This window comes from Mesorhizobium sp. M1365, from assembly GCF_040317865.1.
Taxonomy (GTDB): Bacteria; Pseudomonadota; Alphaproteobacteria; order Rhizobiales; family Rhizobiaceae; genus Mesorhizobium.
Map to the genome: position 1 here is coordinate 1 of NZ_JAMYLG010000042.1, position 47,128 is coordinate 47,128.

At 61.6% G+C, this 47,128-nt stretch carries 54 protein-coding genes; 34 read left to right on the top strand and 20 right to left on the bottom strand.

The genetic code is table 11. From position 1 onward, the window contains the following. Positions 1–387 precede the first annotated feature (387 nt). From NKH04_RS27775 to NKH04_RS27795, 5 genes are all read left to right on the top strand, one after another. The gene (locus tag NKH04_RS27775; protein ID WP_352771290.1) at positions 388–1,563 is read left to right on the top strand and encodes a lanthanide ABC transporter ABC transporter substrate-binding protein PedA1; all 1,176 of its coding nucleotides are present in this window, start codon (positions 388–390) and stop codon (positions 1,561–1,563) included. Positions 1,564–1,584: 21 nt separating this feature from the next. After that, positions 1,585–2,550, top strand: a complete 966-nt coding sequence (locus NKH04_RS27780) for a YVTN family beta-propeller repeat protein (RefSeq protein WP_352474598.1) — start codon at positions 1,585–1,587, stop codon at positions 2,548–2,550. A gap of 98 nt (positions 2,551–2,648) precedes the next feature. Then, positions 2,649–3,437, top strand: a complete 789-nt coding sequence (locus NKH04_RS27785; protein ID WP_352775117.1) for a lanthanide ABC transporter ATP-binding protein PedB/LutE — start codon at positions 2,649–2,651, stop codon at positions 3,435–3,437. Between the two features lie 11 nt (positions 3,438–3,448). Further along, entirely contained in the window at positions 3,449–4,309 is an 861-nt protein-coding gene (locus NKH04_RS27790) for a lanthanide ABC transporter permease protein PedC (protein ID WP_352503305.1), read from the top strand. Then, positions 4,309–4,938, top strand: a complete 630-nt coding sequence (locus NKH04_RS27795; protein WP_353023716.1) for a hypothetical protein — start codon at positions 4,309–4,311, stop codon at positions 4,936–4,938. Before NKH04_RS27790 ends, NKH04_RS27795 begins: the two co-directional genes overlap by 1 nt. Positions 4,939–4,965: 27 nt before the next feature. Here the strand turns inward: NKH04_RS27795 and NKH04_RS27800 are convergent, their stop codons facing one another. The 4 genes from NKH04_RS27800 to NKH04_RS27815 all read right to left on the bottom strand — a co-directional run bounded on the left by NKH04_RS27800 (position 4,966) and on the right by NKH04_RS27815 (position 8,249). Next, positions 4,966–5,166 carry a hypothetical protein gene (locus NKH04_RS27800; RefSeq protein WP_352617307.1) on the bottom strand — a complete coding sequence of 67 codons (201 nt, stop codon included), beginning with the start codon at positions 5,164–5,166 and terminating at the stop codon, positions 4,966–4,968. 270 nt (positions 5,167–5,436) lie between these two features. Next, positions 5,437–6,252, bottom strand: a complete 816-nt coding sequence (locus tag NKH04_RS27805; protein ID WP_352851126.1) for an oxidoreductase — start codon at positions 6,250–6,252, stop codon at positions 5,437–5,439. Positions 6,253–6,318: 66 nt separating this feature from the next. Beyond that, positions 6,319–7,623, bottom strand: a complete 1,305-nt coding sequence (gene fabF / locus NKH04_RS27810; RefSeq protein ID WP_353045293.1) for a beta-ketoacyl-ACP synthase II — start codon at positions 7,621–7,623, stop codon at positions 6,319–6,321. A gap of 47 nt (positions 7,624–7,670) precedes the next feature. Then, on the bottom strand, positions 7,671–8,249 hold the full coding sequence (locus NKH04_RS27815) for a TetR/AcrR family transcriptional regulator (RefSeq protein ID WP_352997107.1): 579 nt from the start codon (positions 8,247–8,249) through the stop codon (positions 7,671–7,673). Between the two features lie 79 nt (positions 8,250–8,328). On the opposite strand from NKH04_RS27815, the gene NKH04_RS27820 reads away from it, so the two are divergent. Together NKH04_RS27820 and NKH04_RS27825 are read left to right on the top strand one after the other, a co-directional pair. Further along, entirely contained in the window at positions 8,329–8,691 is a 363-nt protein-coding gene (locus tag NKH04_RS27820; RefSeq protein WP_353045294.1) for a hypothetical protein, read from the top strand. Between the two features lie 111 nt (positions 8,692–8,802). Continuing rightward, positions 8,803–9,261: a nuclear transport factor 2 family protein gene (locus NKH04_RS27825; RefSeq protein ID WP_353045295.1), complete on the top strand. Its 459-nt coding sequence runs from the start codon at positions 8,803–8,805 to the stop codon at positions 9,259–9,261. 210 nt (positions 9,262–9,471) lie between these two features. On the opposite strand, the gene NKH04_RS27830 is transcribed toward NKH04_RS27825, so the two are convergent. Continuing rightward, positions 9,472–10,431, bottom strand: coding sequence for a LysR family transcriptional regulator (locus NKH04_RS27830; RefSeq protein ID WP_352819546.1), 960 nt, complete (start codon positions 10,429–10,431; stop codon positions 9,472–9,474). A 123-nt stretch (positions 10,432–10,554) separates the two neighbouring features. On the opposite strand from NKH04_RS27830, the gene NKH04_RS27835 reads away from it, so the two are divergent. The 10 genes from NKH04_RS27835 (at position 10,555) to gph (ending at position 20,562) form a co-directional block, all read left to right on the top strand. Further along, positions 10,555–11,601, top strand: a complete 1,047-nt coding sequence (locus NKH04_RS27835; RefSeq protein ID WP_353023710.1) for a class 1 fructose-bisphosphatase — start codon at positions 10,555–10,557, stop codon at positions 11,599–11,601. A 5-nt stretch (positions 11,602–11,606) separates the two neighbouring features. Continuing rightward, complete coding sequence (locus NKH04_RS27840; RefSeq protein WP_023678839.1) at positions 11,607–12,479, top strand: phosphoribulokinase; 873 nt, start codon at positions 11,607–11,609, stop codon at positions 12,477–12,479. 10 nt (positions 12,480–12,489) lie between these two features. Next, on the top strand, positions 12,490–14,511 hold the full coding sequence (tkt, locus tag NKH04_RS27845) for a transketolase (RefSeq protein WP_353023708.1): 2,022 nt from the start codon (positions 12,490–12,492) through the stop codon (positions 14,509–14,511). Between the two features lie 12 nt (positions 14,512–14,523). Beyond that, positions 14,524–15,603, top strand: coding sequence for a class II fructose-bisphosphate aldolase (fba, locus tag NKH04_RS27850; protein ID WP_353045296.1), 1,080 nt, complete (start codon positions 14,524–14,526; stop codon positions 15,601–15,603). Positions 15,604–15,624: 21 nt separating this feature from the next. Then, positions 15,625–17,118, top strand: coding sequence for a ribulose-bisphosphate carboxylase large subunit (locus tag NKH04_RS27855; RefSeq protein ID WP_352617332.1), 1,494 nt, complete (start codon positions 15,625–15,627; stop codon positions 17,116–17,118). Between the two features lie 18 nt (positions 17,119–17,136). After that, a complete protein-coding gene (locus tag NKH04_RS27860) occupies positions 17,137–17,571 on the top strand; it encodes a ribulose bisphosphate carboxylase small subunit (protein WP_352541881.1) in 435 nt (144 codons plus the stop codon). A 7-nt stretch (positions 17,572–17,578) separates the two neighbouring features. Continuing rightward, positions 17,579–18,517, top strand: coding sequence for a CbbX protein (cbbX, locus tag NKH04_RS27865; RefSeq protein WP_352819551.1), 939 nt, complete (start codon positions 17,579–17,581; stop codon positions 18,515–18,517). Between the two features lie 62 nt (positions 18,518–18,579). Next, entirely contained in the window at positions 18,580–19,266 is a 687-nt protein-coding gene (rpe, locus tag NKH04_RS27870) for a ribulose-phosphate 3-epimerase (RefSeq protein ID WP_352541879.1), read from the top strand. Between the two features lie 40 nt (positions 19,267–19,306). Beyond that, the gene (locus NKH04_RS27875) at positions 19,307–19,864 is read left to right on the top strand and encodes a thioredoxin family protein (protein WP_352541878.1); all 558 of its coding nucleotides are present in this window, start codon (positions 19,307–19,309) and stop codon (positions 19,862–19,864) included. Continuing rightward, positions 19,861–20,562 (top strand): phosphoglycolate phosphatase, encoded by a 702-nt coding sequence (gene gph / locus NKH04_RS27880; protein ID WP_352541877.1) that lies wholly within the window; start codon positions 19,861–19,863, stop codon positions 20,560–20,562. Before NKH04_RS27875 ends, gph begins: the two co-directional genes overlap by 4 nt. A 59-nt stretch (positions 20,563–20,621) precedes the next feature. Here the strand turns inward: gph and NKH04_RS27885 are convergent, their stop codons facing one another. Next, positions 20,622–21,002: a c-type cytochrome gene (locus NKH04_RS27885; protein ID WP_352541876.1), complete on the bottom strand. Its 381-nt coding sequence runs from the start codon at positions 21,000–21,002 to the stop codon at positions 20,622–20,624. 364 nt (positions 21,003–21,366) lie between these two features. Here NKH04_RS27885 and NKH04_RS27890 point away from each other — a divergent pair, with 364 nt between their 5' ends. From NKH04_RS27890 to NKH04_RS27905, 4 genes are read left to right on the top strand one after another with little or no spacing between them, the layout of a single operon-like run. Next, positions 21,367–21,576, top strand: a complete 210-nt coding sequence (locus NKH04_RS27890) for a hypothetical protein (RefSeq protein ID WP_023678830.1) — start codon at positions 21,367–21,369, stop codon at positions 21,574–21,576. Between the two features lie 43 nt (positions 21,577–21,619). Next, positions 21,620–22,606 (top strand): ABC transporter substrate-binding protein, encoded by a 987-nt coding sequence (locus tag NKH04_RS27895; RefSeq protein WP_352541875.1) that lies wholly within the window; start codon positions 21,620–21,622, stop codon positions 22,604–22,606. Beyond that, positions 22,603–23,400 (top strand): ABC transporter permease, encoded by a 798-nt coding sequence (locus NKH04_RS27900; RefSeq protein ID WP_352541874.1) that lies wholly within the window; start codon positions 22,603–22,605, stop codon positions 23,398–23,400. The genes NKH04_RS27895 and NKH04_RS27900 overlap by 4 nt, the downstream gene beginning before the upstream one ends. Further along, positions 23,369–24,109, top strand: a complete 741-nt coding sequence (locus NKH04_RS27905; RefSeq protein ID WP_352541910.1) for an ABC transporter ATP-binding protein — start codon at positions 23,369–23,371, stop codon at positions 24,107–24,109. Before NKH04_RS27900 ends, NKH04_RS27905 begins: the two co-directional genes overlap by 32 nt. 103 nt (positions 24,110–24,212) lie before the next feature. On the opposite strand, the gene NKH04_RS27910 is transcribed toward NKH04_RS27905, so the two are convergent. Together NKH04_RS27910 and NKH04_RS27915 are read right to left on the bottom strand one after the other, a co-directional pair. Next, a complete protein-coding gene (locus tag NKH04_RS27910; RefSeq protein WP_352541873.1) occupies positions 24,213–24,566 on the bottom strand; it encodes a hypothetical protein in 354 nt (117 codons plus the stop codon). 376 nt (positions 24,567–24,942) lie between these two features. Next, positions 24,943–25,182, bottom strand: coding sequence for a hypothetical protein (locus NKH04_RS27915; protein WP_353045297.1), 240 nt, complete (start codon positions 25,180–25,182; stop codon positions 24,943–24,945). Positions 25,183–25,236: 54 nt separating this feature from the next. On the opposite strand from NKH04_RS27915, the gene NKH04_RS27920 reads away from it, so the two are divergent. The 8 genes from NKH04_RS27920 to pqqE all read left to right on the top strand — a co-directional run bounded on the left by NKH04_RS27920 (position 25,237) and on the right by pqqE (position 32,253). Continuing rightward, positions 25,237–27,138: a methanol/ethanol family PQQ-dependent dehydrogenase gene (locus NKH04_RS27920; protein ID WP_352541872.1), complete on the top strand. Its 1,902-nt coding sequence runs from the start codon at positions 25,237–25,239 to the stop codon at positions 27,136–27,138. 155 nt (positions 27,139–27,293) lie between these two features. Further along, entirely contained in the window at positions 27,294–27,818 is a 525-nt protein-coding gene (locus tag NKH04_RS27925) for a c-type cytochrome, methanol metabolism-related (protein ID WP_352541871.1), read from the top strand. Between the two features lies 1 nt (position 27,819). Next, positions 27,820–28,683: a substrate-binding domain-containing protein gene (locus NKH04_RS27930; protein ID WP_352450664.1), complete on the top strand. Its 864-nt coding sequence runs from the start codon at positions 27,820–27,822 to the stop codon at positions 28,681–28,683. A 216-nt stretch (positions 28,684–28,899) separates the two neighbouring features. Next, the gene (locus NKH04_RS27935; RefSeq protein ID WP_101918690.1) at positions 28,900–28,995 is read left to right on the top strand and encodes a pyrroloquinoline quinone precursor peptide PqqA; all 96 of its coding nucleotides are present in this window, start codon (positions 28,900–28,902) and stop codon (positions 28,993–28,995) included. A gap of 153 nt (positions 28,996–29,148) precedes the next feature. Beyond that, positions 29,149–30,087 carry a pyrroloquinoline quinone biosynthesis protein PqqB gene (pqqB, locus tag NKH04_RS27940; protein WP_352541870.1) on the top strand — a complete coding sequence of 313 codons (939 nt, stop codon included), beginning with the start codon at positions 29,149–29,151 and terminating at the stop codon, positions 30,085–30,087. Next, entirely contained in the window at positions 30,084–30,842 is a 759-nt protein-coding gene (gene pqqC / locus NKH04_RS27945; RefSeq protein ID WP_352541869.1) for a pyrroloquinoline-quinone synthase PqqC, read from the top strand. The genes pqqB and pqqC overlap by 4 nt, the downstream gene beginning before the upstream one ends. Continuing rightward, positions 30,839–31,135, top strand: coding sequence for a pyrroloquinoline quinone biosynthesis peptide chaperone PqqD (pqqD, locus tag NKH04_RS27950; protein WP_352541868.1), 297 nt, complete (start codon positions 30,839–30,841; stop codon positions 31,133–31,135). Before pqqC ends, pqqD begins: the two co-directional genes overlap by 4 nt. Beyond that, positions 31,132–32,253 carry a pyrroloquinoline quinone biosynthesis protein PqqE gene (gene pqqE, locus NKH04_RS27955; RefSeq protein WP_352541867.1) on the top strand — a complete coding sequence of 374 codons (1,122 nt, stop codon included), beginning with the start codon at positions 31,132–31,134 and terminating at the stop codon, positions 32,251–32,253. The genes pqqD and pqqE overlap by 4 nt, the downstream gene beginning before the upstream one ends. 21 nt (positions 32,254–32,274) lie before the next feature. Here the strand turns inward: pqqE and fghA are convergent, their stop codons facing one another. The 3 genes from fghA to NKH04_RS27970 all read right to left on the bottom strand — a co-directional run bounded on the left by fghA (position 32,275) and on the right by NKH04_RS27970 (position 33,986). Next, positions 32,275–33,126, bottom strand: a complete 852-nt coding sequence (fghA, locus tag NKH04_RS27960; protein ID WP_352541866.1) for an S-formylglutathione hydrolase — start codon at positions 33,124–33,126, stop codon at positions 32,275–32,277. 213 nt (positions 33,127–33,339) lie between these two features. Then, a complete protein-coding gene (locus NKH04_RS27965; RefSeq protein WP_352541865.1) occupies positions 33,340–33,723 on the bottom strand; it encodes a PIN domain-containing protein in 384 nt (127 codons plus the stop codon). Further along, positions 33,720–33,986, bottom strand: coding sequence for an AbrB/MazE/SpoVT family DNA-binding domain-containing protein (locus tag NKH04_RS27970; RefSeq protein ID WP_352503269.1), 267 nt, complete (start codon positions 33,984–33,986; stop codon positions 33,720–33,722). Before NKH04_RS27970 ends, NKH04_RS27965 begins: the two co-directional genes overlap by 4 nt. 554 nt (positions 33,987–34,540) lie before the next feature. Between NKH04_RS27970 and NKH04_RS27975 the strand changes: the two genes are divergently transcribed. The 3 genes from NKH04_RS27975 (at position 34,541) to NKH04_RS27985 (ending at position 37,478) form a co-directional block, all read left to right on the top strand. Then, on the top strand, positions 34,541–35,380 hold the full coding sequence (locus tag NKH04_RS27975; protein ID WP_353045298.1) for a hypothetical protein: 840 nt from the start codon (positions 34,541–34,543) through the stop codon (positions 35,378–35,380). A gap of 664 nt (positions 35,381–36,044) precedes the next feature. Further along, positions 36,045–37,091 (top strand): NAD(P)-dependent alcohol dehydrogenase, encoded by a 1,047-nt coding sequence (locus NKH04_RS27980; RefSeq protein ID WP_352819562.1) that lies wholly within the window; start codon positions 36,045–36,047, stop codon positions 37,089–37,091. Positions 37,092–37,277: 186 nt separating this feature from the next. Continuing rightward, entirely contained in the window at positions 37,278–37,478 is a 201-nt protein-coding gene (locus NKH04_RS27985; protein ID WP_352541863.1) for a CsbD family protein, read from the top strand. Here NKH04_RS27985 and NKH04_RS27990 read toward each other — a convergent pair. Beyond that, on the bottom strand, positions 37,471–38,430 hold the full coding sequence (locus tag NKH04_RS27990) for a hypothetical protein (protein ID WP_353045299.1): 960 nt from the start codon (positions 38,428–38,430) through the stop codon (positions 37,471–37,473). The genes NKH04_RS27985 and NKH04_RS27990 overlap by 8 nt on opposite strands. 364 nt (positions 38,431–38,794) lie before the next feature. Between NKH04_RS27990 and NKH04_RS27995 the strand changes: the two genes are divergently transcribed. Further along, positions 38,795–39,052 carry a hypothetical protein gene (locus NKH04_RS27995; RefSeq protein WP_031211977.1) on the top strand — a complete coding sequence of 86 codons (258 nt, stop codon included), beginning with the start codon at positions 38,795–38,797 and terminating at the stop codon, positions 39,050–39,052. Between the two features lie 84 nt (positions 39,053–39,136). After that, positions 39,137–39,730 carry an SOS response-associated peptidase gene (locus NKH04_RS28000; protein WP_352618957.1) on the top strand — a complete coding sequence of 198 codons (594 nt, stop codon included), beginning with the start codon at positions 39,137–39,139 and terminating at the stop codon, positions 39,728–39,730. A gap of 91 nt (positions 39,731–39,821) precedes the next feature. Here the strand turns inward: NKH04_RS28000 and NKH04_RS28005 are convergent, their stop codons facing one another. From NKH04_RS28005 to NKH04_RS28040, 8 genes are all read right to left on the bottom strand, one after another. After that, on the bottom strand, positions 39,822–40,292 hold the full coding sequence (locus NKH04_RS28005) for a group I truncated hemoglobin (protein WP_352541739.1): 471 nt from the start codon (positions 40,290–40,292) through the stop codon (positions 39,822–39,824). Positions 40,293–40,555: 263 nt separating this feature from the next. Further along, entirely contained in the window at positions 40,556–40,861 is a 306-nt protein-coding gene (locus tag NKH04_RS28010) for a hypothetical protein (protein WP_353045300.1), read from the bottom strand. A 118-nt stretch (positions 40,862–40,979) separates the two neighbouring features. Continuing rightward, positions 40,980–41,303 carry a hypothetical protein gene (locus NKH04_RS28015; protein ID WP_352475073.1) on the bottom strand — a complete coding sequence of 108 codons (324 nt, stop codon included), beginning with the start codon at positions 41,301–41,303 and terminating at the stop codon, positions 40,980–40,982. 471 nt (positions 41,304–41,774) lie between these two features. Then, positions 41,775–42,293 carry a flavin reductase family protein gene (locus tag NKH04_RS28020; protein ID WP_353045301.1) on the bottom strand — a complete coding sequence of 173 codons (519 nt, stop codon included), beginning with the start codon at positions 42,291–42,293 and terminating at the stop codon, positions 41,775–41,777. Positions 42,294–42,320: 27 nt separating this feature from the next. Continuing rightward, a complete protein-coding gene (locus tag NKH04_RS28025; RefSeq protein ID WP_353045302.1) occupies positions 42,321–43,739 on the bottom strand; it encodes an FAD/NAD(P)-binding protein in 1,419 nt (472 codons plus the stop codon). After that, positions 43,736–44,911 (bottom strand): FMNH2-dependent alkanesulfonate monooxygenase, encoded by a 1,176-nt coding sequence (gene ssuD, locus NKH04_RS28030; RefSeq protein ID WP_353045303.1) that lies wholly within the window; start codon positions 44,909–44,911, stop codon positions 43,736–43,738. Before ssuD ends, NKH04_RS28025 begins: the two co-directional genes overlap by 4 nt. A gap of 33 nt (positions 44,912–44,944) precedes the next feature. Continuing rightward, complete coding sequence (locus tag NKH04_RS28035) at positions 44,945–46,192, bottom strand: SfnB family sulfur acquisition oxidoreductase (protein ID WP_352772557.1); 1,248 nt, start codon at positions 46,190–46,192, stop codon at positions 44,945–44,947. Further along, a complete protein-coding gene (locus NKH04_RS28040; RefSeq protein ID WP_352772560.1) occupies positions 46,189–46,980 on the bottom strand; it encodes an ABC transporter ATP-binding protein in 792 nt (263 codons plus the stop codon). Before NKH04_RS28040 ends, NKH04_RS28035 begins: the two co-directional genes overlap by 4 nt. Positions 46,981–47,128: the final 148 nt, after the last annotated feature.

The following is a 47,128-nucleotide window of genomic DNA, read 5'->3' on the forward strand; positions in this document are numbered from 1 at the left end:
CTTCGAGGTCGACCTCCATGATCTGCAGCGGCTTTCCGGCGGCAACGGCGACAGCGGCGCGCGTTTTCATCAGGCAATCCTCCCATGACGACCCATAGAGTTTCTCATTCCGCCATTGCTGCGGATGAGACCGCAATACGCTCATTCATCGCCGTATCCCCGCGAAAAGGAATAGGACTAAAGCAGACACGTAAGTCCACTTGCAGGGCTTTGATAAATCTTGTGGCGTCCGCTAAGCTCATTGTGGGCACCTTGAATTCGCGCTGGTCCGGGAACAATCGGACTTTAGTGCAAGAATGGGCAGTTTTATCGATGACGAGCGCGGTGCCAGGCACTCTCGCGGCCTTTTTGTGCTTTTTTTTCCAGACCGCCAACGTTACAGGCGTGATGGCCCAGGAAGTGACGGGCAAGCAACCGGTCGCAGCCGACAGGCCGGAAAAAAACATAGCCGAAATCAGAATAGGTTATTTGCGGGCCTACGCGCCGCAACTGGCGCTTTCGCTGCTGGACCTGCCGCCACGCGACGAAGGTGTCGCCGGCGCCAATGTGGCGATCGGCGACAACAACACGACAGGAAAGTTCCTCAGCCAGAAATTCAGCCTCGACATAGCCGAGGTCAAGCCGGACGCCGACGCGGTTCAGGCGTTCAACGATCTGATTGCCAAAGGTGACCGCTATGTTGTCGCTGACCTCTCGGCCAGGCAATTGCTGTCGATCGCCGACATCGCCCGCGACAAGGGCGTTCTGGTCTTTAATGTGGGTGCCACAGACGACAGCCTGCGCGAGGAAGACTGCCGCATAAACATTTTCCATGTGGCGCCGACACGAAGCATGCTGGCTGACGCGCTGGCGCAGTATCTCGTGGTAAAGAAATGGCCGAATTGGGTGCTGCTCTATGGTTCGCATGAGCGGGATCATCTCTATGCGGCCGCGTTGCGCCGCGCGGCGGCTCGCTTCGGCGGTCAGATCGTCGCCGAGAAGGAGTTCAAAGACACTGGCACGGCGCGCCGCACCGACACCGGCGCCACGCAGATACAGCAGCAGATTTCCGTGTTCACGCAGGATCTGCCGGAGCATGACGTGGTGCTTGTCGCCGATGAGAGCGAGGTGTTCGGAACCTATGTGCCCTACCGCACCTGGACACCGCGGCTGGTCGCTGGCACGGCCGGTCTTGTCGCATCGTCCTGGCATCCCGCGAGCGAGCAATGGGGTGGCATTCAAATGCAAAGCCGTTTCCTGAGGACGACCGGCCGGCGAATGCTGTCCAAGGATATGTCGGCCTGGACGGCGGTGCGGGCGGTGGGCGAAGCCAGCACACGGACCAATGGCGACGATCCGAAGAAGATCAGCGACTACATCCGCTCGGACGATTTCTCGGTCGCCGCCTTCAAGGGACAGAAGCTGACCTTCCGCAAGTGGAACCATCAGCTTCGCCAGCCAATCCTGCTCGGCGACACCAAATCCGTGGTCTCGACATCGCCACAGGAGGGTTATCTCCACCAGATCTCCGAGCTCGATACGCTCGGCGTCGATCAGCCGGAAACGAAATGCGTCCTTAAGTAGAACCAATCGGGAGGAATTTTCGTGCAGAGACGAGCTTGCGCACTCGCCATTCTCGGCTTCATGGCCAATCCGGCGTGGGCTTACACCGTGTATGTCTCCAACGAGAAAGACAATACGATAACGGTCGTCGACACGGCGACCATGCAAGTGGTGAAGACCGTCGAAGTCGGCCAGAGGCCGCGCGGTATCACCATCTCGCATGACGGCAAGTTCATCTATTTGTGCGCCAGCGATGACGATACGATCGAAATCATCGATACCGCGACGCTGCAGATCGTTGGCACGCTGCCATCAGGCCCCGATCCCGAACTGTTCGTGCTTTCGCCCGACGGCAAGACGCTCTACGTCGCCAACGAGGACGACAATCTCGTCACCGCGATCAACGTGGAGAGCAAGCAGGTCATGACCGAGATTCCCGTCGGGGTGGAGCCTGAAGGCATGGCCGTCAGTCCCGATGGCAAAACCATGGTCAACACCTCCGAAACCACCAGCATGGCGCATTTCATCGACACCGGCAGCCATGAGGTGACCGACAACGTCCTGGTCGACACGCGTCCGCGCTTTGCGCAATTCAAGCCCGACGGATCACAGATCTGGGTCAGTGCCGAAATCGGCGGCACCGTCAGCGTCATCGACAGTCTCAAACGCGAGGTGGTGAAGAAGATCCAGTTCGCGATTGCGGGACTGCGGCCCGAAACCATCCAGCCGGTCGGCATCGCAATCAGCGCGGACGGCAAGAAAGCCTATGTCGCGCTCGGCCCAGCGAACCACGTCGCCGTCATCAACACCGAAACCTACGAGGTGGAAAAATACATCCTGGTCGGCCAGCGCGTCTGGCATCTCGACTTCACCCCCGATCAGAAGACGCTGATCACCACCAACGGCAATTCCAACGACATCACCTTCATCGACACGGCGACGGACGAGCCGGTTCAATCGGTTACGGTGGGCCAGCAGCCTTGGGGCGTGGCCATATCGCCCCACTAGACCGCAGCAATGATCAGGGAGGCCGACGTGATGAATATTTGCCGCGGGGATGTTGCAAGTGCACTAGATGACCAGCGCGCCCCGAAGGAGCCAGCGGCATGCAGCATGTGAGGACAAGCGGAGCTGGAGAGGAGGTGGCAGCGCTCGATGTTGCCGGCGTCAGCCATTCCTATGGTCCGAAGCGAGCGCTCCAGGACGTCTCATTCTCGATCGCGCCGGGAACTTTCACCGTTCTGCTCGGCCTCAATGGGGCGGGCAAGACAACTTTGTTCTCACTGATCAGCCATCTTTACGGCACCCGCCGCGGATCGATCCGCATCTTCGGCCATGATGTCAGCCGCGCTTCGGGCGAAGCGCTCAGGCGTGTCGGCATCGTATTCCAGGCACGCACGCTCGACCTCGACCTCAGCGTCCACCAGAACCTCTCCTACCACGCCTCGCTGCATGGCATTGGCGGACACCAAGCCCGGCAGCGCATTGCCGCGCTGCTCGATACAGTCAACATGCAGGGCCGTCAGCATGACAAGGCACGCAGTCTTTCCGGCGGCCAAATGCGGCGCATCGAGATCGCGCGGGCGCTGCTCCACCGCCCTTCCCTGCTGCTGCTCGACGAGGCGACGGTCGGTCTCGACATCCAGTCGCGTGCGGGCATTCTGGCCACCATCCGCAAACTCGTCGAAACCGAGGGCATCGGTGTGCTGTGGGCGACGCATCTGATCGATGAGGTCGAAGACGGCGACCATGTCGTCGTGCTGCGGCAGGGCGACCTGGTTGCCAAGGGTAAGGTGGCCGATGTCGTTGCGACGAGCGGTGCCAGTTCGATCCGCGACGCCTTTTCCAGGCTCAACCGCATCGAAACAAGCGGCATCGCGGAGATGTCGCCATGAGCGCTCCCGCAATGCCCGCAAAAGTCGCCGCCCTCACGCCGGTGAAGTTCGAACAGTTTGGGCTCCGCCACTACCTCGTTTGCCTCAAAGGGATCGTCGTGCGGGAGTGCCTGCGCTTCCTGCATCAGCGCGAGCGCTTCATATCCTCGCTGGTTCGGCCGCTCGTCTGGCTGTTCATTTTTGCCGCCGGATTCCGGCAGGTGCTCGGCGTATCGATCATCCCGCCCTACAAGACCTACGTGCTCTACGAGGTCTACATCACGCCGGGCCTGTGCGGCATGATTCTGCTGTTTTCGGGCATGCAGTCTTCGCTGTCGATGGTCTATGATCGCGAAATGGGCAACATGCGCACCCTGCTGGTCAGCCCCTTCCCGCGTTGGTTTTTACTGATCTCGAAGATGCTCGCCGGTGTCGCCGTGTCGATCGCGCAGGTTTACGCGTTCCTGATCGTTGCCTGGTTCTGGGGCGTCAAAGCGCCGCCGCTTGGCTATCTCACGGTGCTGCCGGCGCTGTTCCTGTCAGGCATGATGCTGTGTGCGCTCGGCATGCTTCTGTCCTCAATGATCAAGCAGCTCGAAAACTTCGCTGGCATCATGAACTTCGTCATCTTTCCCGGCTATTTCGCTTCTCCGGCACTCTATCCCTTGTGGCGTATCCAGGAGGCTAGCCCCCTGCTCTACAAAATCTGCCTCGCCAATCCATTTACTTACGCCGTCGAACTGATCCGCTTCGCCTTCTACGGCCAGGTTGACTGGCTGTCGCTGGGCGTCGTTGCTGGCTGCACGCTGCTGTTCCTTGCCGCCGCCATCATCGCCTACGACCCTTCGCGCGGCCTGATGACCCGCAAACAGGACACGGGAGGAAATGCCTGATGGCGCGAATGATCCATGTTCGCGGTCTGGCTCTGGTCGCCATGCTCGCGCCGGGCGTCAACGCCATGGCGGCAAACACTGAACCGGACTGGCCGTGCATGCAGCGCAAGGTGCCGCAGCTCTCGCTCGGCCAGATCTGGAGCGGACCGGACCTTCCTTCAGCCGCGAAGGACTGGTCGAAGGACCCCACCATCTCCGCCCTGATCGAGGAAGTGGCAGCTCGCCGGATGCCGATTGCGGAAGCTCAAAAGAAGATCAGGGATTTCGCCGCCTCCTTGCCGGCCGAGCACCGTGCACCCAAAATGGCGATGATGGTGCAAGGCATGTTTGACCACCTGGACGCCGAGCGCTCGCAGGTGATCTCCGGCATTTCCCGCTACGCCCACAAGCAGCTCGAAATGGCCGCCGCGTTGCGCAAGGAAGCGTCCGAGGTCGATGCATTGCGGGCAAAGCCGGATGCAGATCCCGAAGAGATCGATCGGCGAACCGAACAGCTGAAATTCGCAACGCGAATTTTCGATGAACGCGTCCAATCACTGACCTACGTCTGTGAAGTGCCGACAATAATCGAGCAGCGGCTTTATCAATTGTCCAAGGCCGTCTCGGAAACGCTCGCCGCGAAGAAATAGAACCTCATTCGATCTTCGCGGCGGATATCATGATCCACGGCCGGGCAGCACGCGCCAGCGCTGAACGACATAACCGGGATGCGTCTCGATCCACTGGGCGACCAGCGATTGCGCCTGCATGAAGGCGGTCCCGGGATTCATCGCCAGGCCGTCCACCATCTGTTCGCGTTGTTCACAGGTCTGCGGCACAGCCGTCAGGCAGACCATCATAACGAGCGTGTAAAGCATTGCCCCTTGTCCCCATCGATCCCGAACCCCATGCCCGGGAGGTTTCCGTGATTCCGACCAGTCTGCAGGGGTCGCACATACAGATCACTTACGTGTGTGAAAGGAACGTGACCCCCGCTCTTTTGCGCCGCAATATAACATAGCGCTAATCTAACGCCAACGACCGCAGGGCGTTCTGCAGAGCAATCGCGTCAGGTTGCGCCGCGCCAATGTGGTGCCGATGTTTCCAGCGTCGATGATTCCGATCTTGACGGGTGTTCGTCGATGTCATCAAACCGGGAGCCCGAGTTGCTTTCGCAGGCTTTTGTCGAATGCGGATGCGGGGACGAAACGGCGCAGGAAACTGACCTGGCGCGCCATTTTTCCAGCAGCATAGCGCCCCTTCGGAGCGGGATCGGTCGCAGCCGCCAAAACGGTCCTGGCCACCACTTCCGGCGCATCGCCTTTTTCCATCGCTTTCCGCACAGCTGCATTCATGCCGGCGCGCGCAGAGTCATAGATATCGAGCAACTGATCCGGCCTGGCGAGATTTTCTTCAAAGGAGGTGCGGGTATAGGCGGGCTCGACCAACACGACGCGAATTCCGAAAGGACGCAGTTCGTGGTCGAGCGATTCGGAGTAGCCCTCAACGGCATGCTTGGTCGACGAATAAAGCGCGAAATAGGGAGCTGGAATGAACCCCTGCACCGAGCTCAAATTGACGATTCTGCCCTTGCCTTGGCGGCGCATTGTCGGCAACACCGCTTTGGTTACTCGCATAACGCCAAAGACGTTCACGTCAAACAACGACTTGGCCTGGGCCATCGAGGACTCCTCCGCGCCACCAAGCAGGCCAATGCCGGCATTATTGACAAGCAGGTCGATGCGCCCGGTCTCGGCCAGCACGTCCTGGACAAGTTTCGCCACCGACGTGTCATCGGTCACGTCACAGGCCAGCATGGTAATGCCATCGGATCGGTCGACGACCGCGCGACGGCTGGTTCCGAACACGCGAAAGCCCGCGTTCTGCAAGGCTTTGGCCGTTGTGTGCCCGATACCGCTGGATGCCCCGGTCACCAGGGCGACGCCTAGATTGGTTTTGTTCATGGAGGTCACTTTTTTCTTCGTTTTGGATTGGCGTGGGAGAAGCACGACAGGTCGGAGCGAAAGGCGTCAATCATGAGCGCCTCCGGTACTCGCGCCGGCCAGATCATCCGTCCAGCGCCGGAACAGCGCGCTGGCATTAACGCCTCCGAAGCCGAAGCCATTGGCGATTGCATAGCCCATCGCCATCGGCCGGGCCCGGTTTGCGACGAAGTCGATCCCGTCGCCGGCCGGATCGGGAGCGCTCAGATTGAGGGTCGGCGGTGCCATCTGATCCCTGAGCGCCAGGATTGCGAAGATTGCTCCGAGCCCGCCGGCGGCTCCGAGCAGGTGTCCGGTCGCCGATTTCGTTGCACTGACAGCTATCGCGAAATCGCGCCCGAACACGCTCTTGATCGCTTCGATCTCACCCAGGTCGCCCACCGGCGTGGAGGTCGCATGGGCATTGAGATGACGAACCTCGCGGGGCGAAATCCCTGCTTGGGCGATTGCGATCTCCATGGCCCGGCGCGCACCGTCGCCGTCCTCGGGACCGGAGGTGACGTGATGAGCATCCGCCGTCGTGCCGTAGCCGACAAGCTCGGCCAGCGGTCTTGCGCCGCGCGCCAGCGCGTGGCTCAATTCCTCGATGACCAGCATGCCGGCTCCTTCGCCCATGACGAAGCCGTCCCGCGACTTGTCGAACGGTCGGGAGGCCTTATCAGGACGGTGATTAAAGGACGTCGAAAGAGAGCGTGCCGCGGCAAACCCACCGAGGCTGACAAGATTCATGCATGCTTCAGTCCCGCCGCACACGGCAATATCGGCCTCGTCGGCGCGGATTAGGCGAGCCGCATCGCCGATCGCCTGAATGCCGGCCGCGCACGCCGTCACGGGTGCACCGAGCGGACCTTTGAAGCCATAGCGGATCGAGACGTGGCCTGCCGCGAGGTTCACCAGGAAGGACGGCACCGTAAAAGGTGATAGACGGCGGACGCCGCGGCGGTCGACCGTGCGCACCGCCTCGGTTATGGCCGGGAACCCGCCGACGCCCGAGGCGATGATCGTGGCCGTGCGCAAGCGATCCGCTTCCGAGACGGGGGCCCATCTTGCTTGGGCGAGCGCTTCTCGTGCCGCGGCCAGCGCAAAGAGAATGAACCGGTCTACCTTGCGCTGATCCTTCGGCGGAAGGATGGCTTCCGGATCGAAACCAGCGTCCGGATCTTCTTCTGTGGAGGGCACCACCCCGCCGACCTTCGCCGGCAGGTCGCATACCACATCATCCGCAAGCCTCCGGATGCCTGAGCGGCCGGCCAGGAGACGCGACCAGGACGCTTCGACATCGGCAGCAAGGGGCGTGACCGCTCCCATGCCTGTGACAACAATCCGTCGCATCTATTTTCCTATCAATTTGGGTGCGCCGCCAGCGCTGCACACGCCGTTCAAGCGCCGGCTGCTTCGCGAACCTGTTCTGTCGCCGCATCCAGAAATGCCTGCGCGAGGTCGGGGTCGTTGACGACGCGCGAAAGGAGCACCGCACCGACCATTGTCGAGAGAATGGCCATGGCCCTGCCATCGAACTCCCCGCCACCGGTCTCAGCAATGAAACGGCCGAGGATCTCGAGATGCTCCTTGATCCCGGCTTCGAACGGCGCTTTCACGTCCTTGCCCTGTCTGGCGGCATCCGAGCCGAGCGCCACGATCGGGCAGCCGTCCATCTTTTCTCCGCGATGGTCCATACTGAGGTAGAACGCGATCACCGCGCCAAACGGATCATCAGGGTTTGCCGCAGTCGCGGCCGACCATCGACGGATGGCGCTCTCCATCGCCCGCCTGGACGCCTGCGCCGCCAGGTCGTCCTTGGATGCGAACTGCTTGTAAAACGCGCCTTGGGTCAGTCCGGCACCCTTCATCAGATCCTTAAGGCCGATACCGTCAAAGCCGCGCTCCCGAAAAAGGCGGCTTGCCACGTTGATGACGGTTTCTCGGTTTTCCGCTGCCTGGGTACGACTTACGCGCATTGTTGACCTCTTTTTTAGATTGCGTTCGTAATCTATAGCCTATATAGAGTTCGAACGCAATCTAAAAAGGAGATGCGAAATGATCCGCAAAACCCTGAGCGCATCGCTCCTGGCCGCGCTGTTTCTTGCGACCCCGGCTTTTGCCGAGGAAGCCACCATCGGACGCCCGATCGAGGGCGGCAGCCTGCACAAGGGACACCTTGACATGGTTGTCTACTACGTCCCGGTCGACGACGGCCTCCTGGAGGTCACCGCCACCTTCGCGCCGAAGACCGGGGGTGATCCGCTGCGCGTCGTCATGGGTCTCGCCGACGATGACTCCGTGGCCTTTTCCATGCCGGGCCACCGAGGCTCGCTCTACGCGTTCTCAAGGTCCGGGGATGAGGTGACGGTGTCGACCGAGACTGACATGCGTCTGCGAGCCGACGCGACAATACGCTGAGCCAGAGTTCGGACTGCAGCCGGCGTGCTGCTGGCCATGGGCTCTCGCATCCGCTCGGCTCGCCACACGGTGCCTCGATCACGCCATCGAATAAGTTTGGGGAGAGGTCAAATGCTATACAGTTATTTTGTCGAGAAATCGATCCGAGAGAGCTTCGACCACGTCAACAACCATCGCTGGGATGAGGCGGTGAAGGCACTCGCGCTGCATGTCCATCACCGCGTTTCGGGCGTTCACGCGCTTGGTGGTGAGCGCCACGACAAAGAAGCCATGCGCCGCTGGTTTGAGCGCCTCGGCCGCGTCCTGCCCAATCTCCATCTCACGGTCAACCACATCTGGGTGAAGGGCTGGCCGTGGCATACCACCGTGTTTGCCCAGTGGGACGGCACCGCAACGCTGCTCAATGGCGACGCGTCGTACGTCAACCGTGGTCTCCACGTGTTCACCCTGCGGTGGGGCAGAGTCTATGCACTTGAGGAATTTTACGATTCACAAGCAGCGGCCCGCGGTCTTGCCGCCCAAGCGGCAGCTGGCCTCGAAGAAGCTGTCGCCGAACCAATTGTACGCTAGCAGACGCTCAATCAAAGCCCACCGTTCCGTGAACGCGGGGCCGCTACCCCGTGGCCCCAGCGCTGGAGGGCGGTCGCCTCGCTCCGCAAATGCGTGCCACCAGCGATGCCTCCCTATCCTCGGCTCGTGGACGTCGGTCTGGAGATCACAGCCGATCAGCCGCTGATATGCACCATCGTTTGTCTGAAACGTTTGCCTGGACCGCGCGCCCTAAGTTGCGCGACGTTTGGTGTTCGGCTCCTCGTGCGGATAGAGCTTGCCGAACAGTGGCAGGTACATCGCGCCCTTGCGCATCAGAAAATCGTGGAAGGTCGCCATCGCCGGCGAGATCGCGTGATCGCTGCGCATCACCGAAAACCATTGCCGGCGGATCGGCATGCCGACAACGTCGAGGATAACCAGCCGGCCGGCTTCGGTTTCGGCAGCGATGGTGTGGGCAGAGATGAAGGCGATGCCGAGCCCGGCCATCACCGCCTGCTTGATGGTCTCGTTCGAGTCCATCTCGACGCCGAGATCGTCGATGCGGCCGGGCACGTCGCTCAGGAATATTTCCAGTGAGATGCGCGTTCCGGAGCCGGGCTCGCGAATGAGGAAATGCTCCTCGGCGATCCGCTCCTTGGAAATGTCGCGTGCCGACGCCAGCGGGTGATCGGGCGGTGCAATGATGACCAGCGGGTGATCGCCGAAGACCGAGGCACGCACCGGGACTTCCTTGGCCGGGCGTCCCATCAGCGCGATATCGATGTCGTGGTTCTTCAGATTGTCGATCGTCTCGGCGCGGTTGCCGATGGCAAGGCGCATGTCGATATCGGGATGTTCCTTCATGAAGGCGGCCATCAGCCGCGGCGCGAAATATTTGGCCGTGGAAACGACGCCGAGCCGCAAGCTGCCGGCGCGCACGCCCTTGATCGCATCCATCTTGTCTTCGAGCAGACGAAGCCGCTCCTCGATGGCCTGTGCCGTCTCGACGAAGGCCAGACCTGCGGCAGTGGGACGCATGCCGTCCGACGTCCGGTCGAACAAGGCCAGTTGGAACTCCTCCTCCACTTGCCGCAACTGGATCGTCACCGCTGGAGGAGACAGCCCTAACACCTTGGCCGCGCTGACGATTTTTCCGTGGCTGATGATTGCCAGAACGGTCTTGAACTGCTTGAGCGTGAGGTTTCTCATATGGCATACTAAAATTTTTTTACTGCCTGAGTAAAGTTATTGAATTTTACTTATCCAGCGTCGTTTGTTCTCCTTTCCCAATCCGGCCGACCCGAGGAGAGGCGGCTGGATGGGGAGGTTACGATGCCAGCGGCAACGCTCGACGCTTTTCTGAACTCCTATCTTGGCGAGCCGGACGAACTGCGCTCCGCCGTCGTGGCGACCATCCGTCAGCTGACGCAGGCGGCCACCACGATCCGCAACACCATCAATCAAGGGGTGCTCGGCACCGCCTTTGCGGGAACCCGCGGCGCCAATGCTGACGGCGACATCCAGAAGGATCTCGATGTCTTCGCCGATGATATCTTCCTCGACGCCATGCGCCACGCTCCGGTCGCGCTCTACGCTTCCGAGGAACTGGAGCAGCCGGTGCTGCTCGACAGGCAAGAGCCTCTTGCCATCGCCATCGACCCGCTCGATGGCTCTTCCAACATCGACACCAACGTGTCGATCGGAACGGTCTTCTCGCTTCTCCCTGCAACTGGCGCGCCGGATGGGAATCCGGCCGCCTCGTTTTTGCAGGCAGGGGTGAACCAGCTGGGCGCCGGTTTCTTCATCTACGGGCCGCAGCTGGCGCTGGTTCTGTCGCTCGGCAGCGGCACCCATGTCTTCGTTCTCTCGACCAGGCTCGGCACCTTCGTCCAGGCCTACGAGAGCCGGATCATCCCACAGCGAACCCAGGAGTTCGCCATCAACGCCGCCAACTACCGGCACTGGGACGAGGCGGTGCGGCTCTACATCGATGACTGCCTTGAAGGCACCGAAGGCCCACGCGAGAAGGACTTCAACATGCGCTGGATCGCCTCTGTGGTTGCGGACTGCTACCGCATATTGATGCGAGGCGGCGTATTCCTGTATCCAGGCGACAAGCGCAAGGGCTACAGGCAGGGGCGACTTCGCCTCGTCTATGAGGCAAACCCGATCGCCTATCTCGTCGAACAGGCGGGCGGTGCCGCCACCGATACGATGACCCGCATCCTCGAAATCGAACCCGAGAGCCTGCACCAGCGCGTGCCCATGGTTTTCGGATCGGCGCGGGAAGTCGCGCGCATCACCCGCTACCACACCGAGCCGAGTGCCATCGGCGAGCGCGCGCCGCTGTTCAGCCGCCGCGGCCTTTTCAGGGCCTGAAGACCATGTCGGCAAAGCACCCCATCATTACCATCACCGGGTCGTCGGGCGCAGGCACCACCTCTGTCAAGCGCATCTTCGAATTGATCTTCCGGCGCGAGAACATCGGGGCCGCCTTCATCGAAGGCGATGCTTTCCATCGCTACGACCGCGCCACGATGAAGGCGAAGGTGGCCGAGGAGGAAAAGGCGGGCAATCCGAACTTCACCCACTTCCACGCCGAGGCCAATGAACTGGCAATCCTCGAAGAGGTATTCGAGGAATATGGCCGCCGGGGAACCGGAAAGACCCGCACATACATCCATGATGAGGATGAGGAGAAGCAGTACGGCACGCCGCCGGGACATTTCACCGAATGGCGCGAATTTCCGCCGAGCGACCTGCTCTTCTACGAGGGCCTGCATGGCTGCGTCGTCACCGACAAGATCAACCTGGCCAGGCACGCGGATCTCAAGATCGGCGTGGTGCCGGTCATAAATCTCGAATGGATCCAGAAGATCCATCGCGACCGCGCAACGCGCGGCTATTCCACCGAGGCGGTGATGGACGTGATCCTGCGCCGTATGCCGGACTATGTCCGCTACATCGTCCCGCAGTTTTCGCAGACCGCCATCAACTTCCAGCGCGTGCCGATCGTCGACACGTCCAATCCATTCATCGCGCGCTGGATTCCGACGCCCGACGAATCGATGCTGGTTATCCGCTTCGCCAATCCCCGCGGCATCGATTTCCCCTACCTGCTTTCGATGATCCACGACTCGTTCATGTCGCGGCCGAATTCCATAGTGGTGCCCGGCAACAAGCTCGACCTTGCCATGCAGCTGATCCTGACGCCGCTCATCCTGCAATTGATCGAACGCAAGAACCGTGTGTCGTGAGGAGGACGCCATGAACAGCCAGGCAGCAGCACTGAAGCCCGTCGCCGCCGTCTCGGAGCGCGACATGGCCAACGCCATTCGCGCACTGGCGATGGACAGCGTCCAAAAGGCCAATTCCGGTCATCCGGGCATGCCGATGGGCATGGCCGATGTCGCGACGGTGCTGTTCAGCCGCTTCATCAACATCGATCCGTCGGCCCCCAACTGGCCCGATCGTGACCGCTTCGTGCTGTCGGCCGGGCACGGCTCGATGCTGCAGTATGCGCTGCATTACCTGCTCGGCTACGAAGACATGCCGATCGAAGAATTGCAGCGGTTTCGCCAGCTGGGCAGCCGCACCGCCGGACATCCGGAATATGGCCATGCGCTTGGCATCGAGACGACGACCGGCCCGCTTGGACAAGGCATTTCGACCGCTGTCGGCATGGCGCTGGCGGAGCGCATGCTGGCGGTCCGCCACGGCGCCGATCTCGTCGACCATTTCACCTACGCAATCGCCGGCGACGGCTGCCTGCAGGAAGGCATCAGCCACGAGGCGATCGATCTTGCCGGTCACCTGAAGCTCTCCCGGCTGATCGTCTTTTGGGACGACAATGCGATCTCGATCGACGGGCCCACTTCCCTGTCGACATCGATGGACCAGCCGGCGCGGTTCAAAGCCGCTGGATGGCATGTCCAGTCGGTGAACGGCCACGACACCGAAACCGTTGCGGCGGCAATCGAAGCGGCTCAGCAATCGGACCAGCCGTCTCTGATCGCCTGCCGCACGGTGATCGGCAAGGGCGCGCCAAATCTGGGTGGTTCGGAAAAGACGCATGGCGCGCCGCTGGGCGATGCGGAGATCGCCGCGACGCGCGAAAACATCGGCTGGGCCTTCGCGCCGTTCGAGGTGCCGGACGATATCCTTTTCGCCTGGCGCGAGGTTGCCGGCCGCGGTCAAGCGGCACGCCGCGCCTGGGAGCAGCGGCTTGCCGCCTCGCCACGGCGGCAGGCCTTCGAGAGCGCGCTCGCCGGCGCCCTGCCCGACGCGGTCTTCGAAGCACTTGGCGCTTTCCGCAAGGAGCATGTCGGGAAGGCGACCAAGGTTGCAACGCGAAAAGCCTCGGAAATGGCACTCGCTGCGATCAATGGCGCAACCGAACTGACGGTCGGCGGGTCCGCTGATCTGACGCATTCGAACCTGACGATCACCAAGGGTATGAGCCGCATCGCGCCGGGCGACTACGCAGGCCGCTACATCCACTATGGAATCCGCGAGCACGGCATGGCCGCAGCCATGAACGGCATCGCACTGCATGGCGGCTTCGTGCCTTATGGCGGCACGTTCCTGTGCTTCGCCGACTATGCGCGCGGCGCGATGCGGCTCTCGGCGCTCATGGGCCAGCGCGTCATCTATGTGATGACGCATGATTCCATCGGTCTCGGCGAGGACGGCCCGACCCACCAGCCGGTCGAGCACCTGGCGATGCTGCGGGCGACGCCAAACCTCAACGTCTTCCGCCCGGCCGACATCATCGAAACGGCGGAGTGCTGGGAACTGGCGCTGAGAAGCGAGAAGCGGCCGAGCGTGCTGGTGCTCTCGCGCCAGAACCTGCCGATGCTGCGCCAAGCACCTTGCGACGAGACACACAGCGACGAGAACCGGTCGAGCCGGGGCGCCTACATCCTGCGCGAGCCAGTCGGGCAGCGCGCGGTGACGCTGATCGCCACCGGCTCGGAGGTCGAGATCGCGGTTGCCGCCGCCGAACGGCTGGAGACCGAGCACGGCGTCGCCGCCGCGGTTGTCTCGATGCCGTGCTGGGAGCTTTTCGAGGAGCAGGACGCCGGCACCCGCAAGGCCGTCCTCGGCTCGGCGCCCCGCATTGCCATCGAAGCCGCAGCACGGCTCGGCTGGGACCGCTGGATCGGCGACACCGGCACTTTCGTCGGCATGGCCGGTTTCGGCGCCAGCGCCCCTGCCCCGGATCTCTACCGGCATTTCGACATCACGCCCGAAGCCGTCGCGGCAGCGGCGCTGAAGCTCATCATCTAGGAGAAACCGACAATGGCCCGCATCACCCTTCGCCAGCTTCTCGACCATGCCGCCGAGCACGGCTACGGGGTGCCGGCATTCAACATCAACAACATGGAACAGGGCCTCGCCATCATGGAGGCCGCCAGGGCCTGCGATGCGCCGGTTATCATCCAGGCCTCACGCGGCGCCCGTTCCTATGCCAATGACATCATGCTGGCCAAAATGATGGAGGCGTTGACCGAAATCCATCCGGCCATTCCGCTCTGCATCCATCAGGATCACGGCAACAACGAAGCCACCTGCCTGTCGGCGATCCGCCACGGCTTCACCTCGGTGATGATGGACGGATCGCTGATGGCGGATGCCAAGGCACCGGCGAGCTACGATTACAACGTCGCCATCACCGAACGTGTCGCACGCATGGCGCATTGGGTCGGCGCTTCGGTCGAAGGCGAGCTCGGCGTGCTCGGCTCGCTGGAGACCGGCCAGGGCGAGGCCGAGGACGGGCACGGCGCCGAAGGTGCGCTTTCCCATGACCAGCTTTTGACCGATCCCGATCAGGCGGTCGACTTCGTCACCGCCACCCGGGTCGACGCACTGGCGATCGCCTGCGGTACCTCCCACGGCGCCTATAAATTCAGCCGCAAGCCCGACGGCGGCATCCTGGCCATGCAGGTGATCGAGGCGATTCACGAAAAGCTACCCAACACGCATCTGGTCATGCACGGGTCTTCCTCCGTGCCGCAGGAACTGCAGGATATCATCAACAACTATGGCGGCGAGATGCCCCAGACCTTTGGCGTCCCGGTCGAGGAAATCGAGCGCGGCATCCGCTACGGCGTGCGCAAGGTCAACATCGACACCGATTGCCGAATGGCCATGGCCGGGCAGTTCCGCCGCGTTGCGACGGAGGACCCGCGCGAATTCGATCCGCGTAAATTCCTGAAACCCGCCATGGACGCCCTGCGCGACCTTTGCCGCGATCGCTTCGAACGCTTCGGCACCGCAGGCCACGCGTCGAAGATCAGGGTGATCGCCATGGATGAGATGGCGAAACGTTACGCCGCAGGAAAGCTCGACCCCCAAATCGCAACCGCGAAAGCCGCCTGAGCGGCAAACAGGAGACCTGCCATGAACAAGATCGACACGCCCTCAGCAGGCACGCTCAAGGAAGGCAAGGAACGCTACAGGTCGGGCGTCATCCCCTACAAGAAGATGGGCTACTGGGAGCCGGACTACCGGCCCAAGGAGACCGACCTGATCGCCATGTTTCGGATCACGCCGCAGCCCGGCGTCGACCACGAGGAGGCGGCCGCCGCCATCGCCGGCGAATCCTCTACCGCGACATGGACCGTGGTGTGGACCGACAGGCTGACCGCCTGCGAGCTCTACCGCGCCAAGGCATTCAAATCCGAGCCGGTGCCGAACACAGGTCCAGGCACCAGGATCGAGCAACAGTACTTCGCCTACATCGCCTACGACCTCGACCTGTTCGAGCCCGGCTCCATCGCCAACCTGACTGCATCGATCATCGGGAACGTGTTCGGCTTCAAGGCCGTCAAGGCCTTGCGGCTCGAGGACATGCGCATCCCGGTGGCTTACCTCAAGACCTTCCAGGGCCCGGCGACCGGCATCGTGGTGGAACGCGAGCGGCTCGACAAGTTCGGCCGGCCGCTGCTCGGCGCGACGACGAAGCCGAAGCTTGGCCTGTCCGGCCGCAACTACGGCCGCGTCGTCTACGAGGCGCTGAAGGGTGGCCTCGACTTCGTCAAGGACGACGAGAACATCAACTCACAGCCCTTTATGCATTGGCGCGACCGCTTCCTCTACTGCATGGAGGCTGTGAACAAGGCGTCGGCCGCCACCGGCGAAGTCAAGGGCCATTATCTCAACGTCACCGCCGGCACGATGGAGGACATGTACGAGCGCGCCGAATTTGCAAAACAGCTTGGCTCCTGCATCGTCATGATCGACCTCGTCATTGGCTACACGGCGATCCAGTCGATGGCCAAGTGGGCACGCCGCAACGACATGATCCTGCACCTCCACCGGGCCGGCAACTCGACCTATTCGCGCCAGAAGAACCACGGCATGAATTTTCGCGTCATCTGCAAATGGATGCGGATGGCCGGCGTCGATCACATCCATGCCGGCACGGTGGTCGGCAAGCTGGAAGGCGACCCGCTTATGATCAAGGGGTTTTATGACACGCTGCGCGAGGAGCGCACGCCGCAGAACCTCGAAACCGGGCTGTTCTTCGATCAGGACTGGGCCTCGCTCAACAAGGTGATGCCCGTCGCCTCCGGCGGCATCCATGCCGGCCAGATGCACCAGTTGATCCATTATCTCGGCGAGGACGTCATCCTGCAGTTCGGCGGCGGCACGATCGGCCATCCGGACGGCATCCAGGCCGGCGCGACGGCCAATCGCGTCGCGTTGGAGGCGATGATCCTCGCCCGCAACGAGGGCCGCGACTATCTGCGCGAAGGAACCAAAATCCTCGAACAGGCGGCCAGATGGTGCACGCCGCTCAAGGCGGCCCTGGAGACGTGGAAGGACGTCACCTTCAACTACGAATCGACCGACACGGCCGACTTCGTGCCGACCGCAACGCCGAGCTTCTAGACGAAAGGAACCGTCGCCATGATGACCAATCCCGGAAACAAGGTCACGCAGGGACAGTTTTCGTTCCTGCCCGAGCTAACCGATGAGCAGATTTCGGCGCAGATCAAATACGCACTGAAAAACCACTGGGCGGTCAGCGTCGAGTACACGGACGATCCACATCCGCGAAACACCTATTGGGAAATGTACGGCAACCCGATGTTCGACCTGAGGGACCCGGCGGGCATCCTGCTTGAAGTCAACAATTGCCGGAGAGCTATGCCCAACATGTATGTCCGGGTCACCGCCTTCGATTCGACCAAGGGCTGGGAAGCACCGCGCATGTCATTCATCGTCAACCGGCCACCCAATGAACCCGGGTTCCGGCTGCTGCGCCAAGAGCGTGACGGCCGCAGTCAGGGCTATTCGATCGTGCCTTATGCGACCGACAGGCCCGAAGGCGAACGGAGCTAGGCGAACCATGCTGGACGCGATAGCTAAGAGCGCTGCCGCGCAGGGCGAATCGGTTGATCTACAGGCCGAGTTCGAGGCGTCCAACATCGAGGAGGTGATGGACAGGCTCGACCGCGAACTCGTCGGCCTGAAGCCCGTCAAGACCCGCATCCGCGAGATCGCGGCGCTGCTTCTGGTCGACCGGCTTCGCCGCAAGTTCGGGCTGACCTCGGGCGCGCCGACGCTGCACATGAACTTTACGGGGAATCCCGGTACCGGAAAGACCACCGTGGCGCTCAGAATGGCCGAAATCCTGCATCGTCTCGGCTATGTCCGCGAAGGCCACATGGTCGCGGTGACGCGCGACGATCTCGTCGGCCAGTATGTGGGCCACACCGCGCCCAAAACCCGCGAAGTGATCAAGCGCGCCATGGGCGGGGTGCTTTTCATCGACGAGGCCTACTATCTCTACAAGCCCGAGAACGAACGCGACTACGGCCAGGAATCGATCGAAATCCTGCTGCAATGCATGGAAAACAACCGTGACGATCTGGTTGTGATTCTTGCCGGCTACAAGGACAAGATGGACCGCTTCTTCGACAGCAATCCCGGCATGCGCTCGCGCATCGCCAATCACCTCGATTTTCCGGACTACGGCGTCAGCGAACTCAAATCAATCGCCGAGATCATGCTGGCGGAACAGAATTACCGTCTCAGCGAAGCGGCGGCCAAGGCGCTCGAAGAGTATCTCCCGATCCGCATGCGGCTGCCGCATTTCTCCAACGCCCGCTCCGTTCGCAATAGCCTCGACCGGGCGCGGCTTCGCCAGGCCGGCCGGCTTTTCGCATCGCGCGACCGGGCGTTGACGAAAATCGATCTTATCACCATCGAGGAATCCGATATTCGCGGCAGCCGCGTGTTCGCGGAAGGTAAGCTCGAAGGCGAACCGGAGACGAAGGCGCGCTGACAAGATGACGGCGATTGGTGTGCAGCGACCGGAAACGGACGACAGAATGGGAGCCGACGACCATGGATAGCAAGACAATCATCGCGCCCTCGGTGCTTTCCGCGGACTTCTCGCGGCTCGGCGACGAGGTCGAAGCGGTCGTCCGGGCGGGTGCCGATTGGATCCATCTCGATGTGATGGATGGCCATTTCGTGCCCAACATCACCTTCGGTCCGCCGGTGGTCAAGGCGATCCGTAATCGAACGGACAAGGTCTTCGACTGCCACCTGATGATCGCGCCGGCCGACGCCTATCTCGGCGCCTTCGCCGATGCCGGCTGCGACATCATTACGGTGCATGCCGAGGCCGGACCGCATCTCGACCGTTCGCTGCAGGCAATCAGGAATCTCGGCAAGAAGGCCGGCGTGTCGCTGAACCCGTCAACGCCGGAAAGCGTCATCGAATATGTACTTGACCGGCTCGATCTGGTGCTTCTGATGACGGTCAATCCGGGCTTCGGCGGCCAGGCCTTCATCGCGGCGGTCGTCGACAAGGTCAGGCGGGTCAAGGCGCTGGTCGGCCATCGTCCGATCGACATAGAGATCGACGGCGGCGTCACGCCCGAAACCGCTCCGCTGGTCACCGCGGCCGGCGCCAATGTGCTGGTCGCCGGCTCGGCCATCTTTAAGGGCGGCACCGAGGCGGCTTATCGCGCCAATATCGGCGCCATCAGGCAGGCGGCCGACGGGGCGATCCGGAAAGCGGCGTAAACCCTTTCATCGGAGGGCAAACATTTCATCGGAGGAAAACTTGGCGGCAATCCCACCTGTCTGCGATTTCGGCTGGCGAGCCATCGACGCCGTTTTGCCAGGCGTCGACGGCACATCGCATTCGATCTTAAGCCACGCCGGCCCGAACGGGCTGGTGGTGGCCTTCATCTGCAACCACTGCCCCTATGTGAAGGCGGTGATTTCACGCATGGTGCGCGACGCCAATGGCCTCAAGGCCGAAGGCATCGGCTTTGTCGCGATCAACTCCAATGATAGCGACGCCTATCCAGATGATTCCTTCGACAACATGAAGCTCTTTGCCAGGACGAACGGCCTCACTTTCCCCTATCTCCATGACGAGCACCAGACGGTGGCGCGTGCCTACGGAGCCGTTTGCACCCCGGATTTCTTCGGGCTCAACAGCGAGTTGACGCTGCAATACCGCGGCCGGCTGGACGCGTCGCGACGCGACGCCGAATCGCCCAGGCTGAGGCGCGACCTGTTCGAGGCGATGAAGCAGGTTGCCCGAACCGGCGACGGACCGCTTGACCAGATCGCTTCGATCGGCTGTTCGATCAAGTGGAAGGATGCTGCATGAACGTCGGCGCAGTCAGGCCGTTTCGCTCGCCCAAGGCGATCCTGTTCGACCTCGACGGCACACTGGTCGATTCGGCGCCTGATATAGCGGCCGCCGTCAACGAATTGCTGGCCGGCCACGATCTGCCGCCGCTGCGGCTGGATCAGGTCAAGGCCATGATCGGCGGCGGCATCAGGAAACTGGTCGAACGAGCCTTCGCGGCTTCCGGCACGCCGCTCCTCGGCAGCGCGCTCGATGAGGCCAACCGCGTCATGGCGCCGATCTATCGCAGGCATCTGACCGGCCGCACGGGGCTGATGCCTGGCGTCAGGGAGGTTCTCACGCACTTGCATTTGAGCGGAATAGCCATGGCCGTGGTGACCAACAAGCCGCAGCTGGCGGCGCGGGAAATACTGCTGCATTTTCGGCTGACGGAATATCTCGGCGCGATCGTCGGCGGAGACGCGGTGACATACTTGAAACCGGCGCCAGACGCGCTGTTGCTGGCGCTCGACCTGCTTCAGGTCGAACCTCGTGACACGCTGATGGTCGGAGACAGCAGCGCCGACGTGGCCGCCGCCCGCGCCGCCGGCATGGCCGTCATTCTGCTGCGTGGCGGATACAGCCAAATTCCCGTTGAAGAGCTTGGCGCCGACCTCGTTTGCGACAGCCTGTTCGATCTGCCGTCCGCGATGCAGAGGCTGCAAGACGCTGCATGACCCCAAGCGCAGCCCAGCCAACGCCGGCCGAGCGCAGTCCGACGGCCGGCAGTACCGCGTTATTTTGAGAATTGTTTCAGATAAGCAATGACGTTGGCGATGTCCTCGTCCTTCTTGAGGCCGACAAACGCCATCTTGGTTCCTTTGACCATCGCCCTGGGATCGCGAAGGTAGGTCGTCAGCGTGGCCTCATCCCATTTGACACCGGACTTGCCGGCCTCGGTCATGGCCTTGGAATAGCTGAACCCCGGATGCGTCCCGGCCGTTCGGCCGATAACGCCGTTCAAGGACGGGCCGACCTTGTTCTGGTCCTTGTCTGCGACGTGGCAGACCTTGCATTTGGCGAAGACCTTCTCACCCGCCGCGGCATCCTGTGCCTGAGACTGGGCAGTGACAAAGGTGGCGACGGACACGGCGGCGAAAAAAGCGACTGCGCGCATGGCATTTCCTCATTGATCGTGTGAGTGCCCGGGACACTTTACGCGTGTCGATGCCTTGATCGCCGGCATTCGTTTTAAAGCGGGAGAGCGAACCATTCGTCCTTCCTCCCCGGACTGGCAGCACCTGCACGCCTCGAAAAGCTAGACTGCCGATGAAGGAAGTCAATCGTACAAAGGTCCTGTTTCGTTTCCCGACTGCGCGAAGGGAAGTGTGTAGCGACACGCGGTCCACATCATTGACGCCTGTTGGCCGAACGCGTAGCCTCACTCCAACCGGTTTGCTGTTTGGGCACCTTCAGGAATCCGCGCAACTCCAAAGCACGAACTCTGGAGAGTTCGCCGCGCAGGCGACGATAAGTGCCAAATGGACATGGTCGATCTCATATTAACGGTGTGCCTTAGCGCCAATCCGGGCAATTGCCGAGATGAACATCTCTATTTCGAGAGCCGCGGCTCTCTGTTCCAATGCATGTTCCTGGCGCCCGCCGAGATCGCAAAATGGTCTCAGGAACATCCGAGTCTCAAGGTCGTGCGCTGGAAATGTGCCGTTCCGAGCAAGGAACGAGCGATTTGATCGACATTCCTGGTTCGTCGATGGCCCTGAAAGAGGAGACGCCATGATGATTTCGCGGCGTACGACGCTGCGCTTGGCGGCTCTGGGGGCCATCCTCGCCTCAAGGCCGGTTGCTGTCTTTGCGGCCGCTAAGGTCCGAATTGGTGTCCTGAAGTTCGGCACCGTGAGCTGGGAACTCGATACGCTGAAACGCCACAAGCTCGACGAGACCAACAGGATCGATCTGGAAATTGTCTACTTCGCCGGGGAGGATGCGACCAACGTCGCGCTGCTGGCCGGCGCGATCGACATGATCGTGACCGACTGGCTGTGGGTCTCGCGCCAGCGCTCCGAGGGCGGCGACCTTACATTGGCCCCTTATTCGACCGCCGTGGGGGCAATCATGGTGAAGGAGGAATCGCCTATCCGGACGCTCGCCGACCTCAAGGGAAAGAAAATCGGTGTCGCCGGCGGCCCGCTCGACAAGAGCTGGCTACTGGTCCAGGCGCTGGCCAGACGCGAGCACGGCCTCGACCTGCCGACAGCCTGTGACGTCGTCTTTGGCGCGCCGCCGCTGATTTCTGAAAAGGCGATGCAGGGCGAACTCGATGCCGTGCTCAATTTTTGGCATTTCTGCGCCCGGCTCGAGGCCAATGGCTTTCGCCGGTTGATCGGTGCGGATGACGCGACGAAAGCGCTTGGTGCCTCGGGCCCCGTGTCGGCACTCGGCTACGTCTTCCACGACCAATGGGCGAGCGACGATCCGGATGCCGCCCGGGGGTTTTTGAAGGCATCCAAGCAGGCCAAGGACTTGCTGGCCAAATCCGATGATGAATGGCTGCGCCTGGCGCCGCTCATTCGCGCAGAAGGCAAGGAGCTGGAAAAGCTGCGCGACCGCTATCGCCAGGGCATCCCCAGACGGCCGGTCGCCGAAGAAGCGGCCGATGCGGGCAAACTCTATCACGTGCTGGCCGCGATAGGCGGCGAGAAGCTGGTTGGCAGGGCGCCCGAGATGGCGCCCGGCACGTTCTGGCCGGAACTCGCGAAATGACCGCAACGGAAGACAAGTCGCGTCCATCCGGCTTTGCGACGGCGCTGACACCGGTGCTGACGGTAGCGGTTTCCCTGCTGGGACTTTGCCTGCTGTGGAGCCTCGCGGCCAATCTGTGGCAAAGCCGAGCTTTCCCCTCACCAGGGCAGGTCTGGCAGGTGCTGCTCAGGGAAGCGGCGAGCGGCGACCTTTTTTATCACCTTGGCGCGACGCTCGGACGGGTTGCTGCGGCGTACGTCGTCGCAATGATTATCGGCTCGGTCATCGGCGTCATCCTCGGCAGCCACCGCGGTGCGGACCGGTTCTTCAGTCCATGGGTGGTCCTGTTTCTCAACATTCCCGCGCTGGTGGTCATCGTGCTCGCCTATATCTGGTTCGGCCTCAACGAGGCGGCGGCGATTGGCGCAGTTGCCGTGAACAAGATCCCGAATGTCGTGGTGACGATGCGCGAAGGCGCCAGGGCGTTTGATCCGCGTTATGCCGAAATGGCCGCCGTCTACCGCTTCGCCCCACTCGAGCGCGTCCGCCATGTCCTGCTGCCGCAACTGCAGCCCTATTTTGCCGCGGCCTCGCGGTCCGGCATCGCCCTCATATGGAAGATCGTCCTGGTGGTCGAACTGCTCGGCCGCTCCAATGGCGTCGGTTTCCAGATCTATCTCTATTTCCAGCTCTTCGACGTCGCCGCCATTCTTGCGTACACGCTGGCTTTCGTGGCGGTGATGCTTGTCATCGAACTTCTCCTGGTGCAGCCCATTGAACGACATGCAACCCGTTGGCGCCGCCGTCCCGCTTAGGGTCGACATCGCCGAAAAGACCTTCAGGTCCGCGCAAGGCGTGTCGATCACGGCGCTTCAGGGTCTGTCCTTCGAGGTCCGGCAGGGCGAATTCGCTTGTCTGCTTGGGCCGTCGGGCTGCGGCAAGACCACGACGTTGCGCATCCTGCTTGGACTGGACAAAGACTTTTCCGGCTCTTTCCAACTGCCGCAAGGCGGCTCGAACCGCATCGCCGCCGTGTTCCAGGAGCCGACTTTGCTGCCGTGGCGGACGGTGGAGCAGAATGTCAGGCTGGCGCTGCCGAAAAGCCTAAGAGCGAAGAGTCTCGACGAGCTGTTTGACACTCTCGGCCTCGCCGGCGTGCGCTCGCTCTATCCGGCGGAGCTTTCGCTCGGCCTTGCGCGCAGGGCAGCGCTTGCCAGGGCTTTCGCCACCGAACCGGCGGTGCTTTTCCTGGACGAACCCTTTGCCTCCCTCGACGAACAGACCGCCGAGCGGCTTCGGCAATTGCTTTTGACCGTCTGGTCGGCGCGGCCTACGACCGCCTTGATGGTCACGCACAATCTGCGCGAGGCGCTGATGCTGTCGGACCGCATCATCGTGCTTGCGCAGCGCCCAGCCCACGTGCTCGGCATGTTCGACGTAAGAGTGCCGCGGCAGCATCGCAATCCACAGGTGATCAGCGACCTTTTGCAGTCGTTCCAGCAAAAATTTCCGGGTGTGGCCTGATCGCCTTACGGCTCGAATGCGGATTGCAAGGTATTTCGCAGCCAATGGCCATAGAAACGGCGGGACTGTGAGGCGCACGGCCACGCGTGCCTGTTCCGCCTGACTAAAAGCAACGTACGTCGGCTTCGGCCTGCGCGCGTTTCAGTTCCGTGCGCGCCGCCTTCGCTGGCGCGCTTTCGCGAAACAACCCTGCCGCCTCCCCTGTCGTCAGCGACATGCTTTTGAAGGTCTCCGCCCTCTCATAGTGATCGTAAGGAAGGATCGAGGCGATGACATCGATCGAGCAGGAACAGCTTTCAAGCGCCTGACGTGTCTGGCCATTTGTTTGCATGCAGCCGAGCACGTAGTCGGCAATCGTTGCCGTCGGGTAGTCTCCCGCGGCGTTGGCCAAGTTCGCAAAAGCCAGCGTCGCCGCAAAGGCCGCCGGCAAGGTGAGAGATCCAACAGACCTTATCATGAGGAACCTCCAGTTGGCCTGGACACCATGCATCCAGACGGGGTCATCGCTCCAATTGGCGACGTGCCGCAAAGCCAGTCAAGCTCCCATGGCCTGCGTATAGGACCAAAGGAGGAATGCCCTATGGACCGACAAGAGCCCGCTTCATGACCCGCTGCGCACCCTCCTTCATGCGTTCATTTCATGCTTCGCTCACTATCGGCAACGAGCGAGACGCCCGCATACTTACTCGTAAGTGCCCCGCAGAATATATCGAAATAAAGTCAAATGTGTATCACCTCGAGAATACGCGAACAATATGTTTGCTATATATCTCGCGGCTGGCGGTCATCCTCTTATTAGTTTTTCACGCGGCGCTTATTTTAATTGTTTCTAATTATTGCATCGCACCATATCGATATTGCAGCGCAGCGACCCATTGTAGGTTTTTGCTTGCCTGGCCTTTTACGATGACATAGCTTTTTCCTGTTTCCGGCTTCAAGAGCGCCACCGTCATCAGGGAGCGGCGGCAGTCTTTCGAAGACCAAGGGGGGCGGGCGGTAACGGTGCCCTCTGCTTCGGGGTAGGTCGTGACAGCTGCCGGAAAATAACTTCCCAACATGAATTGCTTGGGCAAGCCCTTGTGGGGCTTGACGGTCGATTCTTCACTGCGAACCCGGGAGGATTTTGGATGCGTGTACTTGCGAAAACTACTTACATTCTGACGACCGCGGCGTTTTTATCGCTCGGCGCTGCCTATACGGCTTCGGCCAATGAAGACCTTGCAAAGCTCGCATCGGATGCGAAGAACTGGGCGATGCAGACGGGTGACTACGCCAACACCCGCTATTCCAAACTCAACCAGATCACTGCCGACAATGTGAAGAACCTGCAGGTCAAATGGAGCTTTTCCACCGGCGTGCTGCGCGGTCACGAAGGCGGGCCGCTGGTCATCGGCGACGTGATGTATGTCCACACGCCTTTCCCAAACAACGTCTATGCTCTGGACCTCAAGAATGACGGCAAGATCCTGTGGAAATACGAGCCCAAGCAGGACACGAACGTCATTCCGATCATGTGCTGCGATACGGTCAATCGCGGTGTTGCCTATGGCGACGGCAAGATCATTCTCAACCAGGCCGACACCACCGTCGTCGCGCTCGATGCCAAGACCGGCAAGGTCGTCTGGTCTGTCAAGAACGGAGACCAGACCGACGGCGGAAAGGGCGAATCCGGCACGTCGGCACCCGTAGTCATCAAGGACAAGGTGCTCGTGGGCGTCTCCGGTGCTGAATTCGGTGTTCGCGGCTGGCTGGCCGCCTACAATCTGAAAGACGGCAAGCTCGCCTGGAAAGCCTATTCGGAAGGTCCTGACGCAGACACCCTTCTCGATCCCGAGAAGACCACCCATCTCGGCAAGCCTGTCGGAAAGGATTCCGGCACGAACACCTGGGAAGGCGAACAGTGGAAGACAGGCGGCGGCACGACATGGGGATGGTATTCCTATGATCCCAAGCTGAACCTGGTCTATTACGGCACCGGCAATCCCTCGACGTGGAACCCGGTCCAGCGCCCCGGTGACAATCGCTGGTCCATGACAATCATGGCTCGCGATGCGGATACCGGTGTTGCCAAATGGCTCTACCAAATGACCCCGCATGATGAGTGGGACTATGACGGCATCAACGAGATGATTCTCGTCGATGGCATGGAGGTCAACGGCGCCAAGCACGACGTGCTGGTGCATTTCGACCGCAACGGCTTTGCCTACACAATGGATCGAGCCAGCGGCGAACTTCTCGTCGCCAAAAAATACGATCCGGCAGTGAACTGGGCGACGGAAGTCAACATGGATCCCAAGAGCGACCAGTATGGCCGCCCGCAGGTCGTGGCCAAGTATTCGACCCAGCAGAACGGCGAAGACAACAACTCGACCGGTATCTGCCCGGCCGCGCTTGGAACCAAGGACCAGCAGCCGGCCGCCTACTCGCCGAAGACCGGGTTGTTCTACGTGCCGACCAACCATGTCTGCATGGACTATGAGCCTTACAAAGTGAGCTACACCGCCGGTCAGCCCTATGTGGGCGCCACCGTGTCGATGTATGCGGCGCCCGGCGGTGACGGTAACATGGGCAACTTCATTGCCTGGGATGCAGCCAAGGGTGAGATCGTCTGGTCGAAGCCCGAGCAGTTCTCGGTGTGGTCGGGCGCATTGGCGACAGATGGCGACGTCGTCTTCTACGGTACCCTCGAAGGCTACATCAAGGCGGTCGATAAGGACGGCAAGGAACTCTACAAGTTCAAGACCCCGTCCGGCATCATCGGCAACATCACGACCTACGAGCATGACGGCAAGCAGTACGTCGCCGTTCTGTCCGGCGTCGGTGGATGGGCCGGTATCGGTCTGGCAGGTGGGCTGCTTTCGCCCGACAACGCCGCCGCCTGGCATGGCGCCGTTGATCAGGGCCGTGCGCAGGGCGATCAGGCCGCGGTCGTTGGAACCGCCGGTCTGGGTGCCGTCGGCGGTTATGCGGCACTTGCCGACTATACGACGCTGGGCGGCCAGCTCACCGTCTTCGGCCTCCCGGACTGATAACCGGGAAGAGCCTTACGGCTAGGTTCGAAAACGAGAGCCCGGGTCACCCCGAAGCCGGGAACCGGGCTCTCGATTGCGCCGCGCACCCAACTCCGATCAATGCCGCTGCACGACGGCAGCCAGGGTTTCTGGCAAACGAAGGAAGAGCCTGAATGATCGTTCGCATTGCAGTTTCCGCTCTCGCCCTGGTCCTGCTGCCTCTGGCCAGCTCAAGTCTGGCACGGGCCGAAGACAGCATGGAGAAAGCCAAGGCGGTGAAGCAAGAAGGAGGCAAATATTTAGATGCGGACGGAAATCCGACCTACAAGATCGAAAACGGAACCGTCGATTGGTACACCTTCAGCGGGTACCGCCGGTATCACTCAGATTGCCATGTCTGTCACGGACAGGACGCCACAGGTTCGAGCTATGCGCCTGCCCTGGCTAATAGCCTGAAGACCATGGATTACGCCACGTTCCTGTCGATCGTCGCCGAGGGCCGCAAGAATGTCGGCGGCGGCAAGGAAAACGTCATGCCCGCCTTTGGCGACAACAAGAACGTCTATTGTTACCTGGACGATCTCTACGTCTATCTGCGCGCGCGCGCCGATGGCGCGGCACCCCGCGGCAGGCCGCCGAAGCACGAAAACAAGGCTCAGGCAGCCAAGGATGCCGAAGCATCCTGCATGGGTGGATGATATGACCGGCTGCACTGCATCGAAGCTGCGTGTCGTTCTGCCGATCCTCGGCGCGCTCGCCTTGCTGCCGTCGAATGTTCTGGCGCAAAATGCCGGGCTTGGCGCTGCGGGCGAACTGGTCGATCCCGACATTCTGCGCGTCTGCGCAGATCCCTCGAACATGCCCTTTACCGACAAGAACGGCCAAGGCTTCGAAAACAAGCTGGCTGAACTGGTTGCCAAGAAGACGGGGCGAAAATCAGTCGCTTACACGTGGTTTCCCACTGTCACCGGCTTTGTGCGCAATACGCTGGGGGCCAATCGATGCGACATCATCATGGGCTACGCCCAAGGCGATGAACTGGTGCAGAACACCAACGCCTACTACCGCTCCGCCTATGTGCTCGTATACCCCAAAGGCAACGGCATGGAAGGCATCGAGACGATCGAAGACCCGAAACTTTCCGGCAAGAGAATCGGCGTCGTCGAAAGCACGCCGCCAACCGCCAACATGGCCGCCAACAAGCTTCTGCGGACCGCCAAGATCTACCCGCTGGCGGTGGATACGCGCGTCACGCCTTCCATGGGGGAGGTCATGATTAAGGACATGCTCGCCGGCAAGATCGACGCGGCGGTCCTGTGGGGGCCGATGGCGGGCTACTATGCCAGGGAACTCGGAGCCGATGTCACCATTGTTCCGCTGTTGAAGGAAAAAACCGGCTCGCGCATGTCCTACCGCATTACCATGGGTGTACGTCCGTCCGACCAGGAATGGAAACGGACGCTAAACCGGGTGATCAGGGAAAACCAGGCGGAGATCACCAAGCTCCTGCTGGGTTACAATGTGCCGCTGATCGACGAGCACGACAATCCGATTACGCAATAGTTGGGATGGGTCAGGAGGAGGAAAAACCTACGCGATGAACAATTGAAGAGAAGACTACAGCTACTTTCGATACTTTTTTGTTTTTCGGTCTTTCAAAACCTTGTGTTCATTTGTCCATTTTGAGAACGTGATGGACGAGCCATTGCTTCGGTGCCCTGCAATGGTTGGCTAACCACCGGATCGGCCCCTTCGGGCTGGTAGAAGAGGAGAAATGTTATGAAGAAGAGCTGGACAAAACCGACCATGTGCCAGGTTGCTGCGGGCTTTGAAATTTCGCGCTATCTGCCTGCTGAAATTACTCCCAAGAAGTAGGCCGCAGAGGTGCGTGTCCCTGGCAACAGGGGCACGCATCCCCTTGCCGTATGGGATTTTCGTGAAAGAGTTTGAGGCGCGCAAAGCGGGCGGGCCGTTTTTTGCGGCTGCAAATTGGCTGCTGGTCAGAGAAGCCGCGGGGCGGGCGTTTTCATGCGCTTGAGAATCATCGGATCGGCGGCCGGCGGCGGCTTTCCGCAATGGAACTGCAATTATCGTCTGAGCCGTGCGGCTCGCACCGGGGTAGCTGGTGTGCATTCACGAACCCAATCGAGTGTCGCCGCGTCGGCGGATGGCCTCGGCTGGGTTCTGTTCAACGCCTCGCCCGACATTCGCCAGCAGATCGCGGCAACGCCTGAATTGCAGCCCGCGCACGATGCGCCGCTGCGCTCGACGCCTATTCGCGCGGTAGTGCTGACCAATGCCGATGTCGATCATGTCGCCGGCCTGCTCAGCCTGCGTGAGCGGCAGCCTTTCGCTATCTATGCAACGACACAGGTTCTGGCGACGCTGGAGGAGAATTCGATTTTCAATGTCCTCGATCCGGCGCTCGTGCCGCGACGCATCTTGCCGCCGGCGCAAGAACTGTCGATCTGCGACGCAGACGGCCACGACACCGGGGTGGCTGTCGAGAGCTTTCCCGTGCCCGGGAAGATAGCCCTCTATCTCGAAGAAAGAGGCCAGCCGGATGCCAATTTCAGCTCCGATGCCGGCGACACGATCGGCGTCCGTATCGCCGGTGCCGGCAGTCGCGGCTCCGTCTTCTACATCCCCGGCTGCGCCCGCATCGATGCGACCCTGCGCACGCGGCTAGCCGATGCCGCATGCCTTCTGTTCGACGGCACGGTCTTCACCGACGACGAGATGTTTGCTGCCGGCGTCGGCCAAAAGACCGGTGCACGCATGGGGCATCTGGCAATGTCGGGAGACGCGGGGTCGATCGCCGGCTTGGCCGATGTGAGGATCGGCCGCCGTGTCTTCGTCCACATCAACAACACCAATCCTGTTCTGGACGAGAATTCTGCCGAGCATGCAGCCGTCGAAGCGGCTGGCTGGGAAGTGGCCTGCGACGGGATGGAGATAGAACTTTGAGTGATTTCCACGACGCGGCCAGCAACGGCCTGTCCTCAAGCGAGCTCGAAGCAGTGCTGCGGCAGGTCGGTGCCGAGCGCTATCACAACCGCCATCCTTTCCATCACAGGATGACCAGCGGTGCGCTGTCGAGGACCGAGATGCAGGCCTGGGCGCTGAACCGCTATTGCTATCAGGCGGTCATTCCGCGCAAGGACGCCATGATCCTCGCGCATGCCGAGGATCCGGCGTTTCGCGCCGCCTGGCGCAAACGCATCGAGGATCATGACGGCGAGGACGGCTGGAGCGGCGGTATTGCGCGCTGGTTGCACCTGGCGACCTCGCTCGGTCTCGATACCGACGCGGTGAAGAGCGAGAGGCTGGCCCTGCCGGCGACACGTTTTGCGGTTGGCGCTTACCTCTCCTTTTGCACGAGCCGGACCCTGCTGGAGGCGGTCGCGTCGTCGCTGACCGAGATGTTCTCGCCGCTCATCATCGGCGAGCGGGTACCCGCGATGCTGGCCAAATACGATTATATCACCGAGGACACGCTGGCCTATTTCACCCGACGCCCCGAACAGGCCTCGCGCGACGCCGACTTCGCCCTCGCCTATGTGCTCGAACATGCCGACGCGGCGGAACGCCAGCAGCAGGCGATCGATGCACTGGTGTTCAAATGCGATATACTCTGGGCCATGCTCGACGCGCTTCAACACGCCTATGGCGAGCCGGGCAATATCCCGCCCGGCGCCTTCCGTCCCGAGGCAGCCCAATGATGGCACTGCGCGAAAGAGCCATGGTGTCGCTGCAGTCGGTTCCATCGCTGCCGAAGCACGTGCGCATACAGCATGACCCCGTGCGCCAGGCGTTCGCCGTGCTTTCGCCCGAAAAGGTGTTCTGGCCAAACGACATCAGCCTCGACATATTGCGCCGCTGCGACGGACGGTCCACGGTCGGTGACATCATTGCCGGCCTTGCCGCAGATTATGATGCCGAACGGGAGGCTGTGGCGGCCGATGTCGTCGCCTTCCTGCAGGAATGGTCGGACAAGCTGCTGGTGAAGCTATGAGCGAGCCCCCTCTCCCCCCGATCGGCATGCTGGCGGAACTGACGCATCGCTGCCCGCTGCAATGCCCCTATTGCTCCAATCCGCTCGAATTGCTGAGGGCCAATCGCGAACTCGACACGCAGAGCTGGCTCGACTTGTTCTCGCAGGCGGCCGACCTTGGCGTTCTCCAGGTGCATCTGTCCGGCGGTGAACCGACGCTGCGTCGCGATCTCGAGCAATTGATCGCCGGGCTTTCGGCGCGCGGCGTCTACACCAACCTGATCACCGCCGGGGTCGGCATTGCGGATGGCCGCATCGAGGCATTTGCCGAAGCCGGGCTCGACCATCTGCAACTGAGCTTTCAAGGCGCACGGCCGGCGACCACCGAGCGCATCGGCAATCACAGGGGCAGCCACGAAAAGAAGCTGGAGACGGCACGCCGCGCTCGCGCGGCCGGCTTGCCGCTTACCATCAACGCGCCGATCCATCGCCACAATATCGAGGAGGTACCGGAATTCATCGATCTGGCCCTTTCGCTGGGTGCGGAGCGTCTCGAGATCGCCAACGTGCAGTACGCCGGCTGGGCGCTGACCAATCGCGATCAACTGATGCCCGAGCGTGCGGCCGTCGACCGCCAGGCGGAGATCGTCGCGGCGGCGCGCGAACGGCTCACCGGCATCATGAACATAGATTTCGTCACGCCGGATTATTTCGCCGTCTATCCCAAGCCGTGCATGGGCGGCTGGGCGCGCGACGCCTTCATGGTGACGCCGGACGGCACCGTACTGCCATGCCATGCCGCCCAGACCATACCGTCGCTCGGCTTCGAGCGTTTTGGATCACGCAGCCTGGCCGCGATCTGGACCGATTCCCCGGCATTTAATGCCTTTCGAGGCACGGACTGGATGCAGGAGCCCTGCCGCAACTGTGAGCGGCGCGAGATCGACTGGGGCGGCTGTCGCTGCCAGGCGATGGCAATCGCCGGCGATGCCGCCGCGACGGACCCGGCTTGCGCGAAATCGCCGATCCATGCGCGCATGGCAATGCTGATCGACGAGGCCCAGCGCGCTGCGACGGTTCCTTCGAAGGACGAACCATTCGTCTACCGGCGCATCGGCGTCGTCACCGAGCCCGCCTGACTGCCGACCAATTCCTACGGCCTACCCTCGTGAAAGCCGTTGGGCATGCCACGTCATATGGTCATGCATGAATGTCGAAATGAAAAAATAGGAGTGATCGTATTCGTCCTGCATCCGCAATTTCAACGGAATGCCTGCCTTGGAGCAGGCGTCTTCGAGCAGCCAAGGCCTGAGGCCCTCCTGGAGGAAACCGTCTGACGTTCCCTGATCGACCAGGAATTCCGGGAAACGGTGCCCATCCTCGATGAGCGAAGTTGCATCGTAGCGCCGCCACGAGGCCTCATCCAGGCCGAGATATTTTTCGAAAGCCGGCTTCGACCAGCCGGCTGTGCTTGGCTGCACGATCGGCGCAAAGGCCGAGCAACTTCTGAAACGCCCGGGATTGTTCAGTGCGATCGTCAGCGCGCCATGCCCGCCCATCGAATGGCCGAAGATCGACTGGCGCGCCATATCGGCGGGAAATTCGCGCCCGATCACGGCTGGCAGCTCCTCGACGATATAGGAATACATGCGATAGTTCTTGGCATACGGCTCTTGCGTCGCGTCAAGGTAGAAACCGGCGCCGCTGCCGAACTGCCAATTGTCCTTTTCATCCGGAATGTCGGCACCACGCGGGCTGGTGTCGGGACAGACAACGATCACGCCAAGTTCGGCGGCAATACGTCTGTATTCACCTTTTTCCATCACATTTGCATGGGTGCAGGTGAGCCCGGAGAGGTACCAGACCACGGGACAACGGCTTTCCCGTGCCTGCGGAGGCACGAAAATGGCAAACGTCATTTCGCACGAGCAGTTCGTGGAGAGATGCGAGTAAACATGCTGGGCGCCGCCATGCGACTTGGCAGTCGAGACGAGTTTCAGGTGCTCTGGCATATATCCTTCTCCACCAATTTTAACCGCCGACCGTAGGCTCTACGACATCAAGGGTGATCGCGGCAACCTTGGTGGCCCGGCTGGCGCGCGGGGCTCTTGATCGGAGCCGGGATGGCCTGCCTTCGCCGACCGTCTTGGCGCAGCAAGGCGCGAGAGGCCGCTCGCTGGCGCAGCGCCATACGGGCCAGGCTGGGCGATTGTTGGCGATGCTGGCTATAACAAGGACGCAGTCACTGCGCAGGCATCGGCGATGCTTCCGGGACGCCGAGCCCTGCGCAAATGCGGCTTGACGTCCAGTACTTGCCAAACCTGGTCAGCGGCGGTTTCGCAACCCACTGATCGACTTTTGCCCCGCAGAAACTGCCGGCCGGTTGACGACAACCATTCGCGGTGTTCAGCAACGCCCGGATCGCCGCGGCAAATTTTCGCGCTCTGTCTGGTACTGCCGGGCCAGAACCCTGGGAACTCGCACAAGGCCTTCACGCTCACGGCCACGATGTCCGCTTTGGCCAGCAGGTCGACAGCAATGGCCGCCTGCCCCTCATCATCGGCGACATAGGCGCGCAGCAGCACATTCGTGTCGGCCGTAACCCTCATTCCTCGCCGGACCCGGCCACAGCGCCCGCTTCCGCCATCGCCTCGTTGATCTCCTCGATGCTGAGCACCCGGCCGTTCGTCTTGCCTCTGAGGAAGCCGTGGAGGTCCCGGAACGACCCCTTCGCCCGTGCAGCCCTCAATTCCGCCCGACCGTCGGGCAGCAGATCAAGCTCGATCTTCTCGCCCGGCTTGATGCCCAGATGTTGCAGCACGTCCTTGCGGAACGTCACCTGCCCCCTTGTCGTCACTGTCAACGTTGTCATATTAAACGTTTCCTGTTTATCGCGATAAGACAATGCAAATCTGCATTATTATCAATGCAGATGGTCGGGGCCAAGCTTGGCGTCCATGCGGCGACTGAATCGCGACCAGCGCTCTGCCAGAGCGAAGTCGCCAACATCACCTGGAGGTCAGCATGCAAGCCAACACCACGGCCGCTATCCGCGTCGATCTTGCCGCAATATTTGTCTCGTTAGAACTGTCTCGTTCAATGGTTCGTCACTTCGCTTCGGCTGGTGTCGGGAATGGGGCGACCGCCGCCGGGAAGCGAGGCAAGGCAGCGTCAAGTTCGAGCCAGAGATTAACCAGAGATTAACAAGAACGAAGCCATCGCCGCATAGGCGTCTGCCTGCGTGGGTATGGACGGATTCACTCATGCGCAATATGAATCATGAATGGAGATGAGGCCTGCCGTGGCGCTCACATTTTTGCCGTGTCGCTAAGGCAGGTGACGCTCGTTCAATGACGCTGCGCAGGGCGGGTTGGCCTTCTGGTCTAACGCCGCCCGCAGAAGTGTCGATATCAGGGGATCTGGTCAATGACCGACAACAAGCCAGACGTTACCAAGGATTGGCAAGCGACGCAGGGCCAGAAGTCCTCCGCCACGCGTCTTCGCCTTTTCGCCGCACTCTCGTGGGTCGTCGCCATTGGCGGCGAGATCTACGGAATTATGCTGCTTCGCCAGAACAAGTTCGACCAGGGACACCTGCCGCTGGTCATCGGCCTTCTGGTCGGCATCGCGATTTTCGCAATCGCCGGCAACTTGCTATGGAAGGCGGCCAACAGGCACGATCCGGCTCGTGCATCCGACGCGGGTAGGTTCTTCTTCCAAAACCAGCTCGGCGCAATCATCACACTGATTGCCTTCCTCCCGCTGGTTTTCCTGATCCTCACTGACAAGAACATGGATCCGCGGACCAAGAAGGTTGCCGGCGGCGTCGGCGCCGCGCTGGCCGTGCTCGCGACGGTCATGGGGATCAGTTTCAAACCCCCGTCGGTCGAACAGTACACCCAGGATATGAACGCATGCGCAGCCCAGATCAAGTCGGGGCAGCCCACCAAGGCCTGTTCGCCCGATGTCGCCGCTCAGGCGCAGGCGATTGCAACGGACACCGCCGCCGTGGCGGCGGCGACGCGGGACGCGAGCCACCCCGCCGGTCAGGATGTCGTCTACTGGATCGCGCCCGAAAACGGAGCCGCGAAGTCCAGCGAGCCGCATGTTTTCCACCTCTGCGCAGGCGTGAGCCCGCTGAAGGACAAGACTGTGAATAGTGGCTCCGTGACGGAGGCCTACGCACAGAACGCCATCCGCATCACGAAGCAGATCGATATGGAACAGAAGCAGTGCGGGTTCACCGCCACAACCAGCACCAACTGAACCCGTCTGCACTCGATCGGGTCCAGCCGTTGGTCTTGTCGAGAAGGATGGCGCGTAAGCGCAGGCTCAGTATTGACTCGCCGAAGCAATGCCAAATGCTGGGATCGCCCGGCTGGCCAATATCGTCCAGCTGCAAACTTATCCGCGGCGGGCAATGACCCGGCGTCTTACGCACCGCAGCTTCCGGCCTGAGCGCTTCGGATGGAGAATGACGTTAATGAAGCGCATTGCCGCCCGGGCAGCATTATGGGCCGGAAGCGAACCGGGAACTTCTGGCGCCAAAAAAAACGATGGCGGACATTTCACCTGGTGGGCCGCATCGACCAGAAGCGGATTGGGCAAGCGTTCCATGGCATGTAGCGTCGGGTATCGCGCACCTGCTGGACTCCTGTTGATGACTGACCGATGCCGGCCTGCTGGCTTGGAGGCTGGGGAGTGGGGAGTGGGGAGTCTCGGGGCGAACTCCGCCGAGGGCATTCGGCAGCGGCATGGCCGGCCTTCAAAGTCCTTTGGCCGGGAAGTTGGTACGGATAGTCGGAATCAGGCAATACCCCTGTTTTCCGAGCTGGATTTTGAAGCCGTGAACGAGCGGCTATGATGAACGCGCCGAGTGCAAGTAAGGTCACGAAGGCCCCTACAATAAACTTTAGAGGAGACTACGTCGATGTCGAACGTGCGCGCCCTTGTCCTCGAACGCCAGCACGAACTCAAGCTGCGTGACATCGATCTGCCACAGACCGTCGGCCCGGGCGAAGTTCGCATCAAGATCCATACGGTGGGCATTTGCGGCTCCGACGTGCACTACTATACGCATGGCCGCATCGGCCCATTCGTGGTCGAAGCGCCGATGGTCTTGGGCCATGAAGCCGCCGGCACCGTCTCCGAAACGGGGGAAGGCGTCGAGCATCTGAAGGTCGGCGACCGCGTCTGCATGGAGCCGGGTATCCCCGATCCCAATTCGCGGGCGAGCCGGCTCGGCCTCTACAACATCGATCCAGCGGTCAGGTTCTGGGCAACGCCGCCGATCCACGGCGTGCTGACGCCCTATGTCGTCCACCCCGCCAACTACACTTTCAAACTGCCCGACAATGTCAGCTTCGCCGAAGGCGCCATGGTGGAGCCCTTCGCTGTCGGCATGCAGGCGGCTGCCAAAGCAAAGATCGCGCCGGGCGACACGGCGGTGGTGATTGGCGCAGGGCCAATCGGCACGATGGTGGCGATCGCGGCGCTCGCCGGCGGCTGCGCCCGCGCCGTTGTTGCAGATCTCGCCCAACCCAAGCTCGACATCGCCGGCGGCTATCAAGGCGTGATCCCGATCAACGTCCGCGACAGGAACCTGGCGGCGGAGGTAAAGCGCCTGACCGATGGCTGGGGCGCCGACGTGGTGTTTGAATGCTCGGGCTCGTCCAAGGCATGGGAGACCCTGCTCGATCTGCCGCGGCCCGGTGGCGCGGTAGTGGTGGTCGGCCTGCCGGTGGCGCCGATCGCATTCGATGTCGCCACCGCCTCGACCAAGGAAGTTCGCATCGAAACGGTATTCCGATATGCCCACCAATATGAGCGGGCAATCGCGCTGATGGGGTCGGGCCGGGTCGACCTAAAGCCACTCATTTCGGCGACCTTCCCCTTCGAAGATTCCATCAACGCCTTCAACCGCGCAGTCGAAGCCCGGCCCGCGGACGTAAAGCTTCAGATCCTTTTGCCGGATTAAGGCGAGTTCCAAAGCCCCCGGGCTGTCCTCCTGATCTCCTCGATGCGTTGCGTAGCCTTCCGGGCTTGTAGCAAGGGCATTGGCAACCCAGTTTTTGTTGGCATCAACCGAGCCTATCGCCTGAGCGGTTTCTCCTGAAAGGTGGCTTTCAACAACGCGAGCTGGCGCGCAAGCAAGGAGGAACACATGAACTGGGATCAAATCAAGGGAAAATGGACGCAGTTCAAAGGCAAGGCGAAGGAGCAGTGGGGTGACCTCACCGACGACGATCTTGATCGCATCGAGGGCAACCGGGACCGGCTTTTGGGACGTATCCAGGAGCGATATGGCATCGCCAAGGAAGAGGCAGAGCGCCAGGTAGATGACTGGTCCCGAAGCATCAGCTGAGCCTTGGGCGCAACGCCGTCTGCTGCGCCACCACCGGGGTAAAACTCTGCGTCGCCCGCCGTGCCGACTGGTGCGGTGGCTCTTTCGACAGCGAGGCCCGCGAGGAACCTTTAGCCGCATCTAATGTTCCACTTGCGTGGCGGGCTTCGCCCCGGCGTGCGCCCAGCCCAGATGCAAGGAGTGCAATCGTGAACAACATTATCTGGCTGGTCGGCGCCATCGTGATCGTAATCGCCATTTTGAGCTTTTTGGGTCTGCGATAGGCCTTAGCCCTCTCCTCGACCTCTTCGATTCGGCAACGGCTCCCTCTCGGCGTGGCCTCACTGCCCGTTGCATTCAAGCAGGTCAGACTTAGGTCCCAAGCAAGATACTCAAGGATTGGACCGAAGCCCCGGCTGAGGAACGTAGCCGGCTGGTTCACGTTGTGGTGAGCTTTGGCGCGACGAAGATGCGTCCGGGCAGAAGAGTTCAAAGCCAGGGAGGAGAGGCCCGACGCTCCGAACGGGCGTCGGGCCTGGGCGTAATGCAAACAATCAGCAGACTGTTCAATTCCCATGCCCAGGCAGCACGTGCCGTGGCCAAGCTTCAGGCTGCCGGGATTCGTCGCCGGCAAATCAGCGTGGTCGGATCTTACAACGACAATGATGAACCGATCAGCGTTGCTGGATATTACGACGATGAGATGAGCGCTCTCTGGCGGGGTGCGATTGCTGGTGCCGCACTTGGCGCGACGGCTGGTCTGTTGGCCGGCTTCAGCGCTTTTGGAGTTCAAGACGTTGATCCCGCGGGGATGACCGGCATGGCCCTGGTCGGTGCGGCGTGGGGCGGCTTTGCCGGCGTGCTTCTCGGAACTTTCGCCAATTCTGCCCAGAAGCCGCGCAAGCCGAAGATCGCAGAAGGTGTCGTACTGGTGATGGCCCGCATCGATGAAAGGCAGGCCGGCGCCGCGCATACGGTGCTCCGGAGTTTCGCGGAGATGCCTTCCGGGCCGATGAAGAGGAGCGCTTTGCCAAGTTCAAGCCGGCTCCGCGTCCGATCTGGTGCCCGATGAAGTTTGTTTCGCGAAACGGCAATTCAAACCGGAGGCGCCCGACGAAAGCTTGGCAAACCAACACTTTGGAAGCATGCGGGCTACTTGCCGTCGTGTTGTCCTTTATTATTACCGTTCTGTTGGTTGGTCTCATCCTTGGCTGAACCCATGCCCCTGCCACCGGCGACACTATGCCGGGCAACTGGCGAAGGTTGTGGCCAGTTCGAAGGATTAAACCATTCGTGCTAAGCGTTAATAGCGTGTAGCCATAGGAGAGGACGCCAACGTGGACAAACGGGCTGAAGGAGACGCGGAGAAATTGGCTCGAGGCGAGTTCGAGCTCAGAGCCGAACGATATGGTGTGAACGCCTTTCTTCTCGTTGTCGAACTCGTAAATCTGCTGGAAAAGCGTGGAACGATCAGCAGCGACGACGTCGCGAAAATAGCCGAAGCCGCCGCACTTGCCGTTGCCGCATCCAGCGAACCCGACGTGAACAGCATCAATCTGTTGCAGGCCATCGCTGCCGCACGCCGGCCCAAATAGGCTTATATCAAATCCGCCAGCAATCGGCGCCCACCGATAAACGCTATATTGAACTGATCTCGATCGAGCGTGCGGAGCCATTCCATGTGCAATGACTACGAGCAGCACATCGCTTGGGCCGAATACTGCCGGATGATGGAATCGCTGGCGCTCAAAATCCCCAGCCATCAAACCGAACTGGATCTGCCGCAGGCGGATGACATCCACATCAACGACCCCGCACCTGTAATGCGCGCCGCCGGCGACGCAATCGAACTGGCGTCGATGACATTCGGCTTTCCCCCGGCCGGGCCAAAAGGCGGACCTGTATTCAACTTTCGCTCGGAGGGCCGGCAGTTCAGCAACAGCAAGCGCTGTCTCGTTCCGGCGTCGGCATTCTTCGAATTCACGGGAACGAAATATCCAAAAACCAAGCACAGGTTCACGCTGAATGGCCATTCGTTCATGGCGATTGCCGGGCTGTGGCGCGAGGGTGTCGGCAACAAGCCGCCGACGTTCACGATGCTGACGAGCGAGCCAGGGCCGGACGTGGCGCCATATCACAACCGGCAAGTGGTTGTGCTGCGGCCATCGGACTGGGCGGCCTGGATCCATCTCACGAGGTCCGAGGCTGAACTCCTGCGGCCGTTGCCGGTAGGGTCGCTCAGAGTGGAGACAGCTCGGGCAGGTTCGGAGTAGGAACCATCGGAAAATTGCGCGCTGAGCTGCGGCCGCGCCTCACGGCGACGCGCGCCATGCTCAGAACGAATGCCCGCGCGATATAAGCGCTTCAGCCCCGCTTGACGTAGCCGGCGGTGACCTCGTCCTTGTGGGCGGCGAAAGCTTCCAGGACTTCGGTTTTCTCAGGCTTCGGAATCTTGAAATGATCCAAGGTCCGCCCGAGTTCGGCTGCGACCTCATCGAATTCCGCGGGGGAAATCCGCAGGTCGCGATGCGCCTCCTCGAGGCCGAGCGGCGTCGTGCCGGGCTTGGTGGCGACGAACTTGAAGGGCCCGCCAGAAACGTCGCAGACCCACAGCGTGCGCATGAACTTGAGGCCGGGCAACCTTTCAAGGTTCTTGGTGTGCCATTTGCGCAGCTGCGGATTCTTGGACTTTTGGCCTACGATCGGGTTCCTTACGACGGCGTCGCTGAAGTGATCGATCACCGCTGCGATGGCAAACACGCCGCCCAGCCGCTCATACAGACTTTTCTCGGATGTGGTTTTCTTCGTCTGCGCGAGCGCCTTGTCGGCAGGCAATACCGACGTCGATGCGGCGGTCAGCGCCAGCGCGGCGACAACACTTCGTCTTGTCAGAGAAGTCGAAATTTTCATCCCTGGTTCCCTTCGAGGTTAGGCCAGAGCGAGCCGCAGCCTGTCTGGCGGGCTTCATGAAATGGCATTCGGACACTTTGCCGTATTTTAGCACCGCCTAAAGAACTAACGAGCCCTTCGCCCGAATTATTCCGATTGACCGCATTGTCATGGTCAACATGCGTAAAGGTCGCGCGGATGAGGAAGGCTTAAGCACGCGTCGCCGCACGCGGCAGAGGTCGCGAAGCCACTTCGGCCGCATCGGCGGCCCGATCGATGTTGCGGGCACCGTAGTGTTCCTGACCTCGCTGGCGGCGGTCGCCTGCGGCCAATAGCCTGTGCTTTTCGAAGATCGCGAGCTTCTGCGGATAGGTCATCCGCACCTTGGCGTTGCAACCGTCGCATCTGAAGTGCGCGATTGTTCTTAGTGCAGAGCCCTTTCTTACCGCCGGATGCAAGCAATCCGGACATTCGAATGTGAGCGCGACATCCGATAAGTCTTCGGCTAAGCCCATTTCCGTCCCCTTCGCAAGCTCGGTGGCTACACTCTGGCGATTCTCAATGGGCAATTCAGATGCCAAACGGCTGTGCCAAAGCGGGACTAGGCCAATTCGCCTCGGAACGCCCGCCAAGCTAGTGCGCCTTCTCTGCCCCTTTTGAGCGACGAAGAGACCTAACTTCCTCCAGCAGTTCGCGCTCATTGGTAGTCACGTTTCGGAAGATTGCGACAATCATCACCGCTAAGGCTTCGGCATCCAGGCTTAGAGGGTCAATGTGCTCATCTGCGCAAACCTGATCAAACACGCGTTCACAAATAGCCAAATCGTGAGGGCTGAGGCGAGTGCGATTGAAACGCCGGCGCGACATTTGCGAGCCTTCGACGCCCGCCGCCCCGTTGCAAAAGAAGCGGGCCTTGGCAAGAAACGCGAGTCGTTGAACGATTGTTCCCGGCTGCAAGCTTTGTTAAGCCGCCTGCAGCAGGGCAGACCAGAATGCATTCCCCACGCATCATGGCGCATGCGAGCGCCGTGAGGTGAGTGTGCAAGACCACAGCTTTTGACGAGCCTGTGCGCGTGACACTCGGCAGGTCGCGGGGCGCCATATTTTTCGGCAACCTCGCCAACCGCGCACAATCACCATCGAGCAGGTCAAGGAGGCCTTGGAAAATGCGCCAGCGAAACAATCTGATGCTGCGAGAGAGGATTGAACGCTAAGTGTCCCTAATAAAATCAATTATTTACGATGAGTTTTGTAACGTCGTGACGGGCGACAAAATGGCTGGGAATCACTTCTAGCCTGCGGTTCTGGCGGGATGCCAAAAGACCCGCCTCGCCTTTACTGTTTTCTCTCCAAGGCATTCTAGATCAAGCCTTCATTTGAATGCCTGGACCTTCGCCGCGCCGCCAAGCACCAGGAACCGAAATACGTTTACGACGATCCGTATGCGCCGTGATGATAGATCAGCGCCGGGCCGGGCTCTCCGCTCACCACATGCCGGACGCTGCCGAGGATCAGCGCGTGGCTGTGGCGAATAATAGTATCCTCAACCGTGCAGTCGACCGCGGCAAGCGCCTCGTCGAGTGCCAGTGCGCCGCTTGCAAGGCTGGACCAGCGAGCGCCCTCGTAGCGCGCCGACCCCTTCAGGCCACCGCGCCCGGCAAAGCGGTCGGCAATCGCGATCTGGTCGGCACGCAGCACATTCACGCAGAAATGCCGATGCCGGCTGATGGCTGCCCAGGTAGACGAGTTCAGATTGATGCTGACAACCATCACCTCTGGTTCGACCGATAGGGAATGGGCGGTGGTAACGGTTGCGCCCGTCCGTTCGTCGCCAACACCTGCGGTGACCACGGAGACAGCTCCGGCCAGGTGTCGCATCGCAAATTTCAGGGGAACCCGGGTTTCCACTAAGGTTTCCACTAGGGGAACGCGTTCGGTCAGTGTCATCTGGATAGCCTCATCGTGTTTGCAGCTTCACGACGCCTTGCGACGCAACGCCGTTTGGTATCCCAACCATTGGTGAATTTCGGCGGCGATGCGCTCGGCATGTGCGGTGACTTCGGGAATTCCCATCAGTTCGCCGACGCTGCCTCGCGCCAATGGCCCGCTGACGAAAATGCTGTCGGTCGGGCGCCCGGATGTGCCGACCGCACGGCCTTGGCTGTCGGTCTCCAAACCAAGACCAATCGGGTCGAGCCGGACCAGTCCCATCCGCGCGAGCGCCGCAATCGCCGTGTTGGTCCGCAAGATATCGGCGTGCGCCGGTCCGGTCGTCACGACCACACTGTCGAAAGCCTCGACAACGAGGCTGCGTTGGCCACGCAGCCGCTGCCTGACGCAAATGCGTCCGTCGACCTGTTCGGCGCCGACAATCGTTGCGGCGCGATAGGCAAGCTTGCCCTCGGCGACGCATCGATCGAGCACGTCCGCAACTTGCGGCGCGAGGCGGAAGCGATGCACGTCCCAGAGCGCACGAAGATGGCGTGCCACACGTCGCTGCTCGGCCAGCGGCAAGGCCTGCCAGATGGTTTGTCCCTGACGTCGGACAGCATCGAGCACCGGATGCCAGTCTTCGCCCCGGCGCTTGGCATCAAGGATCGTTACCCGGATGCGCCTGAATAGTGCCGTTGCGCTGCGTGAAGGCAGGGTCGTGAAATCGCCAATTGGATCGGCCAGCATCGCGGCTTGGCCGCGCGAGCGATAGCCGTGGCGTGACAGCGCGACGATGTGGCCACGATGCCCCTTGCGGTCGAGCGTTGCAATCACGTCCGCCGACGTCAGTCCGGTGCCCACGACCAGGACACGGTCGTCGCGGCCGATCGCTTCCAGCCTCTCGAGATCATAGGGATTGGCCACCAGCCCGGCTGTGCCAGCCACGGACTTCAGGGGCATCGGCAAGGCCGGCGGCGGATGCGTCGTCGCAATCACCACGGCGTCGGCAGCGAGCGCCCCGCCATCAGCGAGGATCAGACGGTAGCCCTCGCCGGTGCGCTCGACCGATGCGACCGCGGACCTGACATGGCGGATCGTTTTGCTGAGAAGGAAGGGCCGGAGATGAGATTCCACATAGCGCCCGAAAACGCGACGCTGCGGGTAGAGTGCTCCGTAGGCGGCAATAGCCTCGGCATCGTCTACAATGGCTCTGGTCTGCTCCAGCCAGTCGGCAAAGTGGCTGTCCTGGCCGGAGATCAGCGTCATTCTCGACGCCGGCACATTGATGCGATGTGCCGGATCGGCCGTGGAATAAGCCAGACCATAGCCGAGCCCCTCGCGGGGCTCGACGACCACGATATCGGATGCACCGGCCGGGAGCAGTCGCGCCAGATGAAACGCAGTCGCCGCACCTGAAAAGCCGCCGCCGACAATCGCTATGATCGGTGCGCTGGCGCTCAAGACTGGCTCGCGCGCAGCGCCGACGGGCGATGGTCGCCGGCCACGGTTTCGCCGAAGGGGCCCATGTTAACCGCCGTCGGCCGCGTCGAGATTTCGTGATCGAGCGGCAACAGCGGCAGCACCAGTTCGCCGAAGCGATAGGCTTCCTCCAGATGCGGATAGCCGGACAGGATGAAGGTATCGATGCCGATGCGCCGGTATTCGTCGATGCGCTCCGCCACCGTCGCCGCATCGCCGACCAGAGCGGTGCCGGCGCCGCCGCGCACCAGGCCGACACCGGCCCACAGATTCGGACTGATTTCGAGTTTGTCGCGACGGCCGCCATGCAGCCGGCTCATGCGCGACTGGCCGACGGAATCCATGCGCGCGAACACCTTCTGCGCCTTGGCGATCGTCTTGTCGTCCAGACGGCTGATCAGCCGATCGGCATCGGCCCAGGCTTCGTCATTGGTTTCACGGACGATGACATGCAATCGGATGCCAAAGCTCACCGCGCGTCCCGCCTTCTCGGCAAGGCCGCGCACATGGTCGACCTTTGCGGCGACATCGACCGGTGGTTCGCCCCAGGTCAGATATTTGTCGATCTGCTCGGCGGCGACTGCATTCGCCGCCTCCGACGAACCACCGAAATAGAGCGGCGGATGCGGCGTCTGCACAGGCGGGAACAGCAGCCTTCCGTCCTCGATGCGGAAGTGCTTGCCTTCGAAGGCAATGGTCTCGCCGCTGAGCACGGCCTTGTAGATATCGAGGAATTCCCGCGTCACCTCATAGCGCTCGTCATGGCTGAGGAAGATGCCGTCGCCCTTGTTCTCGACCGGGTCGCCGCCGGTGACGACGTTGATGAGCAGGCGCCCGCCCGAAATGCGGTCGAGCGTCGAGGTCATCCGCGCCGCGAGCGTCGGCGACTGCAGCCCGGGACGGACGGCAACGAGGAAGCGGAGCCGCTGCGTCAACGGCGCCAGCGCCGACGCCACGACCCAGCTGTCCTCGCAACTTCGGCCGGTCGGCAGCAGCGCGCCGTAATAGCCGATGGCGTCGGCGGCCTTGGCGACCTGGGTCAGATAGGGCAGGTCGACCGCCCTGCCCCCCTCGGAGGTGCCGAGATAGCGGCTGTCGCCATGGGTCGGAAGAAACCACAGGACCTTGATCCTGTCGGGGATGGCAGTGCTCATGAACAGTCCTCTATGACTTTACGGCGTTCTCGCTCAGCTCCAGGCGTGTAGCGGCGGATTGACGTCGTTCAGGTAATAGTTGCCGAGGATCGCGTATTTCCAGCGCACCGGATCGTGCAGCGTGTGGGTTCGGGCGTTGCGCCAGTGCCGGTCGAGATTGTGCTCGGCCAGTGTGGATCGCGTGCCGGCGAGTTCGAACAGTTTGTTGGTGGCGTTGATGGCGATCTCGGTGGTGAGGATCTTGGATTCGGCAACCGCGATCTGCGCTTCCGCGACGGTCTTATCGTTCGGATCGGCCACGGCGCGGTCGACCGCCAGCCCTGCCTTGTCCAGAACGGCCTGCGCCGCATTGGCCCGCAGGCGAAGGTCACCGACGGCCTGGATCGTGTAGGGATCCTGCCAGGCATGATCGACGCCGCTGTCGATCCACGCGCGCGACTTGGTGCGCACGAAGCTGACGGTTTCGTCGATCGCCGCGTTGGCGATGCCGAGATCCACAGCAGCCTGGATGATCTGGAAGATGGCGCCGTCGGCCGTCGGCCGGTCATAGCCCTTGTAGCCGGGGACGAGATGCGTCTTCGGCACTTTCACATTGTCGAGCAGGACTGTGCCGGACAGCGTCGTCTTCTGGCCGAAGCTCGACCAGTCGTCGATGACCGTCAGTCCGGGCGCGCCGCGATCGGCGATGGCATACCAGGCCCGGCCCTCGTCATCGAGCGCCACGATCGGCACCAGATGGGCGAGCAGCGCGCCGCTGGAATAGAATTTCTGGCCATTGACCACGACGTGGTCGCCAGCGTCGACGAATTTGGTCTCGAAGTCGGCCGCCCGCTTGGAGCCGAATTCCGAGAACGCGTTGCCGAACCGCGTGCCGGACAGAACTTCGGCGAAGAGCAACTGCTTCTGGGCCTCGTCAGAGACGGTGCGGATGGCGGCGACGACGCCGAGATGGTTCTGCGGAATCTGGCCGAGCGACGGATCGGCTGCCGAGATGATGGTGATCACCTTCGACAGCGTCACATAGGAGAGTTCCGGTCCGCCATAGGCCTTCGGCACGTTGATCGACCACAGGCCGCTCTGCGAAAACGCATCGAGCTCTTCCTTCGGCCAGATGCGCTCGCGATCCCGCCTGGAGGCGTCCTTGGCGAAGTCTGCGGCCAGTTTTTCCGCCACAGCGATCGCCTCGGCGTCGGTCTTGATGACATGCGCTCTGGCCGACGGACGCTCGACCGGGGGGACGGCGCTGCGGATATCGGACGGCTGCTTCGATTGGATGGTCATGCTGCGGTCTCCTTGGGAAAATGTTGCGATGGAAGCGGCGTGCCGCCGAGATAGTAGGTCTTAATGTCGTCGCGCTGGCGCAGGTCGGCGGCCGACCCTTCCAGCACGCTCTTTCCGTTTTCGAGCACGGTGGCGTGGTCGGCATATTTCAGCGCCACTGCCGAATTCTGCTCGGCGACAAGGATCGAAAGATCTTCGTCCCGATTGAGCCGCTTCAAAGCGCTGAAAATCTCGTCGACGATCAGCGGCGCCAGCCCCATCGAAGGCTCGTCCAGCACGAAGAGTTTCGGCCGCGACATCAGACCGCGGCCGATCGCCGTCATCTGCTGCTCGCCGCCGGAGGTGAGGCCGGACCGGGTTCGCCGCTTCTCGGTGAGCCTGGGGAAAAGCGCATAGACGCGGTCGAGGTCGGCCTTGACGCCGGTGCGGGAGGACGAACGCCCGAGCGCGCCGGTCAGAAGGTTCTCCTCGACCGTCAGCGAGCGGAAGCAGTGTCGGCCCTCGAGGACCTGGACCAGACCCTTGCGGACGAGGTGAGAGGGGCTTGCCCTGGAGACATCCTCGCCGTCGAAAGTGATCCGACCAGCGGTAACAGTGCCGCGCTCGGCCGGGAGGAGATTGGATACGGCGCGTAGCAGCGTCGTCTTGCCGGCGCCGTTGGAGCCGAGCAGTGCGACGATCTCGCCTTTGCCGACCGACAGGTCGACACCGTGCAGGGCGGCGATGGCGCCGTTGTAGACGGCCTCCACGCGACTGACCGACAGGATCGGATTTTCCGGGCTGGACATCGATGACTCCGCAATAGGCAGGAAATCGCGGGCCGGCCCCGGGGGCGCCCCGCCGGGTTATTGGATTTATTTGTGAGACCGCATGAGGAGCGGTGGGGCGGGGGGGGGTTTTTTGACGATATAAGGCCGAATCGCCAGGCCGCAGCAA

What these genes read in the sequence shown, in the direction of transcription:
- NKH04_RS27775 (WP_352771290.1), top strand. Translation starts at nt 388, where the DNA reads ATGGCCCAGGAAGTGACGGGCAAGCAACCGGTCGCAGCCGACAGGCCG.
- NKH04_RS27785 (WP_352775117.1), top strand. Translation starts at nt 2,649, where the DNA reads ATGCAGCATGTGAGGACAAGCGGAGCTGGAGAGGAGGTGGCAGCGCTC.
- NKH04_RS27790 (WP_352503305.1), top strand. Translation starts at nt 3,449, where the DNA reads ATGCCCGCAAAAGTCGCCGCCCTCACGCCGGTGAAGTTCGAACAGTTT.
- NKH04_RS27795 (WP_353023716.1), top strand. Translation starts at nt 4,309, where the DNA reads ATGGCGCGAATGATCCATGTTCGCGGTCTGGCTCTGGTCGCCATGCTC.
- NKH04_RS27800 (WP_352617307.1), bottom strand. Translation starts at nt 5,166, where the DNA reads ATGCTTTACACGCTCGTTATGATGGTCTGCCTGACGGCTGTGCCGCAG.
- NKH04_RS27805 (WP_352851126.1), bottom strand. Translation starts at nt 6,252, where the DNA reads ATGAACAAAACCAATCTAGGCGTCGCCCTGGTGACCGGGGCATCCAGC.
- fabF (WP_353045293.1), bottom strand. Translation starts at nt 7,623, where the DNA reads ATGCGACGGATTGTTGTCACAGGCATGGGAGCGGTCACGCCCCTTGCT.
- NKH04_RS27815 (WP_352997107.1), bottom strand. Translation starts at nt 8,249, where the DNA reads ATGCGCGTAAGTCGTACCCAGGCAGCGGAAAACCGAGAAACCGTCATC.
- NKH04_RS27820 (WP_353045294.1), top strand. Translation starts at nt 8,329, where the DNA reads ATGATCCGCAAAACCCTGAGCGCATCGCTCCTGGCCGCGCTGTTTCTT.
- NKH04_RS27825 (WP_353045295.1), top strand. Translation starts at nt 8,803, where the DNA reads ATGCTATACAGTTATTTTGTCGAGAAATCGATCCGAGAGAGCTTCGAC.
- NKH04_RS27830 (WP_352819546.1), bottom strand. Translation starts at nt 10,431, where the DNA reads ATGAGAAACCTCACGCTCAAGCAGTTCAAGACCGTTCTGGCAATCATC.
- NKH04_RS27835 (WP_353023710.1), top strand. Translation starts at nt 10,555, where the DNA reads ATGCCAGCGGCAACGCTCGACGCTTTTCTGAACTCCTATCTTGGCGAG.
- NKH04_RS27840 (WP_023678839.1), top strand. Translation starts at nt 11,607, where the DNA reads ATGTCGGCAAAGCACCCCATCATTACCATCACCGGGTCGTCGGGCGCA.
- tkt (WP_353023708.1), top strand. Translation starts at nt 12,490, where the DNA reads ATGAACAGCCAGGCAGCAGCACTGAAGCCCGTCGCCGCCGTCTCGGAG.
- fba (WP_353045296.1), top strand. Translation starts at nt 14,524, where the DNA reads ATGGCCCGCATCACCCTTCGCCAGCTTCTCGACCATGCCGCCGAGCAC.
- NKH04_RS27855 (WP_352617332.1), top strand. Translation starts at nt 15,625, where the DNA reads ATGAACAAGATCGACACGCCCTCAGCAGGCACGCTCAAGGAAGGCAAG.
- NKH04_RS27860 (WP_352541881.1), top strand. Translation starts at nt 17,137, where the DNA reads ATGATGACCAATCCCGGAAACAAGGTCACGCAGGGACAGTTTTCGTTC.
- cbbX (WP_352819551.1), top strand. Translation starts at nt 17,579, where the DNA reads ATGCTGGACGCGATAGCTAAGAGCGCTGCCGCGCAGGGCGAATCGGTT.
- rpe (WP_352541879.1), top strand. Translation starts at nt 18,580, where the DNA reads ATGGATAGCAAGACAATCATCGCGCCCTCGGTGCTTTCCGCGGACTTC.
- gph (WP_352541877.1), top strand. Translation starts at nt 19,861, where the DNA reads ATGAACGTCGGCGCAGTCAGGCCGTTTCGCTCGCCCAAGGCGATCCTG.
- NKH04_RS27885 (WP_352541876.1), bottom strand. Translation starts at nt 21,002, where the DNA reads ATGCGCGCAGTCGCTTTTTTCGCCGCCGTGTCCGTCGCCACCTTTGTC.
- NKH04_RS27890 (WP_023678830.1), top strand. Translation starts at nt 21,367, where the DNA reads ATGGACATGGTCGATCTCATATTAACGGTGTGCCTTAGCGCCAATCCG.
- NKH04_RS27895 (WP_352541875.1), top strand. Translation starts at nt 21,620, where the DNA reads ATGATGATTTCGCGGCGTACGACGCTGCGCTTGGCGGCTCTGGGGGCC.
- NKH04_RS27900 (WP_352541874.1), top strand. Translation starts at nt 22,603, where the DNA reads ATGACCGCAACGGAAGACAAGTCGCGTCCATCCGGCTTTGCGACGGCG.
- NKH04_RS27905 (WP_352541910.1), top strand. Translation starts at nt 23,369, where the DNA reads ATGCAACCCGTTGGCGCCGCCGTCCCGCTTAGGGTCGACATCGCCGAA.
- NKH04_RS27910 (WP_352541873.1), bottom strand. Translation starts at nt 24,566, where the DNA reads ATGATAAGGTCTGTTGGATCTCTCACCTTGCCGGCGGCCTTTGCGGCG.
- NKH04_RS27920 (WP_352541872.1), top strand. Translation starts at nt 25,237, where the DNA reads ATGCGTGTACTTGCGAAAACTACTTACATTCTGACGACCGCGGCGTTT.
- NKH04_RS27925 (WP_352541871.1), top strand. Translation starts at nt 27,294, where the DNA reads ATGATCGTTCGCATTGCAGTTTCCGCTCTCGCCCTGGTCCTGCTGCCT.
- NKH04_RS27930 (WP_352450664.1), top strand. Translation starts at nt 27,820, where the DNA reads ATGACCGGCTGCACTGCATCGAAGCTGCGTGTCGTTCTGCCGATCCTC.
- NKH04_RS27935 (WP_101918690.1), top strand. Translation starts at nt 28,900, where the DNA reads ATGAAGAAGAGCTGGACAAAACCGACCATGTGCCAGGTTGCTGCGGGC.
- pqqB (WP_352541870.1), top strand. Translation starts at nt 29,149, where the DNA reads ATGCGCTTGAGAATCATCGGATCGGCGGCCGGCGGCGGCTTTCCGCAA.
- pqqD (WP_352541868.1), top strand. Translation starts at nt 30,839, where the DNA reads ATGATGGCACTGCGCGAAAGAGCCATGGTGTCGCTGCAGTCGGTTCCA.
- pqqE (WP_352541867.1), top strand. Translation starts at nt 31,132, where the DNA reads ATGAGCGAGCCCCCTCTCCCCCCGATCGGCATGCTGGCGGAACTGACG.
- fghA (WP_352541866.1), bottom strand. Translation starts at nt 33,126, where the DNA reads ATGCCAGAGCACCTGAAACTCGTCTCGACTGCCAAGTCGCATGGCGGC.
- NKH04_RS27965 (WP_352541865.1), bottom strand. Translation starts at nt 33,723, where the DNA reads ATGAGGGTTACGGCCGACACGAATGTGCTGCTGCGCGCCTATGTCGCC.
- NKH04_RS27970 (WP_352503269.1), bottom strand. Translation starts at nt 33,986, where the DNA reads ATGACAACGTTGACAGTGACGACAAGGGGGCAGGTGACGTTCCGCAAG.
- NKH04_RS27975 (WP_353045298.1), top strand. Translation starts at nt 34,541, where the DNA reads ATGACCGACAACAAGCCAGACGTTACCAAGGATTGGCAAGCGACGCAG.
- NKH04_RS27980 (WP_352819562.1), top strand. Translation starts at nt 36,045, where the DNA reads ATGTCGAACGTGCGCGCCCTTGTCCTCGAACGCCAGCACGAACTCAAG.
- NKH04_RS27985 (WP_352541863.1), top strand. Translation starts at nt 37,278, where the DNA reads ATGAACTGGGATCAAATCAAGGGAAAATGGACGCAGTTCAAAGGCAAG.
- NKH04_RS27990 (WP_353045299.1), bottom strand. Translation starts at nt 38,430, where the DNA reads ATGCGCGGCGCCGGCCTGCCTTTCATCGATGCGGGCCATCACCAGTAC.
- NKH04_RS28000 (WP_352618957.1), top strand. Translation starts at nt 39,137, where the DNA reads ATGTGCAATGACTACGAGCAGCACATCGCTTGGGCCGAATACTGCCGG.
- NKH04_RS28010 (WP_353045300.1), bottom strand. Translation starts at nt 40,861, where the DNA reads ATGGGCTTAGCCGAAGACTTATCGGATGTCGCGCTCACATTCGAATGT.
- NKH04_RS28020 (WP_353045301.1), bottom strand. Translation starts at nt 42,293, where the DNA reads ATGACACTGACCGAACGCGTTCCCCTAGTGGAAACCTTAGTGGAAACC.
- ssuD (WP_353045303.1), bottom strand. Translation starts at nt 44,911, where the DNA reads ATGAGCACTGCCATCCCCGACAGGATCAAGGTCCTGTGGTTTCTTCCG.
- NKH04_RS28035 (WP_352772557.1), bottom strand. Translation starts at nt 46,192, where the DNA reads ATGACCATCCAATCGAAGCAGCCGTCCGATATCCGCAGCGCCGTCCCC.
- NKH04_RS28040 (WP_352772560.1), bottom strand. Translation starts at nt 46,980, where the DNA reads ATGTCCAGCCCGGAAAATCCGATCCTGTCGGTCAGTCGCGTGGAGGCC.